Here is a 57,365-nt window from a genome sequence, read left to right on the forward strand (position 1 = left end):
GGGGGCGCGCGGAGCTCGTCCCGCGGGGCCGCCCAGCCCCCGCCCCCCCCCCCCCCCCCCCCCCCCCCCCCCCCCCCCCCCCCCCCCCCCCCGCCGCAGCCGCCTGCCCGCCCCTCGCTCGGTCGGCGCGCGCTGAACCTGTGGCTGCGCTGGTGGCGCCGGCTGACCGCCATGCGGACGGCGATCATCCTGCTGTTCCTGCTCGCGCTGGCCGCCATCCCCGGGTCGCTGCTGCCCCAGCGCTCGCTCAACCAGAACAACGTGCGGCAGTACTTCGCCGATCACCCGACCCTCGCCCCGTGGCTGGACCGGCTGTACGCCTTCGACGTCTTCAGCTCGCCGTGGTTCGCCGCGGTCTACCTGCTGCTGTTCGTCTCGCTGATCGGCTGCGTCGTCCCCCGGCTGGTCGAGCACGTCCGCGCGCTGCGGGCGGCACCGCCGGCGGCCCCCCGCCGGCTGCTGCGGCTGCCCGACTCCGCCGAGCTCGCCACGCCGCTCGCCGGGCCGGCCGCCCTCGACGTGGTCGAGGAGGAGCTGCGGGTGCGGCGCTTCCGCGTGGTCCGGCGCTCCTCCGCGGCCGGGGACGAGCTCTCCGCCGAGAAGGGGTTCTGGAAGGAGTCGGGGAACATCCTGTTCCACCTCTCCCTGGTGGCCCTGCTGCTCGGCCTGGCCGGCGGCAAGCTGTGGGGGTACGAGGGGAGCATCCTGGTCACCGAGGGCCAGGGGTTCTGCAACAGCTTCCAGCAGTACGACACCTACTCCGCCGGCCCGCTGGTGGAGGGCGCCGACCTGACGCCGCTGTGCGTCGACCTCGAGGACTTCCGCGCCGAGTACGAGGAGAACCTGACCGCGGCCTCCTACACCGCGGACATCACCTACGGTGCCCCCGGCGAGCAGGGCCGGCCGACGACGATCGGCGTCAACGACCCGCTGCGGGTCGACGGCGACCGCGTCTACGTCACCGGCCACGGCTACAGCCCGCGGTTCACCGTCACGCTGCCCGACGGCCGGGTCTTCGACGGGGTGTCGGCCCCCTTCCTCCCGACCGACCAGTCGACGCTGGCCAGCGAGGGCGCGCTGAAGCTGCCCGACCTCGGCGCCGGCGTCGACGACCAGCTGGCCATCCAGGGCTTCTTCGCCCCGACCGGCGTGACCCAGGGCGGCATCCTGACCTCGGTCGACCCGCGCCCGCTCGACCCGCAGGTGGCGATCCTGGCCTACCAGGGCTACCTGGGCCTGGACTCCGGCCTCCCGCAGTCGGTCTACTCGCTCGACCAGAGCCAGATCGACCGCGGCCGGCTGACCGAGGTCGGCCGCGCCAACCTCGCGGTGGGGGAGACCCTGACCCTGCCCGACGGGACGGCGATCACCTTCGACGGCGTCTCCCAGTTCGCGGCGATGCAGTTCTCCCACGACCCCGGCCAGGTGTGGGTGCTCGGCGCCGCGGTCAGCCTGCTGGGCGGCCTGCTGGCCCTGCTGCTCCTGCGCCGCGAGCGGTTCTTCGCCCGCGTCGGCCTCGCCCCCGACGGCGGCGGTACCGTGCTGACGGTCGGCGCCCTGACCAGGGGCGGCGGCGAGAGCGCCACCCGGTTCGCCGAGCTGACCGGCCGGCTGGAGGCCGCGCTCGACGAGCGTGCCCGCACCACCCCTGCCCCGTCGTCCGGCGGGGTCCGCACCGGAACCGGAGGCTCCCCGAGTGCCCGTTGACCAGTCGCTGGCCGAGCTGTCGGACACCCTGTTCTCGATCACCGTCGCGATCTACTCGGTGGCGGTCGTCGCCTTCTCCGCCCAGCTGGCCTTCGGCCGCCGGCCGGCGCGCGAGCTGGTCGCGGCCGGCGTCGGGGCGAGCGAGGCAGGTGCGGCCGGCGACGCGCCCGCCGTCCGGCCGCGCAGCGCCCGCTGGGGCCTGGTCGGCCTCGGGCTCACCGTGGTCGGCGTGGTCGTGCACGCCGCCGTCCTCGTCACCCGTGGGACGGCTGCCGGGCGGCTGCCCTGGGGCAACATGTACGAGTTCGCCACCGCCGTCGTGCTCATCGGGGTGGTGGCCTTCCTGGTGCTCGCGGCGCGCGTGCCCGGCGTGCGCAGCATGGGCGCCTTCGTGCTCGCCCCGGCGGTGCTCGCGCTCGTCGCGATCGGGCTGTTCCTCTACGCCGAGGCCGGGCCGCTGGTCGCCGCGCTGCGGTCGAGCTGGCTCGCGGTGCACGTCACCACGGCGATCATCGGTTTCGGGGTCTTCTTCGTCAGCGGGATCGCCAGCGTGCTGTACCTGCTGCGCGTCCGGTACGACGCCCGCGGGGAGGCCGGCGGGACCTCGGTGCTGGCCAAGCTGCCCGCCGCGGCGACGCTGGACCGGGTCGCCCACCGCACCATCGTCTTCGGGTTCCCGGTCTGGACGTTCGCGGTCATCGCCGGCGCCATCTGGGCCGAGAGCGCCTGGGGCCGGTTCTGGGGCTGGGACCCGAAGGAGACCTGGGCGTTCATCGCCTGGGTCGTCTACGCCGGCTACCTGCACGCCCGGACGACGGCCGGCTGGCGGGGCCGCCCGGCGGCGTGGGTCAACGTCGTCGGCCTGGTCGTGATGGTGTTCAACCTGCTCTACGTGAACATGGTGTCCACCGGCCTGCACAGCTACGCCGGGGTCAGCTGAGCCCCTCCGTCGGGGGGACACGCCCGGCGTTCCGGGGCCGAACGACGTGACGCGGGGCACCGCGCGTGCTTCCATGCGCGCATGACGCGATACCGGGCGGTCCGCCGTGGGTAGGCACGCGGCCGCCGACGGCGCCGCGGTCCACCCCGTCGTCGCCGCGGCGCTGGCCCGGCGGGCGGCGGGGCTGCCCCCGGGGCGGCACGGGGACCTGCGCGCCGAGGGCACGCACAGCAACGTCGGCTGGCCGGCGCGGGTGGACGAGCAGCCGGCCAGCGGCAACCCCACGGGCTGGCCGGGCGGCATGACCGAGCAGTCGCCCCAGCAGGCGCCCGCCGCGCCGGCGCGGCCCCGCGGCTGGCGCCGGTTGTTCGGCTCCCGCGCGGCCTGAGGAAGGACCCCGAGAAGGACCCCGTCCTCCCCACCCTTCGCAAGCTCAGGGCGGGACCCGAGACGGGGCCGGTCGACTGCGCGCACGCTCAGGTGGGACCCTGCAGGGGGCCGTCAGGCGGGGGAGCCGTCGTCCCGCCGGGTGCGGCGCTCCAGCTCGCGCAGGAACTCGGGGTCGTCGTCCGGGGCGACCGGGCGCACGTTGCGCTGCGGCCGGGGACGCGGCCGGCGCGCGGGGCGCACGCCACCGCCCCCGCCGGGACCGCCCGCAGCCGCGGCGGCGCGCATGACCAGCACCACCACGGCGACCGCCACCACCAGAACCACCAGGAAGACCATGGCGCCCGTTCCCCCTCGCCCGTCGAGCCCGAGTGCACTCCACAGTACGTGCGCGGCGATACTCGACCGCGGCAGGCAGCCGAGGGGTGAGGGGAGAGGGCCATCGACGCCGTCGACCGGCAGCTGATCGACCTGCTGCGCGCGAACGGGCGGGCGAGCTACGCCGAACTGGCGCGGCAGGTGGGGCTGTCCTCCCCGGCGGTGCACGAGCGCGTGGGCAAGCTCGAGGCGGCGGGCGTCGTCCTCGGCTACGAGGCGATCGTCGACCCCACCGCGCTCGGGCTCGACGTCACCGCGCTGGTGAGCGTCATCGAGAGCGACTCGGTCGACGACACCGGCATCGAGGAGGCGCTGCGCGCGATGCCGGAGGTCGAGGACTGCTGGCGGGTCGCCGGCGCGGAGGGCTACGTCCTCAAGGTGCGGGTGACCGACATCCCGGCACTGGAGGCGGCCATCAGCGCGTTGAACAGGATCAGAGGCGTCGCACGCACCCGGACGACGGTCGTGCTGAGTACCAAGTGGGAGGGCCGCCATGGCCGAGAGCGCTGAACCGACGGTGCCGCAGGCGCCGACCGGAGGGCCGGCGGCGCGGCCGCGGATCGCCCCGTGGCTGGTGATCTACACCGTGGGCCGGTTCGCCATCGCCGCCGCGCTGGTGCTGCTGCTGTGGTGGCTCGGCCTGGACTTCTGGTCGGGCGCCCTCTTCGGCCTGCTGCTGTCGATGCCCGTCTCCTACCTGCTGCTGCGACCCTCCCGCGAGCGGCTGACCGAGGCGCTGGCCGCCCGCAGCGTCGCCCGCAAGCAGGCCAAGCAGGACATCACCGCCCGGCTGACCGGCGACGGCGCCTAGCTGAGGGCCAGTCCCGCGCCGAGCAGGACGCCGGTGGCGAGCGTGAGCTGCCCGGTGCCCTGCAGCGCGCCGATGAGCACCCGCCCGCGCCCGCCGGAGAGCACGGTCCGCACCGGCGGCACGGCCAGGGGGACGGCGAGCAGGGCCAGCAACGCCCAGGGCCGGACGACGCCGATGCCGACGACCACCGCGAAGGCGACGACCACCAGCGCGGTGAACAGCACGCGGGTGCCCCGGTCGCCCAGCAGCACCGCCAGCGTGCGCTTGCCGACGGCGGCGTCGCCCTCGATGTCGCGCAGGTTGTTCACCACGAGCAGGGCCACGATGAGCAGCCCGATCGGCACGGAGGCGGCCACCGCGAGCCCCTCGATGGTGCGGGTCTGCACGAACGTCGTCCCGACGACGGCGACCAGGCCGAAGAAGACGAAGACGAACACCTCGCCCAGCGCGCGGTAGCCGTAGGGCAGCGGGCCGCCGGTGTAGGTCCAGGCGGCGGCGATGCAGACCGCGCCGACGGCGACCAGCCACCAGCTCGACAGCGCCGCCAGCACCAGCCCGGCGACCCCGGCGACGGCGAAGGACAGCACCGCCGCCAGGAGCACCTGGCGGGGCGTGGCCGCGCCCGAGCCGACCAGCCGCATGGGACCGACCCGCGCCGCGTCGGTGCCGCGGGTGCCGTCGGAGTAGTCGTTGGCGTAGTTGACCGCCACCTGCAGGGCCAGCGCGACGACCATCGCCAGCAGCGCCGGGCCGAGGCGGAAGCCGTCGAGGGCGGCGGCGGCGCCGGTGCCGACGAGCACCGGCGCGACCGCGGCGGGCAGCGTGCGCGGGCGGGCGCCGGCCAGCCACTGCGCGGGGGTGGCCATGGTCAGTGCCTCCCGTCGGTCACCGCGGCGACGGTGAGGTGAGCGGCCAGGCCGCGGCGGTCGGGCTTGCCGGTGTGCAGGGTCGGCACGGCGGCGATCCGGTGCAGCTCCCGGGGGGCGGCGGGGCCGCCCAGCCGCTCGGCCACCCACGGTCGCAGCGTGGCCAGGTCGGGCTCGGCGCCGTGAGCCGGGACGACGACGGCGACCACCCGCTGCCCCCACTCGGGGTCCGGCCGGCCGAACACCACCGCGTCGGCGACGTCCGGGTGCTCGCGCAGCACCCCCTCCACCGCCTGCGGTGCCACGTTGACCCCGCCGGTGACCACCACGTCGTCGAGCCGGCCGTGCACGGTGAGCCGGCCGTCGGCGCCGAGCGTCCCGGCGTCGCGGGTGCGGAACCAGCCGTCGGCGAACGCAGCCGCGGTGCCCTCGGGGTCGAGCCGGTATCCGAGCGCGAGCACCGGACCGGAGAGCTCGACACCACCCTCGCCCACCCGCACGCCGACGCCGGCCAGCGGGTCGCCGTCGTACACGCAGCCGCCGGCCGTCTCGGTCATGCCGTAGGTGGTGGTGACGGCGACGCCCGCCTGACGCGCCCGCCCGAGCAGGGCCGGGTCGGTGGCCGCCCCGCCGACCAGCACCGCGTCGAACGCCCGCAGCGCGTCGGGCTCGGCGTCGAGGTACCGGCGCAGCTGGGTGGGCACGAGGGCGGTGTAGCGCCGTCCGCCGGGCATGCGGGCGAGGGCGTCGGCGAGCCGCTCGCCCCGGGCCGGCACGGTGGGCCGGGTGCCGGCGAGGATCGACCGGGCGAGCACCTGCAGCCCCGCGATCGCCGACACCGGCAGCGCCAGCAGCCAGGCGCCGGGGCCGCCGAGGCTGGCCAGCGTGGCCTCCCCGGAGGCGCGCACCGCGGTGGCCGGCAGCAGCACGCCGCGGCCGCCGCCGGTCGAGCCGGAGGTGACGACGACGAGGTCGGCGCCGGGCTCGAGCGGCTCCTCGGGGCGGAGCACCGCGCGGGCGGCCGCCACGGCCGCCGCGGGTCCCGCGGGCAGCACGGCCAGGGGCGCGGTCCCGTCGAGGGCGGCGCGCAGCGGGGGCAGCAGGTCGAAGGGGTCGGCCGGCGCGGGGAGGAGGGTCAGCTGCCGGGACACGGGTCCCGAGGGTAAGGACCCCCCTGCCCCCCGCCACTCGCAGGCTCGCGGCGGGGCCCTGCAGGAGGGCCGGATTAGGCTGCTCGTGTGACGGACGCGGCGGGGATCGACGCCGTGCACGTCTGGTCGGTGCCGATGCGCACCCGGTTCCGCGGCATCGACGTCCGGGACGGCGTGCTGGTGCGCGGCCCGGCCGGGTGGGGCGAGTTCTCGCCGTTCTGGGACTACGACGTCGCGGAGAGCCGCCGCTGGTGGGCCGCGGCCGTGGAGGCGGCCTGCGAGGGCTGGCCCGCGCCGGTGCGGGACGCCGTCCCGGTCAACGTGACCGTGCCGGCGGTCGACGCCGAGCGGGCGCACGCGATCGTGTCGGGGTCCGGGTGCCGCACCGCCAAGGTGAAGGTGGCCGAGCCCGGACAGACGCCGGCCGACGACCTCGCCCGCGTCGAGGCGGTCCGCGACGCGCTGGGCCCCGCCGGCGCGATCCGGGTCGATGCCAACGCCGCGTGGGACGTCGACACCGCGGCGGCCCGCATCCGCGAGCTGGACCGGGTCGGGCTCGAGTACGTCGAGCAGCCCTGCGCCACGCTCGCCGAGCTCGCCACCCTGCGCCGTCGGATCGACGTGCGGGTCGCCGCCGACGAGGTGGTCCGCCGGTCGGCCGACCCGCTGCGGGTGGACCTGCGCGCGGCCTGCGACGTCGTCGTCCTCAAGGTGCAGCCGCTCGGCGGCGTGCGGGCGGCGCTGCGCGTGGCCGAGGCGCACGGCCTGCCGTGCGTGGTCTCCTCGGCGCTGGAGTCCTCGGTCGGCATCGCCGCCGGGGTCGCGCTGGCCGCGGCGCTGCCGGAGCTGCCCTTCGCCTGCGGGCTGGCCACGGTGGCCCTGTTCACCGGCGACGTCACCCGCGAGCCGCTGCTGCCGGTCGACGGCGCGCTGCCGGTGCGCGGCGTGGTCCCCGACCGGCTGGCCGAGATCGCCGCCGACGCCGGCACGGAGCAGCGGTGGCGGGCGCGGCTGGCCGCGGTGGCCGCGTGAACCCCTCCACCGCATTCGCCCGGGTCCTGGTCGACGAGCTGGTGCGGGGCGGCGTCACCGACGCGGTGCTCGCACCCGGCTCCCGGTCCGCGCCGGTCGCGCTGGCGCTGTTCGAGGCCGAGCGGGCCGGCCGGCTGGTCCTGCACGTGCGCATCGACGAGCGGACGGCGGCCTTCCTCGCCCTCGGCCTGGCGAAGGCCTCCGGCCGCCCGGTGCCGGTGCTCACCACCTCCGGGACGGCGACCGCGCACCTGCACGCCGCGGTCCTCGAGGCCGACGCCGCGGGCGTGCCGCTGCTGGCGCTCACCGCCGACCGCCCGCCGGAGCTGCGCGACACCGGCGCCAACCAGACCATCGCCCAGACGGGGCTCTACGGCCGGGCGGTGCGCGCCGCGGTCGACGTGGGCGTGCCCGAGGCCGGCCGGGAGGCCCCGCAGAACCGCTACTGGCGCTCGCTGGTCGCCAAGGCCCTGCTCACCGCCCGCGGTGCGCTGTCGGCCGACCCCGGCCCGGTGCACCTCAACCTGCCATTCCGCGAGCCGCTGCTGCCCGACGACCCGGCACCGGCCCAGCTCGACGGTCCGTGGGCCGGCCGCCCCGGCGGCGCGCCGTGGACCGACGGCGCCGTCCCGCGGGTCCCGCCGTCGGCCGACGACGGCCCGGCGCGCACCCTCGTGGTCGTCGGCGACGCGCCCCCGGCCCTGGGCCGGGCCGCGGCCGAGCTGGCCGCGGACCGCAACTGGCCGGTCGTGGCCGAGCCCTCCAGCGGGGCGTGGGCGGGGTCGGTGCGCGGAGGCGCGCTGCTGCTGGGCACGCCCGCCTGGCTGGCCGCGCACCGCCCCGAGCGGGTGCTGGTGGTGGGCCGGCCGACCCTGTCCCGGCCGGTGTCGGCGCTGCTCGCCGACCCCGCCGTACGCGTGGAGACCGTCGCGGCCGCGCCGCGCTGGGCCGACGCGGGCCGCTCGACGGCGGCCGTGGGCGCGCTGCCCTCCGGGAGCCCGGCGGCCGACCCCGCCTGGCGGGACGTCTGGTGCGCGGCGGCCCACCGGGTGGGGACGGCGGTCGACGGGTTGCTCGACGCCGTCCCGGGACTGCCGGCCGGACGGCTGGCCCGCGACCTGGTGGCCGGCCTGCCCGACGGCGCCCTGCTGGTCCTCGGCTCGTCGACCCCCGTGCGCGACGTCGACCGGCTCGCCGTGCCGCGCGGCGGGATCACCGTGCTGGCCAACCGCGGGGTCGCCGGCATCGACGGCACCGTCTCGACCGCCGTCGGCGCCGCGCTCGCCCACCAGCGGGCCGGCGGGGGCCCCGCGGTGGCGCTGCTGGGCGACCTCACCTTCCTGCACGACCTGCAGGGCCTGCTCCCGGGCGACGGCGAGGCGCTGCCCGACCTCACCCTCGTCGTCCCCGACAACGACGGCGGCGGCATCTTCGCCCAGCTCGAGCCCGGGCAGTCGCGCTACGAGGCCGGGTACCGGCGGGTGTTCGGCACCCCGCACGGCCGCGACCTGGTCGCCGTGGCCGAGGCGCTCGGGTGGCCGGCGACCGCGGTGGACGGCCCGGCGCAGCTGGCCGGGGTCCTGGCGACCGGCGGGCCGCGGGTGGTCGGCGTGCGGACCGACCAGCGGGCCGAGGCGCAGCTGGCGGCGGCGCTGAGGACCGCCGCGGCGGAGGCGCTCGCGGCACCGTGACCGGGGAACGGGCCGGTTCCGGGACGGGGTGAGAGGTGCGGGCTCGGGGCTACCGTGCTCGCGTGGCCGAGCGCGACGAGCCCCGCCGAGACGCCGGCCTGGTCCTCGCCGCACACGCCGCCGTGGCGCTGGCCGGCGCCCGGAACGAGGAGCACCTCCAGCGGGCGATCACCAGCCGGGACGTCATCGGGCAGGCCAAGGGCATCCTCATGGAGCGCTACGAGCTCAACGCCGACCAGGCCTTCCCGGTGCTGGCCCGGGTCTCCCAGCAGACCAACCGCAGGCTCGTCGACATCGCCGACGAGCTCACCCGTACCAGAACGGTCCCGAGTGCCGGTTGAGCCGGTGATCGTCGGGGCAGAGGCAGCGGACGGTGCCCGGGGCGGCCGGCAGCTCCGGCGCACCCAGGCCCGGCAGTCCAGCACGAGGGCTGCCGGGCCGCCCCGTGTCGGATGGCAGGAGGACCGGCGGCGGAGCAGGCTGGGATCCCCAGCACACCGGTAGAGGAGCCTGCGATGGTCACTCCCGAACCCGAAGCCGGCCGCGAGTTCTGGCGGGACATCAAGCCCCTGGAGAACGTCTTCCGCAAGGACGCCGCCCCCGAGGTCTTCCTGCCCGACACCCTGGACGACGACGAGCGGTACTTCGTCCCGCTGTCGGAGACGGTGGGGTCGCGGCCGCTGTGGATCTCCCTGACGCAGAACCGCTGGGCCGACGTCCTCATGGCCAAGCAGGCCGGCCTGGTGAACCGGCACTACCACCCGCACCAGGTCTTCGGGTACACGCTCTCGGGCAAGTGGAGCTACCTCGAGCACGACTGGGTCGCCACCCGCGGCACGTTCGTCTACGAGACGCCAGGGGAGGCGCACACCCTGGTCGCGCACGAGTCGGACGAGCCGATGCGGGTGCACTTCAACGTCACCGGCCCGCTGATCTGGCTGGACGAGAACGGCGAGCCCGAGGGCACCTTCGACGCGTACGACTACCTGGAGCTCGCCCGCGACCACTACGAGAAGGTCGGCCTGGGCGCGGCCGCCGTGGAGAAGCTGCTGCGCTAGCTCTCGAGCGCGGCCTGGAACGCGGCGAACTTCGCCTGGGTCTCGGCCAGCTCGGCGGCCGGGTCGGAGCCGGCGACGATGCCGCAGCCGGCGAACAGCCGTGCGGCCGCGGGGTCGTCGTCGCACAGTTGCGCGCAGCGCAGGGCCAGGCCGAACTCGCCGTCCCCGCGGGCGTCGAGCCAGCCCACCGGTCCGGCGTAGCGGCCGCGGTCCATGCCCTCCAGCTCGCCGATCACCCCGGCGGCCGCCGCCGTGGGCGTGCCGCACACGGCGGCGGTGGGGTGCACCGCGCCGACGAGCTCCAGCAGGCCGGCGGCGCCGCGCGCGCCGGTGCGCCGCTGGACGCCGGCGACGTCGGTGGCCAGGTGGCGCACGTTGGCCAGCGTGAGCAGCTCCGGCTCCTCGGGCGCGGTGAGGGTCGAGCAGTACGGCTCCAGGGCGCGCACCAGCGACTCCACGGCCAGCGCGTGCTCGGCGCGGTCCTTGGCCGAGCCGAGCAGGGCGGCGGCCAGCCGCTCGTCCTCGGCGCCCGCTCCACGCGGCGCCGTCCCGGCCAGCACGCGCGAGGAGAGCTCCCGGCCGGTCCGGCGCAGCAGCAGCTCGGGGGTGGCGCCCAGCAGCCCGTCGACGGCGAAGGTCCAGCAGTCGGGGAAGCGGGCGGCCAGCCGGGCCAGCAGGGCCCGCGGGTCCAGCGGCGCGTCGGCGGTGACCAGCAGGTCACGGGCGAGCACCACCTTGGCCAGCGCCCCGGCGGCGATCCGCTCCACCGCGGCGGCCACGGTCGCGCACCAGGAGGCGGGGTCCATGGCGCCGTCGGCGTAGCGCAGCCGCCCCAGCGGTGCCGGCTCGGCCGTGGCGGCCGGCGCGTCGAGGGCGACGTCGCCGGTGGTGGTCACCCACGCCACGCCGTCCCGCCGTCCCACGACGACCTCCGGGACGACGAAGACCGACGTCCCGGCGGCCGGGTCGAAGGCGATGCTGGCGAAGACGACCGGCCCCGAGCCGGGGACGCCGAGCGGGTCGTCGACGTCGAGGCCCGCGCTGTGCTCCGCCCACCACTCGGCGGCCTCGGCCAGCGCGGACGGGCCGGAGACCTCCAGCCGCGCGGCCTCGCCCCAGCCGACCAGGCCCTCCCCGCGGCGCACCCAGGACAGGGCGCCGGCGCCCGGCAGGAGGTCCAGCAGCGCGGGCGGGTCGGGGAGCGGGGTGGTGGTGACGACAGCGGTGACCGCCTCGGTGCTGGTCACGGCTGCCGCGGTCACGGACCCAGCGTAGGCAGCCCGGTAGCGTCGCCGCCGTGGGAGACCGGCGAGAGAGCGCACACACCGCGGGGATGCGGGCCGGTCTGGACAAGCAGCCGGCCGACGTCGCGGCCATGTTCGACCGGGTCGCGCGGCGCTACGACCTGACCAACACGGTGCTCTCCGGAGGCCGGGACGCGGCCTGGCGCCGCGCGACGCGCGAGGCCCTGGGTGCCCGCCCGGGGCAGACGGTGCTCGACGTCGCCGCGGGGACCGCGGTCTCCACGGTGGAGCTGGCCGGCGGGGGCGTGCGCGCCATCGCCTGCGACTTCTCCCAGGGCATGCTCCGCGCCGGCGCGGCCCGCGCGGTGCCCAAGGTGGCCGGCGACGCCATGGCACTGCCGCTGGCCGACGAGAGCGTGGACGGCGTGGTCATCTCCTTCGGCCTGCGCAACGTCGCCGACCCCGATGCGGCGCTGCGGGAGTTCGCCCGGGTGACCCGGCCGGGCGGGACCCTCGTGGTCTGCGAGTTCTCCAGCCCCACCTGGCGGCCGTTCCGCACGCTCTACACCGAGTACCTCATGCGCGCCCTGCCGCGGATCGCCCGCGCGGTCAGCAGCAACCCGGACGCCTACGTCTACCTGGCCGAGTCGATCCGGGCCTGGCCCGATCAGCCTGCGCTGGCCGCCCGGCTGCAGGCGGCGGGCTGGGACGACGTCTCCTGGCGCGACCTCACCGGCGGCGTCGTCGCCCTGCACCGGGGCCGCAAGCCGCGGAGCTGACGCCGAGGTGCGCAGGTCGGCCTCGTCGCGCGCCGGCCGAGACGGAACCGTGACGTGCGGTTCACGGAAGCCCACTTGTCACCAAGGTCACACCCCGGCATAAGGTAGGGACGACGGACTTTGTGAAGCATTTCACAAAGTCACACGGACTCGACGCGAGGGGGCCGAGGTGGACGACGGCGACCGGCGGGCCGACGTGCTCGTCGTCGGTGCCGGCCCCGCGGGGTCCTCGGCCGCGTGGCACCTCGCGCGGGCGGGCCTGGACGTCGTCGTGCTGGAGAAGGCCCGGTTCCCGCGGGAGAAGGTCTGCGGCGACGGGCTCACGCCGCGAGGGGTGAAGGCGCTGGCCGACATGGGCGTCGACACCGCCGGCTGGGTGCGGCACAAGGGGCTGCGGGTCACCGGTGGTGGCCGGGTCGTGGAGGTGGACTGGCCGCGGCTGGCCTCGTGGCCGTCGTACAGCCTGGTCCGCAACCGCCGCGACCTCGACGCCGGGCTGGCCGCGCACGCGCAAGCCGCCGGCGCCCGGGTGGTGGAGGGCGTGACGGTCACCGGCCCGCTGCTCGACGACGCCGGGCGGGTGGCGGGGGTGCACGCCGAGGAGGGGCCCGACCGCACGCCCGCCCGCTGGACGGCGGCGCTGGTCGTCTCCGCCGAGGGGCTCTCCGGCCGGCTGGGCAAGGCGCTGGGCCTGGTCCGCCGCGAGGACCGGCCGCTCGGGGTCGCCGTCCGCCGGTACGTCCGCTCCCCGCGCACCCACGACGACTACCTCGACATCTCCTTCGACCTGTCCCCCTCCGGCCCCAGTGCGGACTCCATGCCCGGCTACGGCTGGGCGTTCGGCATGGGCGACGGCACCAGCAACGTCGGGTTCGGCCTGCTCGACCGGCGCCGGGGCACCGGCGCGGAGCCGCGCGCGGTGCTGCGCGAGTGGCTGGCGACCCTGCCGGCGGAGTGGCAGTTCGGCGACGAGCACGCGGTCACCCCGCTGCGCGGCGCCGGCCTGCCCATGGCGCTGCACCGCCGCCCGGCCTACACGCGGGGGCTGCTGCTGGCCGGGGACGCCGCCGGCACGGTCAACCCGTTCAACGGCGAGGGCATCAGCTACGCGCTGGAGACCGGGCGGATGGCCGCGGAGGCGGCGATCGAGGCCCTCGCCCGCCCCGAGGGGCTCGCACGGGAGGCGGCGCTGCGGTCCTACCCGGCCCGGCTGCGCGAGGACTACGGCCGCCACCACCGGCTGGGCACGGCCTTCCTCGCGCTGCTCGACCGGCCCGGGCTGGTCCGCTTCGCCACCGCGCACGGCCTCAAGCGGCCCGCGATGGTCGACGCGGCGCTCCGGCTCATGGGCAACCTCTCCGACGGCCGGGACGGCGACCGGTTCGATCGCGTCGTCTCCGTGCTCACCCGACTGGCTCCGGCGGTCTGACCGTGCGCGCCGGACCACCCCAGGAACCCCTCGCCGGAGGGCGCTGCTGATGCTGTCGACCTACGTCCCGATCGTCGGGCTGTTCGCCCTGGGCGCGGCGTTCGCGCTGTTCTCCGTGACGGTCGCGCCCTACGTGGGCCCGCGCCGCTACAACCGGGCCAAGCTCGACGCCTACGAGTGCGGCATCGAGCCGGTGGACCAGCCCCTGACCGGCGGCCGCTTCCCGGTGAAGTACTACCTCGTCGCGATGCTCTTCATCGTCTTCGACATCGAGATCGTCTTCCTCTACCCGTGGGCGGTCGCCAACGACGCGCTCGGCGTCTTCGGGCTGGTCGAGATGGTCGTGTTCATCGCCACCGTGTTCATCGCGTACGCCTACGTGTGGCGTCGCGGCGGGCTGGACTGGGACTGACGGGAGCCGATCCATGGGACTCGAGGAGAAGCTGCCGAGCGGCGTGCTGCTGACGACGGTGGAGAAGCTGGTCAACTGGACCCGCAAGTCCTCGCTGTGGCCGGCCACCTTCGGCCTGGCCTGCTGCGCGATCGAGATGATGGCCACCGGCGCCGGCCGCTACGACCTGGCCCGCTTCGGCATGGAGGTCTTCCGGGCCTCGCCGCGCCAGGCCGACCTGATGATCGTGGCCGGCCGGGTGAGCCAGAAGATGGCGCCGGTCCTGCGGCAGATCTACGACCAGATGCCCGAGCCCCGCTGGGTGCTGGCGATGGGCGTCTGCGCCAGCTCCGGCGGGATGTTCAACAACTACGCGATCGTGCAGGGCGTCGACCACATCGTCCCGGTGGACATGTACCTGCCCGGCTGCCCGCCGCGGCCGGAGATGCTCACCGACGCGATCCTCAAGCTGCACCACAAGATCATGAACGAGCCGCTCGGGGCGAAGCGGGCTCGTGAGCTGGAGCAGGCGCGGGCCGAGGGGCGGGCGAAGGACCTGCACGTCGAGATGCCCTCGACGGTGCGGGTGGACAAGGCGGCGCGGGCGGCCTACGAGCGCGCCGCGGCCGAGCGGCGCACCGGCCAGTTCGCCATCGAGCAGCGCGGGGGCAACGCCGTGCTGCTGCCCGAGCCCTACGTCAGGAGCGGGATCGCGACGACGACGGCCGAGCGAGCATCGCAGGGAGCGCCAGCGACCGAGGAGCGGAACGAGGCCGGAGTCGAGCAGGTGTCACGGTGACCGGCCCGGGCGACCGCAGCGGCACGGACGCCGGCCAGGGCGCGGTGGCTCCCTCGGGTGGCTTCCGCAAGGGCGCGTTCGGCGTCTCCGGGAGCGGGGACACCTCCGGGTTCGGCGGCCTGGTCCGCGTCGAGCCCGGTGGGGCGGTCGCGCTCCACTCGACGGACCGCCCCTACGGGGGCTGGTTCGACGAGGTCACCGACGCGCTCATCGAGGCCGTCGGCCAGGAGACCTACGACGCCGCGGTGCAGCGGGTGCTCGTCGACCGCGGGGAGATCACCTACTTCGTCGCCCGCGAGCACCTCCTGACGCTGGTGCGGGCGCTGCGGGACGACGAGGCCCTGCGCTTCGAGCTGTGCAGCAGCGTCTCCGGGGTCGACTACCTCGACAGCGGCGGCCCGGCGGTCGCCCCGGGACGGCCACGGCTGCACGTCGTCTACCACCTGACCTCGATGACCTACCGCCGGCGCATCCGGCTGGAGGTCGCGGTGACCGCCGAGGACCCGCACGTCCCGTCGGTCGTGCCGGTCTACCCGACGGCGGACTGGCACGAGCGGGAGACCTGGGACATGTTCGGCGTCGTCTTCGACGGCCACCCGGCGCTGACCCGGATCCTCATGCCCGACGACTGGGACGGCCACCCCCAGCGCAAGGACTACCCGCTCGGCGGGGTCCCGGTCGAGTACCACGACGCGACCATCCCGCCCCCCGACACCCGGCGGAGCTACCGATGACGACGACCGATCCGTACGCCGGCTCGTACGAGACCACCGAGGGGCGCGTCTACACCGTCACCGGCGGGGACTGGGACCAGACGCTCGGCACCGAGGCCTACGGCGAGGAGCGGCTCGTCGTCAACATGGGGCCGCAGCACCCGTCCACCCACGGCGTCCTGCGCCTGGTGCTCGACCTCGAGGGCGAGACGGTCACCAAGGCGCGGGTGGTCATCGGCTACCTGCACACCGGCATCGAGAAGAACACCGAGTACCGCACCTGGACGCAGGGCACGACCTTCGTGACGCGGATGGACTACCTGTCCCCGCTGTTCAACGAGACCGGCTACTCCATGGCCGTCGAGAAGCTGCTCGGCATCGAGGTGCCGCAGCGGGCGCAGACCATCCGCGTGCTGGTGATGGAGCTCAACCGCATCGCCTCGCACCTGGTCGCGCTGGCCACCTTCGGCATGGAGATGGGCGCGCTCACCGGGATGACCAACGGCTTCCGGGAGCGGGAGCTGGTCCTCGACCTGCTCGAGGAGATCACCGGGCTGCGGATGAACCACGCCTACGTCCGCCCCGGAGGCCTCGCGCAGGACCTCCCGGAGGGCGCGGTCGAGCACATCCGGGAGTTCCTCGACGTCATGCCCGCCCGGGTGGCCGACTTCCACAAGCTGCTCACCGGCCAGCCGATCTGGCAGCGCCGGCTCAAGGACGCCGGGTACCTCGACGTCACCGGCTGCGTCGCGCTCGGCGTCACCGGCCCGGTGCTGCGGGCCACCGGTCTGCCGTGGGACCTGCGCAAGGTGGAGCCCTACCTGGGCTACGACACCTACGACTTCGAGGTGCCGACCGCCGACACCTGCGACGCGTGGGGGCGCTACCTGGTCCGCATGGCCGAGGTGAACGAGTCGTTGAAGATCATCGAGCAGGCGCTGGACCGGCTCGAGCCGGGCCCGGTGATGGTGCAGGACAAGAAGATCGCCTGGCCCGCGCAGCTCTCCCTCGGCCCCGACGGCATGGGCAACTCCCTCGAGCACGTCCAGCACATCATGGGCCAGTCGATGGAGGCCCTGATCCACCACTTCAAGCTGGTCACCGAGGGCTTCCGGGTGCCGGCCGGGCAGGTGTACGTGCCGATCGAGTCACCCCGCGGCGAGCTCGGCTACCACGTGGTCAGCGACGGCGGCACCCGGCCGTGGCGGGTCCACGTGCGCGACCCCAGCTTCGTCAACCTGCAGGCGACGGCCGCGATGAGCGAGGGCGGCATGATCGCCGACGTCATCGCGGCGATCGCCTCCCTGGACCCGGTGATGGGGGGAGTGGATCGATGAGCGCTCTTCCTGGGAGTGCGGAGGGGACGGCGGTCACGGGGCTGGACTCCAGCCCGGTCGAGCCCGCCCCGGCCGACCTGCCGCCGCTGACCGAGCAGACGCGGCTCGAGGCGCGGGAGATCATCGCCCGCTACCCGCAGCCGCGCTCGGCCCTGCTGCCGATGCTGCACCTGGTGCAGAGCTACCAGGGCTACGTCTCGCCCGAGGGCGTGGCGCTGTGCGCCGAGGAGCTCGGGCTGACCAAGGCCGAGGTGGGCGCGGTCGCGACGTTCTACACGATGTACAAGCGCCGTCCCACCGGCCGGCACCTGGTCAGCGTGTGCACGAACACGCTGTGCGCCGTCCTCGGCGGGCAGCGGATCTTCGACGCGCTCGCCGCCGACCTCGACGTCCACCACGACGAGACCGCCCCCGACGGCTCGGTCACCCTCGAGCACGCCGAGTGCCTGGCCGCCTGCGACTACGCCCCCGTGGTCACCGTCGACTACGAGTTCTACGACCAGCAGGACGTCGAGAGCGCCCGCGCGCTGGTCGCGGCCCTGCGGCGCGGTGAGAAGCCGCACCCCACCCGGGGCGCGCCGCTCACCGACTTCCGCGGGATCTCCCGGCAGCTGGCCGGCTTCGACCAGTTCGGCAGCGAGCGGGCCCGGCGGGCCGCGATCGACGCCGAGGGGGCCATCGGCCCGACGCTGGCCGGCCTGCGGCTGGCCGCCGAGCGGGGGGAGGCGGCGCCGCCGATGCCCGGGCCGGAGCAGCCGCCGGCCGACACCGGCGAGCCCCGCGAGACCGTGCGGCCCTCCGGCCGCACCGGCGAGACGCCGGAGAGGGAGGCCGCCGACGCGCGCGTCGCCGCCGCCGACACCCCGGCCGAGCGGGCCGGTGCCGCGCAGGCCCACCCCGACGAGGGCGCCGAGTACGGGCAGCCGCGAGGCCGGCAGCGGGCCGGCACGGAGAACCCGCCCGCCGCCGAACCCGCCACCGGCACCACCCCCACAGACAGCAAGGAGGCCTGACCCGTGCCTCTCGCACCCGTCCTCACCTCGCGCTGGGCCGAGCCGCAGTCCTGGCGGCTGTCGACCTACGAGCGGCTCGACGGCTACACCGCGCTGCGCACCGCCCTGGACATGGGCCCCGACGAGCTGGTCGCCCTGGTCAAGGACTCCGGCCTGCGCGGCCGCGGCGGCGCGGGCTTCCCGACCGGCATGAAGTGGAGCTTCATCCCGCAGCCCAAGCCCGGCGAGACGCCGACCGGGCCGGCGGCGATGCCCAAGTACCTCGTGGTCAACGCCGACGAGGGGGAGCCGGGCACCTGCAAGGACCTCCCGCTGATGATGGCCGACCCGCACTCGCTCATCGAGGGCGTGGTCATCGCGGCCTACGCCATCCGCTCGCACATGGCGGTCATCTACGTCCGCGGCGAGGCCGTGCACGCCCACCGCCGGCTGGTCAACGCCGTGCAGGAGGCCTACGAGGCCGGCTACCTCGGCACCGACATCCTGGGCTCGGGCTACGACCTGGAGCTCATCGTCCACGCGGGCGCCGGCGCCTACATCTGCGGCGAGGAGACCGCGCTGCTCGACTCGCTCGAGGGCTACCGGGGCCAGCCGCGCCTCAAGCCGCCGTTCCCCGCCGTCGCCGGCCTCTACGGCGCCCCGACGGTGATCAACAACGTGGAGACGCTGGCCAGCGTGCCGTTCGTCGTCCGCGGCGGCTCGGACTGGTTCAAGGAGTTCGGCCCGGAGAAGTCGCCCGGCCCCAAGATCTACTCGCTGTCGGGCCGCGTCGTCCGCCCCGGCCAGTACGAGGCCCCCATGGGGACGACGATGCGCGAGCTGCTGGAGATGGCCGGCGGCATCCGCCCGGGCCACGAGCTGAAGTTCTGGACGCCGGGCGGCTCGTCGACGCCGTACTTCACCCCCGAGCACCTCGACGTCCCGCTCGACTTCGACTCCGTGGCCGCCGCGGGCTCGATGCTGGGCACCACCGCGCTGATGGTCTTCGACGAGACCGACTCGATCGTCGAGGCCACCCTGCGGTTCACCGAGTTCTACGCGCACGAGAGCTGCGGCAAGTGCACCCCCTGCCGGGAGGGCACGTACTGGCTGGTCCAGATCCTGCAGCGGCTGGTCGACGGGAGGGGGACGGCGGCCGACCTCGACCTGCTGACCGACACCTGCGACAACATCCTGGGCCGCTCCTTCTGCGCCCTCGGTGACGGCGCGACCAGCTGCATCTCCAGCTCCCTGAAGTACTTCCGCGACGACTACGTCGCGCTCCTGCCGCCGGAGGAACAGGCCCGCCTGGGCCGCAGCCTCCGGCTCGAGCCCGTCGGAGTGGCCTCGTGACCGAGTTCGTGAGGTCACGCACGGGCGCAGCACGACACGGCGCCGGTCCGACGAGCGCCAGCGAGGAGGACCAGTGACGACGCCCCAGCCCGCACCGGCCGCGGTGCCGGCCGTCCCCGGCCCGCACACGCCGCCGGACGCCGTCCACTGCACCATCGACGGCTTCGACGTGGCCGTGCCCAAGGGGACGCTGATCATCCGGGCCGCGGAGATGATCGGCGTCCAGATCCCCCGGTTCTGCGACCACCCGCTGCTCGAGCCGGTCGGCGCCTGCCGGCAGTGCCTGGTCGAGGTCGAGGGGCAGCGCAAGCCGGTGGCCTCCTGCACCATGCCGGTCACCGAGGGCATGGTGGTGAAGACCCAGCTCACCAGCCCGGTCGCCGACAAGGCGCAGCAGGGCACGATGGAGCTGCTGCTGATCAACCACCCGCTGGACTGCCCGGTCTGCGACAAGGGCGGCGAGTGCCCGCTGCAGAACCAGGCGATGAGCAACGGCCGCGCGGAGAGCCGGTTCGTCGACGTCAAGCGGACCTATCCCAAGCCGCTGCCGATCAGCACCGAGGTCCTGCTCGACCGCGAGCGCTGCGTGCTCTGCGCCCGGTGCACCCGGTTCTCCCAGCAGGTGGCCGGCGACCCGTTCATCGAGCTGTTCGAGCGCGGCGCGCTGGAGCAGGTGGCGATCTACGAGGACGAGCCGTTCTCCTCCTACTTCTCCGGCAACACCACCCAGATCTGCCCGGTCGGCGCCCTGACCAGCGCCCAGTACCGGTTCCGCTCCCGCCCGTTCGACCTGCGCAGCGAGCCCAGCGTCTGCGAGCACTGCGCGTCGGGCTGCGCGCAGCGCACCGACTACCGCCGGGGCAAGGTGCTGCGCCGGCTGGCGGGGGAGGACCCGCAGGTCAACGAGGAGTGGAACTGCGACAAGGGGCGCTGGGCCTTCCGGTACGCCACCGCCAACGACCGGCTGACCACACCGCTCGTCCGGCGCGACGGCGTGCTGACGCCGGCCTCCTGGCCAGAGGCGTGGGCCGCGGCCGCGGAGGGGCTGCGCGCCGCACGGGACGCGGGCGGCGTCGGCGTCCTGCCCGGCGGCCGGCTCACCGTCGAGGACGCCTACGCCTACGCCAAGTTCGCCCGGGTCGCGCTGGGCACCAACGACGTCGACGCCCGCGCCCGCGCGCACTCGGCGGAGGAGCTGGCCTTCCTCGCCGCCCACGTCGCCGGCACCGGCCCGGCCAACGGGGCGGTCACCTACGCCGACCTCGCCGCGGCCCCGGCCGTGGTCCTGGCCGGGCTCGAGCCGGAGGAGGAGTCGCCGATCCTCTTCCTCCGGCTGCGCCGTGCCGTGCGCACCCGCGGGCTGGCCGTCTTCGACCTCGCCCCGTTCGTGACCCGCGCCGCGGAGAAGCTGCAGGCCACGGTGCTCACCACCCTGCCCGGCACCGAGGCCCGGTCCCTGGCGGCGCTCGCCGAGGGCACCTGGGGCGGCCCGGCGGTCGAGGCGGTCCGGCGGCCCGGCGCGATCGTGCTCGCCGGTGAGCGGCTGGCCGAGGTCCCCGGCGCCTTCTCCGCCCTGGCCGCCCTCGCCCGGGCCACCGGCGCCCGTGTCGCCTGGGTGCCCCGCCGCGCGGGCGAGCGCGGCGCGGTCGAGGCCGGGGCGCTGCCGACGCTGCTGCCCGGCGGCCGCCCGGTCACCGACGCCGGCGCCCGCGCGCAGGTCGCCGCCGCCTGGGGCGTGCCCGAGCTGCCGGCCACGCCGGGCCGCGACACGACCGGCATCCTCACCGCGATCACCCACGGGCGGCTCAAGGGGCTGCTCGTCGGCGGGGTGGACCCCGCCGACCTGCCCGACCCGCAGCTGGCCCTGGCCGCCCTGGCCGACGCCGACTTCGTGGTCAGCCTCGAGCTGTTCCCGAGCGCGGTCACCGAGTACGCCGACGTCGTCCTCCCGGTGGCTGCCGCGCCGGAGAAGGCCGGTGGCTACCTGGACTGGGAGGGCCGGCTGCGGTCCTTCGACGCCACGCTGCACGGCACCGGCCAGCTGCCCGACGGCCGCGTGCTGCAGGGGCTGGCCGACGAGCTCGACGTCGACCTGCGGCTGCCCGCGCCCGAGGTGGCCCGCGCCGAGCTCGCCGCGCTCGGGGCCCTCGCCGTCCGGCCCGAGGTCACCGGCCTGGACGTCGCCCCGCCGGCGGACCCGCCGCTGACCGAGGACGAGGCGGTACTGGCCTCCTGGCGGCAGCTGCTCGACGTCGGCACCCTGCAGCGGGACGAGCCCGAGCTGGCCGACACCGCCCGCCCGGCGGTCGTCCGGGTCGGCAAGGACGTCGCCCGCCGGCTGGGCCTGGCCGACGGCGACCCGCTCACCGTCTGCGGCGCGATGGGGGAGGTCACCCTGCCCGTGCTCGTCACCGAGATGCCCGACCAGGTGGTCTGGCTGCCGATGCGCTCACCCGGCAGCGAGGTCAGGACCTCACTGGGCACACCCCCCGGCGGCGTCGTCCGCCTCGCGACCGTTCCTGGACCCACCCCTGCCACCCCGACGGGAGGGGCCTCGTGACCGTGCTCGCGGCGGAGAACCAGCCCACCCTGGCCGACTTCGGGCACGACGTCTGGTGGATCGTGCTCATCAAGATCGTCGGCGTCTTCGTCGTCCTGGTGCTGATGACGCTGTTCGCGATCGTCTTCGAGCGCAAGGTCGTCGCCCGGATGCAGCAGCGGATCGGCCCCAACCGGGTCGGCCCCCGCGGCTACCTGCAGAGCCTCGCCGACGGGCTGAAGCTGGCGTTCAAGGAAGACATCATGCCTGCGCTCGCGGACAAGCCGGTCTACTTCCTGGCCCCGGTCATCGCCGCGATCCCGGCCTTCCTGGCCTTCTCGGTGATCCCGCTCGGCCCGACGGTGAGCATCTTCGGCCAGCGCACCCCGCTGCAGCTGACCGACGCCCCCATCGGCGTCCTGGTGGTGCTCGCCTGCTCGGCGATGGGCGTCTACGGCATCGTGCTCGCCGGCTGGGCCTCCGGCTCGACCTACCCGCTGCTGGGCAGCCTGCGCAGCGCCGCGCAGATGGTGAGCTACGAGATCGCGATGGGGCTGTCGATCGTCGCGGTGTTCCTCTACGCCGGCTCGATGTCGACCTCGGAGATCGTCGCCGCCCAGGCCGACGGCACCCAGCTGTCGTTCTTCGGGCTGGAGTTCACCGGACCCAGCTGGTACGCGATCCTGCTGCCGGTCTCCTTCGTCATCTACTGCGTCGCCGTGGTGGGCGAGACCAACCGCGCCCCGTTCGACCTGCCCGAGGCCGAGAGCGAGCTGGTCGGCGGCTTCCACACCGAGTACTCGTCGCTGAAGTTCGCGCTGTTCTTCCTCGCCGAGTACATCAACATGGTCACCGTCTCGGCGCTGGCCGCGACGCTGTTCCTCGGCGGCTGGCGGGCACCGTGGCCGCTGTCGATCTGGGACGGCGCCAACAGCGGCTGGTGGCCGCTGCTGTGGTTCTTCCTCAAGGTCGTCGTCGCGCTGTTCGTCTTCATCTGGCTGCGCGGCACGCTGCCCCGGCTCCGCTACGACCAGTTCATGCGCTTCGGCTGGAAGGTGCTGGTGCCGACGGCGCTGGTCTGGATCCTCGCCGTCGCGACGATGCGCACCGTGGCCCGCGAGGCGGACCTGTCCACCGGCGAGGTGGCGCTGTTCGTCGGCGTCCCCATCGCGCTGCTCGTCCTCGCCGGGCTGCTCGTGGCCAGCCGGGTGAGCAACCGCGACACCCGCATCGCGGCCACCAAGGCCGCCGCGGGGTCGGTCCACCCGACCGACGCCGAGCCGGAGGTGCTGCCGCCGACCGGGCCGCGGCGCCGCCCGGCCGGCGGTCCGAGCCGCGCCGAGGGCGGCTTCCCCGTCCCGCCCATGGACCTGGCGGTGCCGCCGTCCCCACGGCTGCGCAGCCGGGACACCGTCGCCGCCGGCGGGGTCGTCAGCACCGGGCGGCGGGGCGCCCGCACCGGAGAGGAGGACGGCGATGCCTGAGCAGGACCCGTCCACGGACGGCAGCGAGAAGGGCCTGGCCCAGGCCGCCCGCGGCGAGCTCGCGCGCCGCGACGGGGACGCGGGCCCGGTCAAGCGGTCCAGCCGGCTACCGGGCCCGGCCCAGGGCTTCGGGGTCACCTTCGCGCAGATCTTCCGCAAGGTGACCACCGAGGAGTACCCCTACGTGCCCAAGGTGACCAAGCCGCGCTACCACGGGCGGCACGTGCTCAACCGGCACCCCGACGGGCTGGAGAAGTGCGTCGGGTGCGAGCTGTGCGCCTGGGCCTGCCCGGCCGACGCCATCTACGTCGAGGGCGGCGACAACACCGAGGACGCCCGCTACTCACCGGGCGAGCGGTACGGGCGCGTCTACCAGATCAACTACCTGCGCTGCATCTTCTGCGGGCTGTGCATCGAGGCCTGCCCCACCCGCTCGCTGACGATGAGCAACGACTTCGAACTCGCCGACGACAACCGGCAGGACCTGATCTACACCAAGGAGCAGCTCATGGCCCCGCTCCTGCCCGGCATGGAGGCCCCGCCGCACCCCATGCGGCTCGGGGACGACGAGCGTGACTACTACGTCCGGACGCCGGACCCGGCATCGCCGGCCGAGCCCGTCACCGAGGAGCGGGTGTGAGCGCGCTGGCCGCGGCCGCTGACGGGGGCGTGCAGATCGGCACCGGCGAGGCCGTCGTCTTCTGGATCCTCGGCCCGATCGCCGTGGCCGGCGCGCTGGGCATGGTGCTCTCGCGCAACGCCGTCCACTCGGCGCTGTGGCTGGTCAACACCATGCTGGCGCTGGGCGTCTTCTACGTCGTCCAGGAGGCGCCGTTCCTCGGTGCGGTGCAGATCATCGTCTACACCGGCGCGATCATGATCCTCTTCCTGTTCGTCCTCATGCTGGTCGGCCGGGACTCCTCCGACTCGGTCGTGGAGACCCTGCGCGGGCAGCGGGTGGCCGCGATCGTGCTCGGCATCGGGTTCGCCGGGCTGGTCGGCGCCGGCATCGCCCGGGCCACCCAGGACCTCCCGCTCGCCGGGCTCGCGGCGGTGCAGGGCGGCGACAACAGCAACATCGAGGTGGTCGCCCAGGTGCTGTTCACCCGGTACCTGCTGGCGTTCGAGGTCACCAGCGCGCTGCTCATCACCGCCGCGGTCGGCGCCATGGTGCTGGCGCACATCGAGCGGGAGCCCGGCAGCCGCCGCACGCAGAAGGAGCTCTCCCGGGCGCGGTTCCTCACCGACCGGCCGCAGACCCTGCCCGGTCCTGGCGTCTACGCCCGGGCCAACTCCGTGGCCGCCCCGGCGCTGCTGCCCGACGGCCGGCCGGCCGAGGACAGCTTCGCCACCGGCATCGACCCCCAGGAGGTCGAGCAGATGCCCCGTCCCACCGGCCGGGCGGAGCTCGGCAGCCCCGACGCGGCGCTCGGCACGCTCGACCCGGCACCGGAGGAGCGGCCGTGAGTCCCGCGAACTACCTGGTGCTGGCCGCGATCCTGTTCACCATCGGCGCGGTCGGGGTGCTGGTGCGGCGCAACGCGATCGTCGTGTTCATGTGCATCGAGCTGATGCTCAACTCGGTGAACCTCACGCTGGTCACCTTCGCGCGGGCCGGCGGCACCGTCGACGGCCAGATCATGGCGTTCTTCGTCATGGTCGTCGCCGCGGCCGAGGTCGTCGTCGGCCTCGCGATCATCATGTCGATCTACCGGACCCGCCGGTCGGCGTCGGTCGACGACGCCAACCTGCTCAAGTACTGAGAACGGGGACCGGTCGATGGAAACAGTGCCCGCCGACGGGCTGCTCTCCGCGTCCTGGCTGCTGATCGCGCTGCCGCTGGCCGGCGCCGCCGTGCTGCTGCTCGGCGGCCGCCGCACCGACCGCTGGGGCCACCTGCTGGGCGTGGCCACGGTCGTCGTGGCGTTCGTCATCGGCCTGGTCTGCACCCTCCAGCTCGACGGGCGCGCGGTGAGCGTCGACCTGTTCACCTTCGTCTCGGCCGGCTCGCTGGACGTCAGCGCCGGCCTGCTCTACGACCCGCTGTCCGCGGCGTTCGTGCTGCTGATCACCGGCGTGGGCGCGCTCATCCACGTCTACTCGGTCGGGTACATGGCGCACGACCCCGGCCGCCGCCGCTTCTTCGCCTACCTCAACCTGTTCGTCGCGGCGATGCTGCTGCTGGTCCTCGGCAACAACTTCGTGATGCTCTACGTGGGCTGGGAGGGCGTCGGCCTGGCGTCGTACCTGCTCATCGCCTTCTGGTACACCCGCCCGTCGGCGGCGACCGCGGCGAAGAAGGCGTTCATCATGAACCGGGTCGGCGACGTCGGCCTGGCGCTGGCGATCTTCCTGATGTTCGCCCAGCTCGGCACGGTCAGCTACGAGGGCGTCTTCGGCGCCGTCGGCACGCTGGCCGGCGGCACCGTCACCGCCCTCGGCCTGCTGCTGCTGCTCGGCGCGTGTGGCAAGTCCGGCCAGTTCCCGTTGCAGGCGTGGCTGCCCGACGCGATGGAGGGCCCGACCCCGGTCTCGGCGCTCATCCACGCCGCGACCATGGTCACCGCCGGCGTCTACCTCATCGCCCGCTGCGCCCCGATCTACGACGAGACGGCGACCGCCCGCGCCGTCGTGCTCGCCGTCGGCGCGATCACGCTGACGATCGGCGCGATCGCCGGCTGCGCGCAGGACGACATCAAGAAGGTGCTCGCCTACTCGACGGTCAGCCAGATCGGCTACATGTTCCTGGCCGTCGGGCTGGGCCCGGTCGGCTACGTCGCGGGCCTGGCGCACCTGTTCACCCACGGCTTCTTCAAGGCCGGGCTGTTCCTCGGCGCCGGGTCGGTCATGCACGCCATGAACGACTCGGTGGACATGCGCCGCTTCGGCGGGCTGGCCTCCCGGATGCGGACCACCTTCGTCACCTTCGGGCTGGGCTACCTCGCCCTGATCGGCTTCCCGTTCCTGTCCGGCTTCTACACCAAGGACGCGATCATCGAGGCCGCCTTCGACCGCGGCGACGGCTGGGGCTACCTGCTGGGCACGGTGGCGATCCTGGCGGCCGGGCTCACCGCCTTCTACATGACCCGGCTGATGCTGATGACCTTCTTCGGCCGGCCGCGGTGGGAGGAGGGCGTCCACCCGCACGAGGCGCCGCCGGTCATGACCGTGCCGATGGTCGTGCTGGCCGTCGGCTCGGTCGTCGCCGGGTTCCTCCTGGTGGTGGCCTTCCCGCTGGAGGAGTGGTTCGCGCCGGTGTTCGGTGAGCCCGAGGCCGCGGAGCACGTGGTGGCGCCGCTGCTGGTGAGCGTGTTCGTGACCCTCGCGATGCTGCTCGGTGTCGGCGCCGCGTGGCTGTTCGTCGGCCGCCGCGAGGTCCCGGTGACCGCGCCGGCGCGCGTCGCCCTGCCCGTCCGGGCCGCCCGCCACGCGCTGTACGCCGACACGGTCAACGAGTCGCTGTTCATGCGGCCCGGCCAGTGGCTGACCCGCGCGCTGGTCTTCGTCGACAACCGCGGGGTGGACGGCGCGGTCAACGGGCTGGCCGCGACGCTGGGCGGCTCGTCGTCCCGGCTCGGCCGCACGCAGACCGGCTTCGTGCGCTCCTACGCCCTGTCGATGCTCGGCGGAGCGGTCGTCGTCGCCGGCGCGCTGCTGGCGGTGACGGCCGGATGAGCCGCTCCACCCTCCTGCCACCGGGCGGGAGCGAACGGCAGGGGTTCCCCACGGACCGAGAGGCGACGTCGTGACCGACTTCCCGTGGCTGCTGGCGATGATCGTCGTGCCCGCGGCCGGGGCGGCCGTCGTCGCCGCCCTGCCCAAGGGCCGCGACGACCTCGCCAAGCAGGTCGCGCTCGGCGTCAGCGGCCTGGTGCTCCTGCTGGCCGTCCTGGCCACGGTGGCCTTCGACACCGCGGGCCCGCGGTTCCAGCTGACGACGTCGGTCCCCTGGATCCCGGACTTCGGCGTCGACTTCGCCCTCGGCGTCGACGGCATCGCGCTGGTCATGCTGTTGCTCATCGGCGTCCTGGTGCCGGTGGTCGTGGTCGCCTCGTGGCGGGACACCCCGACCACCCGGCGCTCCATGCGGACCTTCTTCGCCTGGCTGCTGCTGCTCGAGGCGCTGCTGGTCGGCGTCTTCGCCGCCACCGACGTCTTCCTCTTCTACGTCTTCTTCGAGGCGATGCTGGTCCCGATGTACTTCCTGATCGGCAGCTTCGGCGGGCCGCGACGGCAGTACGCGGCGGTCAAGTTCTTCCTCTACAGCCTGGTCGGCGGCCTGGTCATGCTGGCCGCGGTGATCGGGCTGTACGTGGTGAGCAACAGCCAGCTGGGGGAGGGGACGTTCGCCTTCGACGCGCTGCGGCAGCTCGAGATCGACCCGGGCGTGCAGAAGCTGCTGTTCCTCGGCTTCTTCGTCGCCTTCGCGATCAAGGCGCCGCTGGTGCCCTTCCACACCTGGCTGCCCGACTCCGGTGCCGAGGCCCCGATCGGTGGCGCGGTGCTGCTGGTCGGCGTCCTGGACAAGGTCGGCACCTTCGGGTTCATCCGCTACTGCCTGCCGCTGTTCCCCGACGCCTCGCGGGACCTCGCCCCGCTGGTCCTCGTGCTCGCCGTCGTCGGCATCCTCTACGCCGCGTTGCTGGCGATGGGCCAGTCGGACATGAAGCGGCTGGTGTCCTACACCTCGATCGCCCACTTCGGCTTCATCGCGCTGGGCATCTTCGCCTTCACCACCGAGGCGGCCACCGGCGCGGTGCTCTACATGGTCAACCACGGCATCGCGACCGGGCTGCTGTTCCTGGTGGTCGGCATGCTGATCGCCCGCGGCGGCTCCCGGCTGATCGGCGACTACGGCGGCGTCGCCGCGCAGGCGCCCCTGCTGGCCGGCGTGTTCCTCGTGGCGGGCCTGGCCACGTTGTCGCTGCCGGGCACGAACAGCTTCGTCAGCGAGCTCCTCGTGCTGATCGGGTCGTTCCCGGAGCTCCCCGCCTACACGGTGCTGGCGACCGTCGGCATCATCCTGGCCGCCCTGTACGTGCTGCTCATGTACCAGCGCACCATGCACGGTCCGCCCCGCGGCGTGCTCCTCGAGCCCTCGGGCACGACGGCGATCCCGGCCGAGGGCGGGGGCACCGCCACCCTGACCGCCCCGGCGCCGGCGCGGCTGCGGGTGCGCGACCTGTCCCGCCGGGAGCTGGCCGTGGCCGCGCCGATGGTCGCGCTGATCATCGCGCTCGGCGTCTACCCGCAGCCGCTGCTGGACCTCATCGAGCCCGCGGTCGCCGCGACGATGAGCGACGTCGGCGCGGACCCCGCCGGCGTGCAGCCGGCCACCACCGACGGGGGGAACTGATGATGGTCAGCGCGGTGGACGCGATCCAGGCGCCGAGCCTGTCGATGGGCGCCCTCACGCCGCTGCTGCTCGTGTTCGGGGCCGCCTGCGTCGGGGTCCTGGTCGAGGCGTTCGCCCCGCGGGAGGTCCGCCACCCGGTGCAGGTCGCCGTCGCCCTCCTCGGAACCGTCGGCGGCCTGGTGACCAGCCTGCTGCTCGCCGGGTCGCGGGAGGTCACCGCCGGCGGCGCGCTCGCCGTCGACGGCCCGGCGGTCTTCCTGATGGCCACCATCGCCGGCTTCGGGGCGCTGTCGATCCTGCTGTTCGCCGAGCGCTCGCTGGACCCGGCCCGCTCGGCGTTCGTCGCGGCGGCCGCGGTGCCCGCGGGCAGCCCGCGCGACCGCGAGCTGATGACCGCCCCGCGGGTGCAGACCGAGGTCTACCCGCTGGCCACCTTCGCCGTCGGCGGCATGATGCTGTTCGTCGCCTCCAACGACCTGCTCATCATGTTCGTCGCGCTCGAGGTGCTCAGCCTGCCGCTCTACCTGATCAGCGGGCTGGCCCGGCGTCGCCGGCTGCTCTCCCAGGAGGCGGCGCTGAAGTACTTCCTCCTGGGAGCGTTCGCCTCGGCGTTCTTCCTCTACGGGCTGGCGCTGGTCTACGGCGCCACCGGCAGCGTGCGGTTCTCCGACATCCGGGCGGCGGCCGCGGCGAGCGGCAGCGACGTGCTGCTGGTCCTGGGCCTGGCGCTGCTGATCGTGGGGCTGCTGTTCAAGGCCAGCGTGGCGCCGTTCCACTCCTGGACGCCGGACGTCTACCAGGGCGCCCCGACGCCGGTCACCGCGTTCATGGGCGCGTGCACCAAGGTCGCCGCGTTCGGTGCCATCCTCCGGCTGCTCTACGTGGCCTTCGGCACCAGCGAGTGGACCTGGCGGCCGATCGTGTACGGCATCGCCATCGTCTCGATGGTCGTCGGCGCCGTCCTCGGCCTCACCCAGACCGACCTCAAGCGGATGCTGGCGTACTCCTCCATCGCGCACGCGGGCTTCCTGCTCACCGGTGTCATCGGCTACGGCGGTGGCGCGGCCGGCACCGACTCCGGGCTGGGCGCGACGATGTTCTACCTGCTGGCCTACGGCCTGACCACGCTCGGGGTCTTCGCCCTGCTGACGCTGGTCCGGGACGGTGACGGCGAGGCGACGTACCTGGCCAAGTGGGCGGGGCTCGGCCGGCGCTCGCCGCTGATCGCCGCCGTCATGACCCTGTTCCTCCTGGCGCTGGCGGGGATCCCGCTCACCAGCGGGTTCACCGCGAAGTTCGCCGTGTTCCGGGCCGCGATCGACGACGGCGCGTGGCCGCTGGTCGTGGTGGCGCTGCTGACCAGCGCGGTGGCGGCGTTCTTCTACCTGCGGGTCATCGTGCTCATGTACTTCTCCGAGCCGGCTGCCGACGGCCCGACCGTCGGGGTGCCCGGGCTGCCCACCACCATCGTGCTCGCCGTGACCGTCACGGCCACGCTGGTGCTGGGGATCGTGCCCGGGGCGGTGCTCGACATGGCCGAGCAGGCGGCTATCTTCGTCGGTTGATGACCGGAGCCAGCGCCGCCGTCGACGGGGACACCCCGGTCGAGACCTGGCAGCGGATCTCGACCCCCGCCTCGACGATCGGGCCGTGGTTGCCCGAGGGGGACCTCGGCCCGCGCCTCGCCGAGGGGCTGGCACGCGTCGAGGAGGCCCTGCTCACCGCCGTCGACAGCGAGCACCCGTTCATCTCCGAGGCCGCCGGGCACCTGGTGGCAGCAGGGGGCAAGCGCTTCCGGCCGCTGCTGGCCCTGCTGGCCGCCGAGCTCGGGGACCCTCACGCTCCCGGCGTGACCGAGGCGGCGGTCGTCTGCGAGCTCACCCACCTGGCGACGCTCTACCACGACGACGTGATGGACGAGGCCGCCGTCCGCCGGGGAGCGCCCAGCGCCAACAGCCGGTGGTCCAACAGCATCGCCATCCTCACCGGCGACTTCCTCTTCGCCCGCGCCTCCGACCTGCTGGCCGACCTCGGCCCCGAGGCGGTGCGGATCCAGGCGCGCACCTTCGAGCGGCTGGTGACCGGCCAGATCCTGGAGACCGTCGGCCCCCGCCCCGGCGCCGACCCGGTGGCCCACCACCTGCAGGTGCTGGCCGACAAGACCGGCTCGCTGGTGGCCACCTCGGCCCGTTTCGGCGCGTCCTTCGCCGGCGTGGGGGAGGACCTGGTGGCGGCCCTCACCGCCTTCGCCGAGGAGGTCGGGGTCGCCTTCCAGCTCTCCGACGACCTGCTCGACATCGTCAGCCAGGACGGCACCTCCGGGAAGGCGCCGGGCACCGACCTGCGCGAGGGCGTCGCCACCCTGCCGGCGCTGTTCGCCCTGGCCGGCGACGACCCGGCCGAGGCACGGCTGCGTGACCTGGTCTCCCGGCCGATCACGGATGACGCCGAGCACGCCGAGGCGCTCGCGCTGCTCCGCTCGTCGGCGGGGCTGCTGCGGGCCACCGGGGTGCTGCAGGAGTACGCCGACCGGGCCCGCGCCCGGCTGGCCGGCGTCCCCGAGGGGCCGGTCCGCGACGCCCTCCGGGCGCTGTGCGACTACGTCGTGACGCGCACCAGCTGAGCTGTCCGGGCATGCTGGGCGGGTGCGCGCCCGTCTGACCTGCATGGGGGCCGTCCTGCTGCTGGCCGCCTGCACCGGGGGCGCGCCGGGCGACGAGCCGGCCCCGGGCTCCCCGCCGACGACGTCTCCCGGCAGCAGCGCGCCGGCGTCCCCGACGGCGACCACGCCCCCGGTCGTCCCGGCCCTCGACGTCACGGTGGTCGCCGACGGGCTGGACCACCCGTGGGACCTCGCGCAGGCCCCCGACGGGACGCTGCTGTTCGACGAGCGGGGCGGCGGGCTCACCGCCGTCCTGCCCGACGGCACCGTGCAGGAGGTCGACGCCGACTTCGCCGACCTGTTCGCGCGCGGGGAGACCGGCCTGATGGGGCTGGTCCTCGATCCGGACTTCGCGCAGAACCGGCGCTTCTACACCTGCCAGGGGCGGCAGGACGGCGACGACCGCTCCATCGCGGTGGTCGCCTGGACGGTGGACGACGGCTGGCGCAGCGCCACCCGGGTCGCCGACCCGCTGCTCGGCGGGATCCCGGTCAACGAGCGCATCGGCCGGCACGGCGGCTGCCGGCTGCGCTTCGACACCACCGGCGCGCTGCTGGTCGGCACCGGCGACACCGCCGACCCGGACAACGCCCAGGACCTGGGGACCCTGGCCGGCAAGGTGCTGCGGATCGACCCCGCCACAGGGGAGGCGGCACCGGGCAACCCGTTCGCCGGCCGGCCGGGGGCCGAGCCGCGGGTGTGGACCTACGGGCACCGCAACGTCCAGGGGCTGGCGGTGCGCCCGGGGACCGGCCAGGTCTACGCCGCCGAGCACGGCCCCGACCGGGACGACGAGGTCACGTTGCTGCGGGCGGGCGGCAACGGCGGCTTCGCGCCCCACGGCCCCGGCTACGGCGAGTTCATCCCGATGACCGACCTGTCGCTGCCCGACGTCCTCCCCGCCACCTGGGCCTCCGGGGACCCGACCATCGCCTCCTCCGGCGCCACCTTCCTCGACGGCGACCGGTGGCAGGCCTACGAGGGCCTGCTGCTGCTCGGCGTCCTCAAGGGGCGGGGCGTCCTGGCGCTGCGGGTCGCGGACGACGGCGGGCTGCTCGAGCAGTTCCGGCTGCCCCAGTTCGAGGGCACGTACGGCCGGATCCGGACCGTGCAGCTCGGGAACGACGGCGACCTGTACGTCACGACCGACAACGGGAACGGGAGCGATCAGGTACTCCAGGTCGCGCCACGCGCCTGACGGACCCGCCGTCGTCGAGAGTTGCAGGTCACGGGGTTGTGACAAAAGTCATCTATTCGTAAAGGTGGCCGACGTCAGAGTCCTACGGCCGCTAGCTCGGCCGCGCACGAAGGGGAATCTCCATGCGCCGCTCCCGACTGCTCCTCGCACTCCCCGCCGCCACGGCACTGGTGTTCACCGGCGTCGCGCCCGCCTGGGCCGGTGGTGACCACGACCACGGTGACGACGCCTGGGCCGAGGTCGTCAGCATCGACGACGAGGCGGAGCTGGGGGACGACGGCGACACGCTGGACGTCACGTTCACGTACAAGTGCGAGGACGACGACGACTCGGACGAGATCTCGGCCGACGTGAAGTCCGAGAACGACAGCGAGTACAAGAAGGACGACGTCGACCTCGACTGCGACGGCGACGAGCACGACAAGACCGTCACCCTCGACAAGGAGAGCGACGACCCGGCCGAGGCCGGTGACTGGGTCGAGGTGACCGTCACCATCAGCGACGGCGACGACGAGCTGGACTCGGCGTCCGAGTGGGTCGAGGTCGTGGACGAGGACAACGGCGACAACGGGCACAACGGCGACAACGGCCACCACGACCACCACGACGGCCACTGAACCGCCGGCCGTGAGGGGCTGACCTCACGCACCAACGCGAGGGGCGCCCGGGAACCAGGTTCCCGGGCGCCCCTCGTGCGCGTCGTCCGTCAGGCGTTGACGGTCCAGGTGTCGCCGCCGGCCAGGATGGCGTCGAGGTCGGCCGGCGACTGCGTCCGGGCCTCCTCGATCTGCTCGGCCATCATCCGGTCGTAGGTCGGCTTCTGCACCGCCCGGAAGACGCCCATCGGCGTGTAGCGCAGGTCCTGGCTGGACAGCCGCGACAGCGCGAAGGCGTAGGACGGGTCCTGGCGCGTGGCGTCGTGCACCACGATGTCCTCGGCGGCCACCTGGTTGGTCTCGGCGATGCGCAGCCCGCCGAACTCGTCGCGGACCACGCAGGACGCGCCCTCCGGACCGAACACCAGCGGCTTGCCGTGCTCCAGGGGGATCGACCACTGCGTGCCGGTGGTCGGGTCCTTGAGCAGGTCGAAGGCGCCGTCGTTGAAGATGTTGCAGTTCTGGTAGATCTCCACCAGCGCCGTGCCCTGGTGCTCGGCGGCCTGCCGCAGCACGTCGGTGAGGCCCTTGCGGTCGGAGTCCATCGCCCGGCCCACGAACGTCGCGTCGGCCCCGATGGCCAGGGACACCGGGTTGAACGGGTGGTCCAGGGAGCCCATCGGCGTGGACTTGGTGACCTTGCCGACCTCGCTGGTGGGCGAGTACTGGCCCTTGGTGAGCCCGTAGATCCGGTTGTTGAACAGCAGGATCTTCAGGTTCACGTTGCGGCGCAGCGTGTGGATCAGGTGGTTACCACCGATCGACAGCGCGTCGCCGTCCCCGGTCACGACCCAGACCGACAGGTCCGGGCGCGAGGCGGCCAGGCCGGTGGCGATCGCCGGGGCGCGGCCGTGGATCGAGTGCATCCCGTAGGTGTTCATGTAGTACGGGAAGCGCGACGAGCAGCCGATGCCCGAGACGATGACCATGTCCTCGCGCGCGATGCCGAGGGAGGGCAGGAAGCTCTGGACCGCGTTGAGGATGACGTAGTCACCGCACCCGGGGCACCAGCGGACCTCCTGGTCGGTCTTGAAGTCCTTGGCCTTCAGCGCGGTCTGCTTCTCGCCCTGGCTCTCGAGGGAACGGGCGATGGCGTCCGCGATGGGACCTTCGGCCGGCATGCCGAGGTCGATGGTGGTCACTGGGTGCCTCCGGTGGTGGAGTCGATGACGTCCTGGATGACCGCGGCGAGCTCGGCGGCCCGGAAGGGCAGCCCGCGCACCTGCGTGTGGCTCTGGACGTCGACGAGGTACTTGGCGCGCAGGAGCAGGGCCAGCTGCCCCATGTTCATCTCGGGGCAGACCACCTGGTCGTAGCGGCGCAGGACGTCCCCGAGGTCGGCCGGCATCGGGTTGAGGTGGCGCAGGTGGATCTGTGCGACCGAGCGGCCCGAGCTGCGGATCCGGCGGCAGGCGGCCCCGATCGGGCCGTACGTCGAACCCCAGCCGATCACGGCGACACGGGCGTCGCCGTCGGGGTCGTCGACCTCGGTGGGCGGCAGGGTGGCCGCGATGCCGTCGACCTTGGCCTGGCGCAGCCGGGTCATCAGGTCGTGGTTGGCCGGGTCGTAGGAGATGTTGCCGGTCTTGTCGGCCTTCTCCAGGCCGCCGATCCGGTGCTGCATCCCGGCCGTGCCCGGGATCGCCCACGGGCGGGCGAGGGTCTCCGGGTCGCGCAGGTAGGGGAGGAACTCGCCGTCCTCGCCGTTGGGCTCGGTGGCGAACTCCACCCGCAGGTCGGGCAGCGCCTCGACGTCCGGGATCTGCCACGGCTCGGCGCCGTTGGCCAGGTAGCCGTCGGACAGCAGGATCACCGGGGTGCGGTAGGTCAGCGCCATCCGCGCCGCCTCCAGCGCCGCGTCGAAGCAGTCGGCGGGGGAGCGCGGTGCGATCACCGGCAGCGGCGCCTCGCCGTTGCGGCCGAACATGGCCTGGAGCAGGTCCGACTGCTCGGTCTTGGTGGGCAGCCCGGTGGAGGGCCCGCCGCGCTGCACGTCGACGACCACCAGCGGCAGCTCGGTCATCACCGCGAGGCCGATCGCCTCGGACTTCAGCGAGATCCCCGGCCCGGACGTCGTCGTGACGCCCAGCGCGCCGCCGAAGGAGGCGCCGATCGCCGAGGCGACGCCGGCGATCTCGTCCTCGGCCTGGAACGTCCGGACGCCGAAGGCCTTGTGCCGGGACAGCTCGTGGAGGATGTCCGACGCCGGCGTGATCGGGTAGGCGCCGAGGAAGACCGGCAGGCCCGACCGCTGGCCGGCGGCGACGATGCCGAGCGCCAGGGCCTGGTTGCCCGAGATGTTGCGGTAGCGCCCCGGCGCCATCGGCGCGGGCTTGATCTCGTAGGAGACCGCGAAGGCCTCCGTCGTCTCGCCGTAGTTGTAGCCGGCCCGGAAGGCGGCGATGTTGGCCGCGGCGATCTCGGGCTTGCGGCGGAACTGGCGCTCGAGGAAGCGGATCGTCCCCTCGGTGGGCCGGTGGTACATCCAGCTCAGCAGGCCGAGGGTGAACATGTTCTTGCTGCGCTCGGCCTCCTTCTTGCCGAGGCCGGAGTCGGCGAGCGCGTCCAGGGTCATGCTCGTCAGCGGCACGCTCACCAGCTGCCAGCCGTCGAGGGAACCGTCCTCGAGCGGGCTGGTGGCGTAGCCGACCTTGGCCAGGTTGCGCGGGGTGAACTCGTCGGAGTCGACGATCAGCAGCCCGCCGCCGGGCAGGTCGGAGAGGTTGGCCTTCAGCGCGGCCGGGTTCATGGCGACCAGCACGTCCGGGGCGTCGCCCGGGGTCATGATGTCGTGGTCGGCGAAGTGCAGCTGGAAGGAGCTGACGCCCGGCAGGGTCCCCGTCGGCGCGCGGATCTCGGCGGGGAAGTTCGGCAGCGTCGACAGGTCGTTGCCGAACGACGCCGTCTCGCTGGTGAACCGGTTCCCGGTCAGCTGCATGCCGTCGCCGGAGTCGCCGGCCAGCCGGATGACGACCCGGTCCAGCTCGACGACGCTCTTGACGAAGGGCGCCGTGCTGCCCGCCGATCCGGCGGTCTCGGGCGGGTTGGTCGTGGTCATCAGTGGGTGCACCTCCACCGGCCGAGGTTACGTGTCCGTCACAACCCGCGGTCCGGCTGTTGGGCTGACGGTCGGAGAGCGCCGGGCCGGACCCGGCTGCCGAGAGGCGCAACCCCCGCTCCGGCGTCGCCATTCCGTGACGGTGCTCGCAGGACGCGGCGCCCCGGCGCGGGGAACGGCGCCCCCCGGCGCTCCGTTGTGCGGGACGTGCAGCGCTGGAGCAACGGGCTGAAGACCGCGGTCCTCCTCGGTCTCATGGGCGGGCTGATCCTGGCCGCCGGCGCGCTGATCGGCGGGCGCAGCGGGCTGCTGGTCGCCCTCGTCGTCGCCCTGGCCGTCAACGGCTACGCGTACTTCAACAGCGACAAGCTGGCGCTGCGGGCGATGCGGGCCTTCCCCGTCACCGAGACCCAGGCGCCGGCGCTGTACTCCATCGTCCGGGAGCTGGCCACCGAGGCCCGCCAGCCGATGCCCCGGCTCTACGTGAGCCCCACCGACCAACCCAACGCGTTCGCGACCGGGCGCAACCCGCGCAACGCGGCCGTCTGCGTCACCCAGGGCATCCTCGAGCTGCTCGACCGCCGGGAGCTGCGCGGGGTGCTCGCCCACGAGCTGTCGCACGTCTACAACCGCGACATCCTGATCAGCTCGGTCGCCGGCGCGATGGCGACGGTGGTCACCTACCTCGCGCACATGGCGATGTTCGCCTCGCTGTTCGGCGGGCGGTCCGACGAGCGCGGAGGCGGCAACGCCCTCGGCAGCCTGCTACTGGTGGTCCTCGGCCCGCTCGCGGCCGGGCTGGTGCAGATGGCGGTCAGCCGCAGCCGCGAGTACCAGGCGGACGCCTCCGGGGCCGTCCTGTCGCACGACCCGCTGGCCCTGGCCTCCGCCCTGCGCAAGATCGAGCGGGGTGCGGCCGCCCGGCCCCTGCCGCAGGAGGACCGGCTGGTGACGCAGAGCCACCTGATGATCGCCAACCCGTTCCGCGGGCCGGGGCTGGCATCGCTGTTCGCCAGCCACCCGCCGATGCCGCAGCGCATCGCCCGGCTGGAGCAGCTCGCCCGCGAGCTGGGGTGACGGCCCCCTCGCCCCCCGCCCTCGCGGCGGGCCCCAGCGAGGGGGCCGTCACCCCAGCTCAGCGGTAGTTGTCGAACTGCAGGGCGACGTCGAGGTCCTTGCCGCGCAACAGTTGCTGGACGGCCTGGAGGTCGTCGCGCTTCTTGCCGCTGACCCGCAGCGAGTCGCCCTGGATCTGTGCCTGCACGCCCTTCGGCCCCTCGTCGCGGATGATCTTGGCGATCTTCTTGGCGGTGTCGGACTCGATGCCCTGCTTGATGCGGGCGGAGATCTTGTAGCCCTTGCCGGAGGACTGCGGGTCGTCGGCGTCGAGGGACTTCAGCGAGATCTTGCGCTTGACCAGCTTGTCCTTGAACACGTCGAGGGCGGCCGTGACCCGTTCCTCGGTGTCGGCCTGCAGGGTGACGCCCTCCTCGCCGGCCCACGCGATGCTGGCGTTGGTGCCACGGAAGTCGAAGCGCTGGGTGAGCTCCTTGGCGGCCTGGTTGAGCGCGTTGTCGACCTCCTGGCGGTCGACCTTGCTCACCACGTCGAAGGACGAGTCGGCCATCTGTGGGTGCTCCTCTCGGTCCGCCGTCCACGCGGGGTGCCTGGTGGGGGCGGCGGTGTCGTCTTGTACGCTCTTCCGGTACCACCACGGCGGGTTGCCCGAGTGGCCAATGGGAGCGGACTGTAAATCCGTCGGCTTAGCCTACGAAGGTTCGAATCCTTCACCCGCCACAGGTACGTCGCAGGCCCCCGACCTCCACCGAGGTCGGGGGCCTGCGTGCTTCCCCGGCCGGCCCGCGTCAGGCGGTGGCCGGAGCCCGGGCGCTGGCGACGGCGGTCCGGTCGAGCGGCTCCCCGCCGAGGAAGAGCCAGCCGAAGGCGATCTCGACCCGGCGGGTGCAGTGCACGGTGACCTCCACCCCGTCGGTCTCGGTCGACCACGCGTCGAGCGGCGTCCGACCGTCGGCGAGCTGGTCGGCGACGGCGGCCTGCGTGCTGGCGAGGGTGAGCGGCAGCGTCGTCCCCAGCCCGGTGGCGTAGACCGCGGCCTCGTCCGTGGCGTTGGCGGCGGCGAGCGCCGCTCCGTCGCAGACGGCCTGCACCTCCTGCTGCTCGAGGAAGGCGTCGGACGCCGCGATCGCGCCGAAGGCCATCAGCGCCGCGACCAGCCAGCAGACCAGCACCAGCGGCAGCGTGGAACCGCGTTCGGCCTCCTGCTCGTCGCGTCGCACGGCGGGGAGCGTAGGGCGCGTCGCGCGCAGTCCACGGCCTGTGGACGGCGCTGTGGACGGCTGTGGACGAGGCGTCGGGAGGGCCGGTGCGGGGCTCCGCCGCCTGTGGATCGCGGGCGACACGCCCTCCACTGTCGCGGTCGGCGTCCCGGTGGGCACAGGAGTCTCACCCGTTCCAGTGGTCACACCAACAGGTGACACAGTGGCAGATCGCGCTACGCAGAGTGACGGCATGACGGTTCGTCACTCCGTCGTGATCTTCCGTGCTTGTCCGGATCGGGTGACGGGCAGCAATCTCTCGGGCGCGGTCCGTACCGAACGACGCTCTGCCCCCGCGCCTGGGTGACTGCCGCACATCTGTGCAGTCCTTCATGCCTGAGGAGGCGTCATGAACACGCAGCGTGGAGCCAAGTGGGGTCGCGGAGCCAAGTGGGGTCGCGGAGCCAAGTGGGGTCGCGGGGCCAAGTGGGGCTGCTGAGTTCCCGCTAGACATCCCACGGGGCAGTTGGTCCGGCGGCGGACCGGCTGCCCCGTTCGGGTTGGTGGCGCTCCCTTCCCGGCGAATTCCGCTGTTAGCCTCGGCGCGCTCTCCTCCCCTTTCCCAGAATCCGGGTGACGTTGGCCAGTCCCGAGCCGCGCGCGCCGTTGCCACGGGCCGCCGCGCCACTCCATCCGTGGGCCATCGCGGCAGGCGGTGTCCTGCTCGCGGTGGTCGTCGCCGTCCTCGTGTTCCCCCGGGCGACCACGGCGTTCGAGCCGCTGCCCTTCCTGCTCGTCGCCATCGCGTTCTTCGTTACCGAGACCGTCTCCCTGCAGATCGAGTTCCGCCGGCAGACCTACCTGTGGTCGGTGAGCGAGCTGGCCATGACCCTCGCCCTGGTCGAGGTGGGCGGTCTGTGGGCGGCCGTCGCCCGGGTCCTGGGTCTGGGCGCCAGCCTGGCCGTGCAGCGCTACGCGCCGGCCAAGGCCGTGTACAACCTCGCGGTCGCCGTCGTGGAGATGGCCGTGGCCGCCGCCGTCCTCGAGATCCTGCCCGTCGGCGAGCTGACCGCGCCGATCACCTGGTTCGCCCTCATCCTCGCCGTCCTGGCGGCCGACGTCGTCGGCACCTCGCTCGTGGTCACCGCCATCCGGCTCAGCGGTGGTGACCCCGGCCGGCAGTTCTGGCAGGAGCAGTTGCTGCCGATCGCCGTGGTCGGGCCGTTCGCGGTCTCGGTGGCCGTCGTCGCGCTGCTGCTGACCTCGCTGACGGTGTGGTCCGGGGTGCTCATGCTCCCCGCGGCCGCGGCCGTCATCCTGCTGTTCCGGCGGTTCGCGGCCGTGGCGCGGGAGAGCAAGCGGCTGGAGCGGGTGTACGAGTTCGCGCGTCGCGTCGAGGGCGTCGCGCCGGACGAGGAGGGCACCTTCCAGATCGTCGACGCCGTCCGGGAGCTGCTCAACGCCGAGCGCGTCGCCCTGTGGCTGCCCCCGTACCTGGACGAGGGGCCCCAGCTCGTCGTCGCCGCCGAGGACGGCCGGTCCTGGTACGACGGCCCCGGCGACCCCGACGACCTCATCCGCCGCCGGGCCACCGACGGGTCGAACGACGGCCCGCTGCTGGTGAGCCTCGCCCGCGCGACCGAGACCGAGGCCGCTGGCCTGGCCCGGCGCGGCGCCCGGGACCTGCTCGCCGCGCCGGTCGCCACCGCCGCCGGCGAGCCCGGCTACCTCGAGGTCTGCGACCGTCGCAGTGACGTGATGACCTTCGGCGGCGGCGACCGCTCCGCGCTGGACTCCATGCTCACCCACGTCAACGCGGCGATCCGGCAGCAGCAGCTGCTCACCCAGATCCGCTACGACGCCGACCACGACCGGCTCACCGGCCTGCCCAACCGGCAGCGCCTCGCCGTGGAGATCGACGCACTGCTGGCGGCCGACCCGGTCGGCGGCCGGGTGGGCCTGATCCTCGCCGCGCTGGACAACTACACCGAGGTCACCGACACCCTCGGGCACGCGGCCAGCGACGAGCTGCTGCTGGTGACCGCCGGCCTGCTCCGGGAGCACGCGCCGCCGCAGGCCCTCGTCGCACGGATGGAGGGCGAGCAGTTCGCCGTCCTGCTGCCCGGCCTGTCGCTGGCGGCCACCGAGCGCGCCGCCCGCCGGCTGCGGGAGGCCACCTCGACCCGCGCCCGGGTCGCGGGCCTGGACCTGGAGGTCACCCTCTCCATCGGCGTGGCCGCGGCGCCGGTCCACGGCAACGACGCCGGCACCCTCATGCAGCGGGCCGACGTCGCCCTGCTCGCCGGGTCCGGCTCCAGCGGGATCGCGAGCTACCACCCGGTGCTCGACCAGCAGAGCCTGCGCCGCCTGCAGCTGGGCACCGAGCTCGAGCAGGCCATGGCCGACGGGCAGATCAGCGTGGTCTTCCAGCCGATCATCGACGCGCGGTCCTCCGACATCGTCTCGGTGGAGACGCTGGTGCGCTGGGCCCACCCCCGCTACGGCGCCATCGCGCCGGACGACTTCATCCACCTGGCCGAGCAGATCGGCCGCATCGGCCTGCTCACCGACCACGTGCTCGACCTGGCGCTGGCCCGCTGCCGCAAGTGGCTCGACCAGGACATCGCCCTCTCGGTCGCGGTCAACCTCTCGGCGCGCTGCCTCTCCGAGCCCGACCTGGTCGACCGCGTGCGCCGGGCGCTGCGGCGGCACGGCGTCCCGGGGGAGCTGCTCACCCTCGAGCTCACCGAGGGCAGCGTCGTCGACGACTCGGTGCGCAGCAGCACCGTGCTGGCCGACCTGCACGCCCTCGGGCTGCGGCTGTCCATGGACGACTTCGGGACCGGGTACTCGTCGTTGTCCCAGCTGCGCCAGCTGCCGATCGACGAGGTGAAGATCGACAAGTCCTTCGTGCTGGGGATGTCGACCAGCCAGGGGGAGTCGTTCATCGCCCGCTCGATCATCGAGCTCGCCCACAACCTGGGGCTGCGCGTGGTGGCCGAGGGCGTCGAGGACGAGCTGACCCGCAACCTCCTGGCCGAGATGGGCTGCGACAAGCTCCAGGGCTTCCTGGTCAGCCGACCGCTGCCCGACGACCGCCTGGAGAGCTGGATCCTCGCCCGCACCGGCGTCCGGTCCGCCGTCCCGGGCACGCCGCACCGGCGGCTGTTCGTCCGCACGTGACCGGCCGGGGGACCCCCCTGCAGCAGGCCCCGGGAGCCGTCAGGTAGAGTTCACGACGGCTCCGGCCACCGCCCCTTTAGCTCAGTCGGCAGAGCGTCTCCATGGTAAGGAGAAGGTCTACGGTTCGATTCCGTAAAGGGGCTCCGACCCACCGGTCCAGTCGCGAGACCGGGCCGCACGGGTCATCCCGGCGGTGTAGCTCAGCCAGGCAGAGCAAGCGGCTCATAATCGCTGTGTCACCGGTTCAAATCCGGTCACCGCTACTCTCGACGGACCCCGCACCCCGGGGTCCGTCGTCGTGTGGACGCCGTCCGCACGCCGGGCCCGGCAGGCCCGTCCGACAAGGCTAGGAGAGCTCCGTGGCAGCCACCGACATCCGTCCCAAGATCACCCTGGCCTGCCAGGAGTGCAAGAACCGCAACTACATCACCCGCAAGAACCGGCGCAACGACCCCGACCGGCTCGAGCTGAAGAAGTACTGCCCGAAGGACCGCAAGCACACGATCCACCGCGAGACCCGCTGACGCAGCGGTCCCACGCGGGAGGAGGGCGGGAGCATGGCGCTTGATCCGACACTGGTCGGGCGCAGCTACCCGCCCTCCGTCGTCTACGAGGTCGGTCGCGAGAAGATCGCCGAGTTCGCCGCCGCGATCGGCGAGACCGACCCGGTGCACCGCGACCCCGCCGCCGCCCGCGCCGCGGGGCACCTCGACGTGATCGCCCCGCCCACGTTCGCCATCGTGCTGACCCTCTCGGCCGCCGGCGTCGTCGTCGAGGACCCGGACGTCGACCTGGACTACAGCCGCGTCGTGCACGGCGAGCAGAAGTTCACCCACCACCGCCCGATCCGCGCCGGGGACCGCCTGGTCGCCGTCCCCACGATCGAGGCGGTCCGCAGCGTCGCGGGCAACGACCTGCTCACCACGCGGGTCGACGTCGCCACCGAGGACGGCGAGCCGGTGTGCTCGGCGTCGTCGATGCTGGTCGCGAGGGGGGCGGCGTGAGCGGACAGGGGCGGGCGCCCGGCAGCGAGCGGGGAGCGTCGTGAGAGCCGCGGACGTCGCCGTCGGGACCGAGCTGCCCGAGCAGACCTACCGGGTCACCCGCGCCGACCTGGTGCGCTACGCCGGGGCCTCGGGGGACTTCAACCCGATCCACTGGAACGAGCGCGTGGCCACCGAGGTCGGCCTGCCGGGGGTCATCGCCCACGGGATGCTGACCATGGCGCTGGCCGGCCGCGCGGTCACCGCCTGGGCCGGGGACCCGGGCGCCCTGGTGGAGTACCACGTCCGGTTCGGCCGGCCGGTCGTCGTCCCGGACGACGCCGACGGCGCCACGGTCACCGTGCGCGGGAAGGTCGCCGCCCTCGGGGAGCACGGTCGCGTCCGCGTCGACCTCACGGTCACCAGCGTCGGCGAGAAGGTCCTCTCGCTGGCCCGCGCCACCGTCCAGCTGGCGTGAACGGGCGGCGCCGAGCCGTCGTCGCGGCCGCCTCGGTGCTTCTCCTGGCCGGCTGCGGGACCTCCTTCGTCGACACCGTCGCCGCGGAGGGCGCTCCGCCGCCCCCGGCGGGGGAGCCCGGCAGCTGCGACCGGCGCGCGGAGCCCGATCCCGACCGGCCCGTGGTGACCCTCGACGTCCGGCTGGAGGACGACCTGCGGACGGTCACCGGGACCGAGACGGTGGTCTTCACCCCCGACCGCGCCACCGACGAGCTGGTCTTCCGGCTGGTCCCCAACGCGCCCGACGCCGCCCGCGCGGGCAACCGGCTGGCCGTCGACGCCGTCCGCGGGGACGACGTCGCCGGGGGCGGCTACGAGGACGCCGGCGCCGAGGACCCCGGCGGGCTCTACGTCGTCCGGCTGGACGACGAGCTCGCGGCCGGGGACGCCACGGAGGTGGAGCTGGACTTCACCCTGACGCTGGGCCGGGGCGGCTTCGAGCGGGTCGGGACGGCCGAGGGGGTGTCCTGGTGGGCCAGCGGCGCCCCGCTGCTCGCCTGGGAGCCCGGCGTCGGCTGGGCCCGCGACCCGTTCGTCGAGGTGACGGGCGAGACCGCGGTCAGCCCGGTCGCCGACACCACGATCCGCGTCTCCGCGCCGGAGGACCTCACCGTCCTCATGACCGGCGACCAGGAGGAGCCCTCCGCGCCCCGCGACGGCCGCCGCACCTGGACGTCGACCGAGCCGGTGGCGCGGGACGTGAGCATCGCGGTGGGGGAGTTCACCACCGCCACGGCCACCACGCCCGGCGGTGTCGAGGTGACCACCGGGGTGCTGCCCGACCCGCAGGTCCCCGCCGACGAGCTCGCCGGCTGGACCGTCGAGGCCATCGGCGAGCTGGAGGAGCGCTTCGGCGACTTCCCGTACGAGACGCTCACCGTGCCCCTGCTGGCCGACTACGGCGGCGGCATCGAGTACCCCAGCTCGATCCTGCTGGCCGGCGCCGACCGGGTGGTGCTGCTGCACGAGGTCGCGCACATGTGGTTCTACGGGATGGTCGGGGACTCCCAGTTCCGCGACCCCTGGCTGGACGAGGCGTTCGCCACCTACGCGGAGTCGGTGGCCTTCCCGGCACCGGACGTGGAGGTGGAGCAGGCGCTGCAGGTGCCCGGGGACGTCGGCTCGGCGATGGACGGGTTTCCCGCCTCCGGGCCGTACTTCCGCCGGGTCTACGGCAAGGGCGGTGCCGCGCTGCTGGCCGCCCGCGAGGCCGCCGGTGCCGAGGCCTTCGACGCCGCGCTGCGTTGCTACGTGAACGTCAACGCCTGGACGATCGCCACCCCGGACGACGTCGCCCTCGCACTGCAGGACCTCCCCGCGGCCCTCGACGTCCTGGTGGACGCCGGAGCCCTGCAGGAGGACGACCTGCCGCGCTAGGCCGCGAGCCTGGGGGGTCCTTCTCGGGGGTCGTGCTCAGTCGGCGGAGCCGAGCAGGCGCTGCATCCGGCTGACGCCCTCCACCAGGTCGTCGTCGCCCAGCGCGTAGGACATCCGCAGGTACCCGGGGGTGCCGAACGCCTCACCGGGGACGACGGCGACCTCGGCCTCCTCGAGGATCAGCTCGGCCAGCTCGACGCTGGTGCTCGCCGTCCGCCCGGCGATCGGCCGGCCCAGCAGGCCCTTCACCGACGGGTAGACGTAGAACGCCCCCCGCGGTTCCGGGCAGGCCACGCCGGGGATCTCGCGCAGCATGGCGACGATCGTGCGGCGCCGCCGGTCGAAGGCCTCCTTCATGGTCGCCACCGCCGACAGGTCGCCGTTCAGGGCGGCGATGGCGGCGGCCTGCGAGACGTTGGCCACGTTGGAGGTGGCGTGCGACTGCAGGTTGGTGGCCGCCTTGACGACGTCGGCCGGGCCTGCGATCCAGCCGACCCGCCAGCCGGTCATCGCGTAGGTCTTGGCGACCCCGTTGACCACGACGCACCGGTCGGTCAGCCCGGGCACGACGACCGGCATGGACGGTGCGGTGGCCCCGTCGTAGGTCAGGTGCTCGTAGATCTCGTCGGTGAGCACCCACAGCCCGTTGTCCAGCGCCCACCGGCCGATCTCCTCGACCACCTCGGGCGGGTACACCGCGCCGGTGGGGTTCGACGGCGAGCAGAACAGCAGCACCTTGGTGCGCGGCGTGCGGGCGGCCTCCAGCTGGGCGACCGACACCAGGTAGCCGCTCTCCTCGTCGGCCACGACCGGCACCGGCACGCCGCCGGCGAGGGCGATGGCCTCCGGGTAGGTCGTCCAGTACGGCGCGGGGAGCAGCACCTCGTCGCCGGGGTCGAGCATCGTGGCGAACGCCTCGTACACGGCCTGCTTGCCGCCGTTGGTCACCAGCACGTTGGCCGGGGTGATGCGGAGGCCGGAGTCGCGGGCGGACTTGGCCACGATCGCCTCCTTGAGCGCCGGCAGGCCGCCCGCGGGGGTGTAGCGGTGCATGGCCGGCTGGCGGCAGGCGGTGAGGGCGGCCTCGACGATGTAGTCCGGCGTCGGGAAGTCCGGTTCGCCGGCGCCGAAGCCGATCACCGGCTTGCCCGCCGCCTTGAGCGCCTTGGCCTTCGCGTCCACCGCCAGCGTCGCGGACTCGGCGATGGCGGCGATCCGGCGGGAGATCCGCCGCTGCGCGGGCGGCAGGTCGGTGGCGGGGGCAGCGGGCTCCGAGGAGGAGACGGCGGTCATGCCCTCATCGTGTCAAAGGATGGCGGCCGGGGTCGCCCCCGATCCCGGACCACCGACCCCGGTGGCCTCGGGCACCGTCGGTGACGACGGGGGAGGTGGTCCCGCCGGCCTCCTCTCGCACGGCCTCCCTCCGGCGCCCGGCGGACCGGCCCCCGGGCGGACTCGTCGGGCCCTCGGCACCCTTTCGGAGGGACGTTGGCTGAGGCCCCCGTCGGTCCCGTACACTGGCTGTCCTGGGGCAGTTGACCCCGCCACCGGCGTGCCCCGGATGCCCCCACGGGCTCGGTGCTGGCCGGGGTGGGGTGGGCGGTCCCAGGCCCGGCCCAGGGCATAGGGGTGTAGCTCAATTGGCAGAGCAGCGGTCTCCAAAACCGCAGGCTGCAGGTTCAAGTCCTGTCACCCCTGCCCGTGCCGCCGGCTCCCGCCGGCGACGTGCACGATCCGTACGACAGCACCGACCACCGACCGTCGGCCCGAGAGCAGCGGCCACCACCCACGAGGCGAGCGAGGCGCAGTGAGCGACGAGAAGCCGGGCCGCGAGGACGATCCTCGCGCGGCCTCCGACGCCGAGCTGACCGACGAGCAGCTCGACCGCGAGGCCCCGGGCGTCGACGACGCCGCCGAGCTCGAGGCCGCCGAAGCCGAAGTCGCCGCCGAGGCCGAGGCCGACGAGGACAAGGTCGTGGCAGGGCGCCCCTCGGGCGCCCGCCGCGGCAGCCGCATCACCGCGGGGGACGACGAGGACGACGACGAGCCGGTCGCCTCGCGCACCCGCAGGCCGGCCCGGGAGCGCACCGCTGCCCGTCCCGCCGGGCGGGCCGCGGACGGTGCCGGCACGCGGTCGCGCGCGGCCGCGCAGCGGGCCCGCGCCGAGGAGGTCCGCCAGCGGCGCAGCATCCGCCGGTTCTTGCGCGAGGTCGTCGCCGAGCTGCGCAAGGTCATCTGGCCGGGGCGGCGCGAGCTGATCACCTACACGACCGTCGTCATCGTCTTCGTGGCCTTCATCGTGGCGCTGGTGGCCGGCCTGGACCTCCTCTTCGCCAAGGGCGTGCTCGCCGTCTTCGGCTGAGCACCGCCGCCACACCCACACGACGCCGACGAGGAAGAGACACCGTGACCGACCCCCGCGAGCCCTTCGACACCGACAGCGCCGTCGAGGGGATCGACCTCGACGACGCACGTTTCGACGTCCGCGGTGCCGCTGACGTGGAGACCGGCGCGGGGGAGCCCGGTGCCGCCGAGGGTTCCTCCGACACCGCCGACCAGGACGCCCTCACCGGCGTGGCCGACGCGGCGCCCGAGGTCGAGAGCGGCGACGCCGACAGCCTCGTGAGCGACCCGCTGGCCGCGCCCGCGCCGTCCTCCGACCTCCCGGAGGACCAGGAGGACGAGGACCCGGCCGAGACGCTGCGCAAGGCCCTGCGGATCGCGCCCGGCGACTGGTACGTCGTCCACTCCTACGCGGGCTACGAGAACAAGGTGAAGACCAACCTCGAGTCCCGCATCCAGTCGCTGGACATGGAGGACTTCATCTACCAGATCGAGGTGCCCACCGAGGAGGTCACCGAGATCAAGAACGGCAAGCGCACGCAGGTCAACCGCAAGGTCTTCCCCGGCTACCTGCTGGTCCGCATGGAGCTCAACGACGAGTCCTGGGGCGCGGTGCGCAACACCCCGGGCGTCACCGGCTTCGTGGGCGCCACCTCGCGGCCCTCGCCGCTGACCCTCGACGAGGTCGTCAAGATCCTCGCCCCGGCCGTCCAGAAGCCGGCGGCCAAGGCCGCCGAGACGACGACCACCACGGCCGCGCCGGCCGCCGTGGTCGACTTCGAGGTCGGCGAGTCGGTCACCGTCATGGACGGCCCGTTCGCAACCCTCCCGGCCACGATCAACGAGATCAACGCCGAGCAGCAGAAGCTGCAGGTGCTCGTCTCCATCTTCGGCCGGGAGACGCCGGTCGAGCTCTCGTTCAACCAGGTCCAGAAGATCTGAGGAAGGACCCCGTCGCCTCCCGCCGCTCGCACTCTCGCGGTGGGGCCCTGCGACGAGGCCGTTCCACCCCGTCACGAAGAAGGAAGTCATGCCCCCCAGGAAGCGGTTGACCGCGGTCATCAAGCTCCAGATCAACGCCGGTGCGGCCACCCCCGCCCCGCCCGTGGGTCCGGCGCTCGGCCAGCACGGCGTCAACATCATGGAGTTCTGCAAGGCCTACAACGCCGCCACGGAGTCGCAGCGCGGCAACGTGATCCCGGTCGAGATCTCCGTCTACGAGGACCGCTCGTTCACCTTCGTCACCAAGACCCCGCCGGCGGCGCGCATGCTGCTCAAGGCGGCCGGCGTGGAGAAGGGCTCCGGCGAGCCGCACAAGACCAAGGTCGCCACCGTGACCCGCGACCAGGTTCGCGAGATCGCCCAGACCAAGATGGCCGACCTCAACGCCAACTCCCTCGACGAGGCCGAGAAGATCATCGCCGGCACCGCCCGGTCGATGGGCATCACCGTCCAGGGCTGAAAGAGGACCCCGCTGCCCCCCGAGCCTCGCTAGCTCGGCCCGGGACCCTGCAGCGGGGCCGTTCCACCACGGCACCAGTGGGAGGGCCTCTCGCCAGGCCCGCGCACCACACGACTCCCGGCTTCGCGCCGGGGGAGAGGACACACCATGGCGAAGCACGGCAAGAAGTTCCGCGAGGCGGCCGCGAAGGTCGACCGCGACAACCTGTACTCCCCGCTGCAGGCCGCGTCCCTGGCCAAGGAGACGTCGCCGACCACCTACGACGCGACCGTCGAGGTGGCCATGCGGCTGGGCGTCGACCCGCGCAAGGCCGACCAGATGGTCCGCGGCACGGTCAACCTGCCGCACGGCACCGGCAAGACCGCCCGGGTCATCGTGTTCGCGACCGGTGACAAGGCCGCCGAGGCCGAGGCCGCCGGCGCCGACGTCGTCGGCTCGGACGACCTGATCGAGCGCATCCAGGGCGGCTTCCTGGACTTCGACGCCGCGATCGCGACCCCGGACCAGATGGCCAAGGTCGGCCGCATCGCCCGCATCCTCGGCCCGCGCGGCCTGATGCCGAACCCGAAGACCGGCACCGTCACCCCCGACGTGACCAAGGCCGTCAACGACATCAAGGGCGGGAAGATCAACTTCCGCGTCGACAAGCAGGCCAACCTGCACCTGGTCATCGGCAAGACCTCGTTCGACGAGACCAAGCTGGTGGAGAACTACGCCGCGGCGCTGGACGAGGTCCTGCGGGCCAAGCCGGCCGCGGCCAAGGGCCGGTACGTCAAGAAGGTCACCATCTCCACGACCATGGGCCCGGGCATCCCGGTCGACCCGAACCGCACCCGCAACCTGACGGTGGACGAGCCCACCGCCTGAGGAAGGACCCCGTCCCCCTCACCGCTCGCACGCTCGCGGTGAGCCTCTGGACGGGGCCAGCACCCGCACGTCACGGGGCCCCGTCGCGCACCGCGCGGCGGGGCCTCCGTCGTCCCGGGTGACGACGGCGACAGCGGCGGCCCCGCGCGCGGGTGTACCCTTGGCTTCGTTCCCCCCAAGACCGCAGGTCGTCGCACGTCCGCGTGCGATCGAAGGTCCCGGATCCCGGGCGGCCCGCGCAGGAGGACGGTTCGATCGGTGAGCGTCGTGCGCCCACCCCTCGCCCCGTGCGCCCTGCGCCGGGGCGTTCCTCGTCTCCGGGCCCGGACATCGCCCGCCGTCGTGCACCGGCCGGTGGTCGCCCGACAGACGAGAGGAGGCCCATGCCCACGCAGGCGAAGGCCGCGGTGATCGACGAGATCACCGAGCGGTTCCAGTCGTCCAGCGCGGCGGTGCTCACCGAGTACCGCGGGCTGACCGTGGCCCAGCTGACCCAGCTGCGCCGTTCCCTCGGTGAGGGCAGCAGCTACGCCGTCGTCAAGAACACCCTGACGAAGCGTGCCGCGGAGCAGGTCGGCTTCGGCGACCTCGCCCCGCTGCTCAACGGGCCCACCGCGATCGCCTTCATCGAGGGCGACCCGGTGAACGCCGCCAAGGCCATCCGTGACTTCGCGCGGGCCAACCCGCTGCTCGTCGTCAAGGGTGCCGTCGTCGAGGGCCGCACCGTCGGCGCCGCCGAGGTCACCGCCCTGGCCGACGTCGAGCCGCGCGAGGTCCTGCTGGCCAAGCTGGCCGGCGCGATGAAGGGCAACCTCACCAAGGCCGCGGGTCTGTTCCAGGCCCCGCTGTCCCAGGTCGCCCGCCTGGCCGCCGCGCTGCAGGAGAAGAAGCCCGCCGAGGGCGCCGACTCCGCTGCTGCTGACACCACCCCCGCCACCGACGCTGACGCCGCCGACGCCGCGGCCAGCACCGACTGACCCCCGAAGGAGAGATCATGGCCAAGCTGTCCACCCAGGACCTGCTCGACGCGTTCAAGGAGATGACGCTGCTCGAGCTGTCCGACTTCGTGAAGCAGTTCGAGGAGACCTTCGAGGTCACCGCTGCTGCGCCGGTCGCCGTCGCGGCCGCCCCGGCCGCCGGTGGCGGCGACGGCGGTGCCCCGGCCGCCGAGGAGCAGGACGAGTTCGACGTCATCCTCGAGAGCGCCGGTGACAAGAAGATCCAGGTCATCAAGGAGGTGCGCGGCCTGACCTCCCTGGGCCTCAAGGAGGCCAAGGACCTGGTCGACGGCGCGCCGAAGCCGGTCCTGGAGAAGGTCGCCAAGGACGCTGCCGAGAAGGCCAAGGCCGCTCTCGAGGGCGCCGGCGCCACCGTCACCGTCAAGTAAAGGACCTCGCTGCCCCCTCCGCCTCGCACGCTCGGCGCGGGACCCTGCAGCGAAGCCCCTGCCCGGTGATCGCCGGGTGAGCACCACCTCGCACGACCCGCAGGGGCCGTCCTCCACCCGGAGGGCGGCCCCTGCGGCGTCCCGTCGGCTCCGCCCCCGAGGCCTCGTCGGTGCGCCGTCGGACCGGCGGACGGCGAGGGCGCGCCATGCCCTGACGTCCGGCGGACCGTGCGGTCGGCCAGGAAAGCCCGGCGTGGCAGTCCCGCAGGGGCCGTCGGCCTGGCATCATGGCCGTGTCGTCGCGCACGACCCGACCCGGCCCCGCTGGGCCGGCTGCCTTCCCGGGTGTGTCTCCGGTCGCTACCGGACCCCCGACGTGGACAGCCCGCCGTAGCAGGGGTAGGGTTCTCTGTTGCGCTGCCCCCTGACTGCCTGCCCGCTACTGACGGGTCACCAGTGGTGCCCGGGATTCGTCCCGGCCACACCCGGGAGACCGACACGGTGCAGGACCGACGCGGACAGCCCCGCCATTACCGACGACGACCCAGGACGAACCAGCACCCACCGCCCGCACGTCGTGAGGTCCTTGGAAGGACGCATCTTGGCAGGCTCTCGCCCCACCAGCATCTCCGCCAGCACCACTGAGTCAGGCACCACCGGTACCACCCCGCAGCCCCCGCAGACCGGCCCCCGCACCGGCGAGGCCGACCAGCAGAAGATCCCCGGCGCCCCGCTGCGCGTCTCGTTCGCCAAGATCTCCGAGCCCCTCGAGGTGCCGGACCTCCTGGCGCTGCAGACGGCCTCCTTCGACTGGCTGGTCGGCAGCCCCGAGTGGCGGGCCACCCTCTCCCCCGAGGAGCAGGCGACCGCCGTCGGCGGCCTCGCCGAGATCCTCGAGGAGATCTCGCCGATCGAGGACTTCAGCGGCTCGATGTCGCTGTCCTTCTCCAACCCGCGCTTCGAGGACGTCAAGGCGTCCCTCGAGGAGTGCAAGGACAAGGACATGACCTACGCGGCGCCGCTGTTCGTCACCGCCGAGTTCATGAACAACACCACCGGCGAGATCAAGAGCCAGACGGTGTTCATGGGCGACTTCCCGATCATGACGAACAAGGGCACGTTCGTCATCAACGGGACCGAGCGTGTCGTCGTCTCGCAGCTCGTCCGCAGCCCGGGCGTCTACTTCGACAAGACGCTGGACAAGACCTCCGACAAGGACGTCTTCAGCGCCAAGGTCATCCCCAGCCGCGGTGCGTGGCTGGAGTTCGACGTCGACAAGCGCGACACCGTCGGCGTCCGCATCGACCGCAAGCGCCGGCAGCCGGTCACCGTGCTGCTCAAGGCGCTGGGCTGGACCGAGGACCGCATCCGCGAGCACTTCCAGTGGTCGCCGACCGTCCTCGCCACCCTGGAGAAGGACCACATCGCCGGGCAGGACGAGGCGCTGCTCGACATCTACCGCAAGCTGCGGCCGGGCGAGCCGCCGACGCGGGAGAGCGCCCAGGCGCTGCTGGAGAACCTCTTCTTCAACCCGAAGCGCTACGACCTGGCCAAGGTCGGCCGCTACAAGGTCAACAAGAAGCTCGGCGTCGAGGTGCCGCAGAGCACGCTGACGCTGACCGAGGACGACATCGTCGCCACCATCGAGTACGTGGTGCGCCTGCACGCGGGCGAGCCCGAGCACGGTGTCGACGACATCGACCACTTCGGCAACCGCCGGCTGCGCACCGTCGGTGAGCTGATCCAGAACCAGATCCGGGTCGGCCTCTCCCGCATGGAGCGCGTCGTCCGCGAGCGGATGACCACCCAGGACGTCGAGGCGATCACGCCGCAGACCCTGATCAACATCCGGCCGGTCGTCGCCTCCATCAAGGAGTTCTTCGGCACCAGCCAGCTGTCCCAGTTCATGGACCAGACCAACCCCCTCGCGGGCCTGACCCACAAGCGTCGCCTGTCGGCGCTGGGCCCCGGTGGTCTGTCCCGTGAGCGGGCCGGCATGGAGGTCCGCGACGTCCACCCGAGCCACTACGGCCGGATGTGCCCGATCGAGACGCCGGAAGGCCCGAACATCGGTCTGATCGGCTCGCTGTCGGCCTACGGGCGGGTGAACGCCTTCGGCTTCATCGAGACCCCGTACCGCCGGGTCGAGAACGGTGTGGTCACCGACCGGATCGACTACCTGACCGCCGACGAGGAGGACCGCTTCGTCGTCGCCCAGGCCAACTCGCCGCTGGACGCCCAGGGCCGGTTCGCCGAGGAGCGCGTCCTGGTCCGCACCAAGGGCGGTGAGGTCGACTACCTCTCGCCCGAGCAGGTCGACTACATGGACGTCTCGCCGCGGCAGATGACCTCGGTCGCGACGGCGATGATCCCGTTCCTCGAGCACGACGACGCCAACCGCGCACTCATGGGCGCGAACATGCAGCGTCAGGCCGTCCCGCTGCTGCGCAGCGAGGCGCCGCTGGTCGGCACCGGCATGGAGCTGCGTGCCGCCGTCGACGCCGGCGACGTCGTGGTGGCCGAGAAGGCCGGTGTGGTCGAGGACTCCACCGCCGACTACGTCACCGTCATGGCCGACGACGGCACCCGGCAGACCTACCGCCTGCTGAAGTTCCGCCGCTCGAACCAGGGCACCTCGATCAACCAGACCCCCGTCGTCGACGAGGGCCAGCGCGTCGAGGTCGGCCAGGTCATCGCCGACGGGCCGTGCACCGACCAGGGCGAGATGGCGCTGGGCAAGAACCTGCTCGTCGCCTTCATGCCGTGGGAGGGCCACAACTACGAGGACGCGATCATCCTGTCGCAGCGCCTCGTGCAGGACGACGTCCTGTCCTCGATCCACATCGAGGAGTTCGAGGTCGACGCCCGCGACACCAAGCTCGGTGCCGAGGAGATCACCCGGGACATCCCGAACGTCTCCGAGGAGGTCCTCGCCGACCTCGACGAGCGCGGCATCATCCGCATCGGTGCCGAGGTCGTCCCCGGCGACATCCTCGTCGGCAAGGTCACGCCCAAGGGCGAGACCGAGCTGACCCCCGAGGAGCGGCTGCTCCGCGCGATCTTCGGTGAGAAGGCCCGCGAGGTCCGCGACACGTCGCTGAAGGTCAAGCACGGTGAGTCCGGCAAGGTCATCGGCGTCCGCGTGTTCTCGCGCGAGGACGGCGACGAGCTGCCCGCCGGCGTCAACGAGCTGATCCGGGTCTACGTCGCCCAGATGCGCAAGATCTCCGACGGTGACAAGCTCGCCGGCCGCCACGGCAACAAGGGCGTCATCGCGAAGATCCTGCCGCAGGAGGACATGCCGTTCCTCGAGGACGGCACCCCGGTGGACATCGTCCTCAACCCGCTGGGCGTGCCCGGCCGGATGAACGTCGGCCAGGTCCTGGAGACCCACCTCGGGTGGGTCGCCAAGTCCGGCTGGCAGGTCGAGGGCGACCCCGAGTGGGCCCAGAACCTGCCGGAGGCGGCGAAGGCGGCCGCGCCGGGCACCCGGACGGCGACCCCGGTGTTCGACGGTGCGCGCGAGGAGGAGATCGTCGGGCTGCTGAGCTCGACCGTCCCCAACCGCGACGGCAACCGGATGGTGGCCCCGACCGGCAAGGCGCGGCTGTTCGACGGCCGCTCCGGTGAGCCGTTCCCCGAGCCGATCTCGGTGGGCTACGTCTACATCCTCAAGCTGCTGCACCTGGTCGACGACAAGATCCACGCCCGCTCGACCGGCCCCTACTCGATGATCACGCAGCAGCCGCTGGGTGGTAAGGCGCAGTTCGGTGGCCAGCGGTTCGGCGAGATGGAGTGCTGGGCGATGCAGGCCTACGGCGCGGCCTACGCGCTGCAGGAGCTGCTCACCATCAAGTCCGACGACATCCTGGGCCGCGTCAAGGTCTACGAGGCGATCGTCAAGGGCGAGAACATCCCCGAGCCGGGCATCCCGGAGTCGTTCAAGGTGTTGCTCAAGGAGCTGCAGTCGCTCTGCCTCAACGTCGAGGTGCTCTCCGGCGACGGGCAGGCGATCGAACTGCGTGACACCGACGACGAGGTGTTCCGGGCCGCGGAGGAGCTGGGCATCGACCTGTCCCGCCGCGAGCCCTCCAGCGTCGAGGACGTGTGATCGGCCGCTGGCCGGCCCCGGGCACCCGGGGCCGGCCGGCGCCCACCCCAAGACCATCAGCAAGAAGTGCAGTAACCGAGCCCCGGGAAAGGGGTCCACTCAGTGCTCGACGTCAACTTCTTCGACGAGCTCCGCATCGGTCTGGCCACCGGCGACGACATCCGCCAGTGGAGCCACGGTGAGGTGAAGAAGCCCGAGACCATCAACTACCGGACGCTGCGTCCGGAGAAGGACGGTCTCTTCTGCGAGAAGATCTTCGGTCCCACGCGGGACTGGGAGTGCTACTGCGGCAAGTACAAGCGGGTCCGGTTCAAGGGCATCATCTGTGAGCGCTGCGGCGTCGAGGTGACCCGGGCCAAGGTCCGCCGCGAGCGGATGGGCCACATCGAGCTGGCCGCGCCGGTCACCCACATCTGGTTCTTCAAGGGCGTCCCCTCGCGCCTGGGGTACCTGCTCGACCTGGCGCCCAAGGACCTCGAGAAGATCATCTACTTCGCGGCCTACCTGATCACCTCGGTCGACGAGGAGGCGCGCCACCGCGACCTCCCGACCATCGAGGCCGAGATCAGCGCGGAGAAGCACAACCTCGAGACCCGCCGGGACGCCGACGTGGAGGCCCGCCAGCAGAAGCTGGAGGCCGACCTCGCCGAGCTCGAGGCCGAGGGCGCCAAGTCCGACGTCCGCCGCAAGGTGCGTGAGGGCGGCGAGCGCGAGATGCGCCAGCTGCGCGACCGCGCCCAGCGGGAGATCGACCGCCTCGAGGAGGTGCTCGACACCTTCCGCAAGCTCGAGGTCAAGCAGCTCATCGCCGACGAGGGCCTCTACCGCGAGCTGCGCGACCGGTTCGGCGAGTACTTCGAGGGCGGCATGGGTGCCGCGGCGCTGCAGAAGCTGCTCGCCGACTTCGACCTCGACGCCGAGGCCGCCTCGCTGCGCGAGACCATCCGCAGCGGCAAGGGGCAGCGCAAGCTGCGGGCCCTCAAGCGGCTCAAGGTGGTCGCGGCCTTCCAGCAGACCCGCAACTCGCCCATGGGCATGGTGCTGGACTGCGTCCCGGTCATCCCGCCGGACCTGCGCCCGATGGTGCAGCTCGACGGTGGCCGCTTCGCGACCAGTGACATGAACGACCTGTACCGCCGCGTGATCAACCGGAACAACCGGCTCAAGCGTCTGCTCGACCTCGGCGCGCCCGAGATCATCGTGAACAACGAGAAGCGGATGCTGCAGGAGTCGGTCGACGCGCTGTTCGACAACGGCCGTCGCGGCCGGCCGGTCACCGGCCCGGGCAACCGCCCGCTCAAGTCGCTGTCGGACCTGCTCAAGGGCAAGCAGGGCCGGTTCCGCCAGAACCTGCTCGGCAAGCGCGTCGACTACTCGGGCCGGTCGGTCATCGTCGTCGGCCCGCAGCTGAAGCTGCACCAGTGCGGTCTGCCCAAGCAGATGGCCCTGGAGCTGTTCAAGCCCTTCGTCATGAAGCGGCTGGTCGACCTCAACCACGCGCAGAACATCAAGTCCGCCAAGCGGATGGTGGAGCGCGCGCGGCCGGTCGTGTGGGACGTGCTCGAGGAGGTCATCACCGAGCACCCGGTGCTGCTCAACCGCGCGCCGACCCTGCACCGTCTGGGCATCCAGGCCTTCGAGCCGCAGCTGGTCGAGGGCAAGGCCATCCAGATCCACCCGCTGGTCTGCACCGCGTTCAACGCGGACTTCGACGGTGACCAGATGGCGGTGCACCTGCCGCTGTCGGCGGAGGCCCAGGCCGAGGCCCGGATCCTCATGCTGTCGTCGAACAACATCCTGTCCCCGGCCGACGGTCGCCCGATCACCGCGCCGACCCAGGACATGGTGCTGGGCCTGTACCACCTGACCACCCTGGTGCCCAGCCGGCACGAGGCCGACGGCGGCAAGCCGGCGGCGTTCGGGTCGACGGCCGAGGCGATCATGGCCTTCGACCAGGGTGCGCTGGGCCTGCAGGAGCGGGCGCTGATCCGCCTCGACGAGGTGTTCGGCGTCGACAACGGCAAGGTCAACGAGCCGTGGGAGCAGCCGGAGGACTGGACCCCGGGTGCGCCGGCGCTGGTCTCGACCAGCCTGGGCCGGGTGCTGTTCAACGAGGCCCTGCCCGAGGACTACCGCTTCGTCAACTACCAGGTGCCGAAGAAGGAGCTCGGGGCGATCGTCAACGACCTCGCCGAGCGCTACCCCAAGGTGCAGGTCGCGGCGACGCTGGACGCCCTCAAGTCGGCCGGTTTCCGCTGGGCCACCCGGTCCGGCGTCACGATCGCGATCGACGACGTCGTCACCCCGCCGGCCAAGCAGGAGATCCTCGACCGGCACGAGGCCGAGGCCCGGCAGATCGAGCGCCAGTACGAGCGCGGTGTCATCACCGACGCCGAGCGTCGTGGCGAGCTGATCGAGATCTGGACCCGCGCGCGGGCCGAGGTCTCCCAGGCGATGGTGGACAACTTCCCGACCACCAACCCGGTCTGGGTCATGGTCAACTCGGGCGCCCGAGGCAACATGATGCAGATCAGCCAGATCGCCGGTATGCGTGGTCTGGTCGCCAACCCGAAGGGCGAGATCATCCCGCGGCCGATCAAGGCCAACTTCCGGGAGGGTCTGTCCGTGCTGGAGTACTTCATCTCCACGCACGGTGCCCGCAAGGGTCTGGCCGACACCGCGCTGCGGACGGCGGACTCCGGGTACCTCACCCGCCGGCTGGTCGACGTCTCCCAGGACGTCATCATCCGCGAGGAGGACTGCGGCACCGAGCGCGGCGTGATCATGCCGATCGCGACCGTGATCGACGGTCAGCTCACCCGGGACGCCCACGTCGAGACCAGCGT

51 protein-coding genes, 4 tRNA genes and 1 pseudogene (1 of these 56 running past the window's edge) are annotated in these 57,365 nt (G+C 73.3%); 47 read left to right on the forward strand and 9 right to left on the reverse strand.

Annotated elements, in window-relative coordinates; genetic code table 11:
* Nucleotides 1–171: 171 nt before the first annotated feature.
* From resB to ACI789_RS05855, 3 genes are all read left to right on the forward strand, one after another.
* A complete protein-coding gene (gene resB / locus ACI789_RS05845; protein WP_457007135.1) occupies nucleotides 172–1,707 on the forward strand; it encodes a cytochrome c biogenesis protein ResB in 1,536 nt (511 codons plus the stop codon).
* On the forward strand, nucleotides 1,697–2,647 hold the full coding sequence (gene ccsB, locus ACI789_RS05850) for a c-type cytochrome biogenesis protein CcsB (protein WP_457007136.1): 951 nt from the start codon (nucleotides 1,697–1,699) through the stop codon (nucleotides 2,645–2,647). Before resB ends, ccsB begins: the two co-directional genes overlap by 11 nt.
* Before the next feature lie 106 nt (nucleotides 2,648–2,753).
* Nucleotides 2,754–3,035: a hypothetical protein gene (locus ACI789_RS05855; protein WP_457007137.1), complete on the forward strand. Its 282-nt coding sequence runs from the start codon at nucleotides 2,754–2,756 to the stop codon at nucleotides 3,033–3,035.
* Between the two features lie 113 nt (nucleotides 3,036–3,148).
* Here the strand turns inward: ACI789_RS05855 and ACI789_RS05860 are convergent, their stop codons facing one another.
* A complete protein-coding gene (locus ACI789_RS05860; protein ID WP_457007138.1) occupies nucleotides 3,149–3,373 on the reverse strand; it encodes a hypothetical protein in 225 nt (74 codons plus the stop codon).
* Between the two features lie 135 nt (nucleotides 3,374–3,508).
* Here ACI789_RS05860 and ACI789_RS05865 point away from each other — a divergent pair.
* The 3 genes and pseudogenes from ACI789_RS05865 to ACI789_RS05875 form a co-directional block, all read left to right on the forward strand.
* A pseudogene (locus tag ACI789_RS05865) lies at nucleotides 3,509–3,556 on the forward strand (hypothetical protein); the annotation flags it as partial.
* Between the two features lie 18 nt (nucleotides 3,557–3,574).
* Nucleotides 3,575–3,922 carry an Lrp/AsnC family transcriptional regulator gene (locus ACI789_RS05870; protein ID WP_456916248.1) on the forward strand — a complete coding sequence of 116 codons (348 nt, stop codon included), beginning with the start codon at nucleotides 3,575–3,577 and terminating at the stop codon, nucleotides 3,920–3,922.
* Complete coding sequence (locus ACI789_RS05875) at nucleotides 3,906–4,223, forward strand: DUF4229 domain-containing protein (RefSeq protein WP_456916247.1); 318 nt, start codon at nucleotides 3,906–3,908, stop codon at nucleotides 4,221–4,223. Before ACI789_RS05870 ends, ACI789_RS05875 begins: the two co-directional genes overlap by 17 nt.
* Here ACI789_RS05875 and ACI789_RS05880 read toward each other — a convergent pair.
* Together ACI789_RS05880 and menE are read right to left on the reverse strand one after the other, a co-directional pair.
* Nucleotides 4,220–5,089: a 1,4-dihydroxy-2-naphthoate polyprenyltransferase gene (locus tag ACI789_RS05880; protein WP_457007139.1), complete on the reverse strand. Its 870-nt coding sequence runs from the start codon at nucleotides 5,087–5,089 to the stop codon at nucleotides 4,220–4,222. The genes ACI789_RS05875 and ACI789_RS05880 overlap by 4 nt on opposite strands.
* A gap of 2 nt (nucleotides 5,090–5,091) precedes the next feature.
* Complete coding sequence (gene menE, locus ACI789_RS05885) at nucleotides 5,092–6,240, reverse strand: o-succinylbenzoate--CoA ligase (protein ID WP_457007140.1); 1,149 nt, start codon at nucleotides 6,238–6,240, stop codon at nucleotides 5,092–5,094.
* 87 nt (nucleotides 6,241–6,327) lie between these two features.
* On the opposite strand from menE, the gene ACI789_RS05890 reads away from it, so the two are divergent.
* The 4 genes from ACI789_RS05890 (at nucleotide 6,328) to ACI789_RS05905 (ending at nucleotide 10,021) form a co-directional block, all read left to right on the forward strand.
* Nucleotides 6,328–7,272, forward strand: a complete 945-nt coding sequence (locus ACI789_RS05890) for an o-succinylbenzoate synthase (RefSeq protein WP_457007141.1) — start codon at nucleotides 6,328–6,330, stop codon at nucleotides 7,270–7,272.
* On the forward strand, nucleotides 7,269–8,963 hold the full coding sequence (gene menD, locus ACI789_RS05895; protein ID WP_457007142.1) for a 2-succinyl-5-enolpyruvyl-6-hydroxy-3-cyclohexene-1-carboxylic-acid synthase: 1,695 nt from the start codon (nucleotides 7,269–7,271) through the stop codon (nucleotides 8,961–8,963). Before ACI789_RS05890 ends, menD begins: the two co-directional genes overlap by 4 nt.
* 62 nt (nucleotides 8,964–9,025) lie before the next feature.
* A complete protein-coding gene (locus tag ACI789_RS05900) occupies nucleotides 9,026–9,304 on the forward strand; it encodes an ANTAR domain-containing protein (RefSeq protein ID WP_457007143.1) in 279 nt (92 codons plus the stop codon).
* A gap of 174 nt (nucleotides 9,305–9,478) precedes the next feature.
* Nucleotides 9,479–10,021, forward strand: a complete 543-nt coding sequence (locus ACI789_RS05905; RefSeq protein WP_456916241.1) for a 2,4'-dihydroxyacetophenone dioxygenase family protein — start codon at nucleotides 9,479–9,481, stop codon at nucleotides 10,019–10,021.
* On the opposite strand, the gene ACI789_RS05910 is transcribed toward ACI789_RS05905, so the two are convergent.
* Nucleotides 10,018–11,283 carry an isochorismate synthase gene (locus ACI789_RS05910; protein WP_457007144.1) on the reverse strand — a complete coding sequence of 422 codons (1,266 nt, stop codon included), beginning with the start codon at nucleotides 11,281–11,283 and terminating at the stop codon, nucleotides 10,018–10,020. The two genes, ACI789_RS05905 and ACI789_RS05910, sit on opposite strands and share 4 nt — an antisense overlap.
* 35 nt (nucleotides 11,284–11,318) lie before the next feature.
* On the opposite strand from ACI789_RS05910, the gene ACI789_RS05915 reads away from it, so the two are divergent.
* From ACI789_RS05915 to ACI789_RS06005, 19 genes are all read left to right on the forward strand, one after another.
* Nucleotides 11,319–12,044, forward strand: coding sequence for a demethylmenaquinone methyltransferase (locus ACI789_RS05915; protein WP_457007145.1), 726 nt, complete (start codon nucleotides 11,319–11,321; stop codon nucleotides 12,042–12,044).
* 169 nt (nucleotides 12,045–12,213) lie between these two features.
* Entirely contained in the window at nucleotides 12,214–13,473 is a 1,260-nt protein-coding gene (locus ACI789_RS05920; RefSeq protein ID WP_457007146.1) for a geranylgeranyl reductase family protein, read from the forward strand.
* 49 nt (nucleotides 13,474–13,522) lie between these two features.
* Nucleotides 13,523–13,885, forward strand: coding sequence for an NADH-quinone oxidoreductase subunit A (locus tag ACI789_RS05925; RefSeq protein WP_456916237.1), 363 nt, complete (start codon nucleotides 13,523–13,525; stop codon nucleotides 13,883–13,885).
* Between the two features lie 13 nt (nucleotides 13,886–13,898).
* Entirely contained in the window at nucleotides 13,899–14,663 is a 765-nt protein-coding gene (locus ACI789_RS05930) for a NuoB/complex I 20 kDa subunit family protein (protein ID WP_457007147.1), read from the forward strand.
* Nucleotides 14,660–15,397 carry an NADH-quinone oxidoreductase subunit C gene (locus ACI789_RS05935; RefSeq protein WP_457007148.1) on the forward strand — a complete coding sequence of 246 codons (738 nt, stop codon included), beginning with the start codon at nucleotides 14,660–14,662 and terminating at the stop codon, nucleotides 15,395–15,397. The genes ACI789_RS05930 and ACI789_RS05935 overlap by 4 nt, the downstream gene beginning before the upstream one ends.
* Nucleotides 15,394–16,713 (forward strand): NADH-quinone oxidoreductase subunit D, encoded by a 1,320-nt coding sequence (locus tag ACI789_RS05940; protein WP_457007149.1) that lies wholly within the window; start codon nucleotides 15,394–15,396, stop codon nucleotides 16,711–16,713. Before ACI789_RS05935 ends, ACI789_RS05940 begins: the two co-directional genes overlap by 4 nt.
* A complete protein-coding gene (nuoE, locus tag ACI789_RS05945) occupies nucleotides 16,710–17,726 on the forward strand; it encodes an NADH-quinone oxidoreductase subunit NuoE (RefSeq protein WP_457007150.1) in 1,017 nt (338 codons plus the stop codon). The genes ACI789_RS05940 and nuoE overlap by 4 nt, the downstream gene beginning before the upstream one ends.
* 3 nt (nucleotides 17,727–17,729) lie before the next feature.
* Nucleotides 17,730–19,058, forward strand: coding sequence for an NADH-quinone oxidoreductase subunit NuoF (gene nuoF / locus ACI789_RS05950; RefSeq protein WP_457007151.1), 1,329 nt, complete (start codon nucleotides 17,730–17,732; stop codon nucleotides 19,056–19,058).
* Nucleotides 19,059–19,131: 73 nt separating this feature from the next.
* Complete coding sequence (locus ACI789_RS05955; RefSeq protein ID WP_457007152.1) at nucleotides 19,132–21,618, forward strand: NADH-quinone oxidoreductase subunit G; 2,487 nt, start codon at nucleotides 19,132–19,134, stop codon at nucleotides 21,616–21,618.
* Nucleotides 21,615–23,081, forward strand: a complete 1,467-nt coding sequence (nuoH, locus tag ACI789_RS05960; RefSeq protein ID WP_457007153.1) for an NADH-quinone oxidoreductase subunit NuoH — start codon at nucleotides 21,615–21,617, stop codon at nucleotides 23,079–23,081. Before ACI789_RS05955 ends, nuoH begins: the two co-directional genes overlap by 4 nt.
* On the forward strand, nucleotides 23,074–23,721 hold the full coding sequence (gene nuoI / locus ACI789_RS05965) for an NADH-quinone oxidoreductase subunit NuoI (RefSeq protein WP_457007154.1): 648 nt from the start codon (nucleotides 23,074–23,076) through the stop codon (nucleotides 23,719–23,721). Before nuoH ends, nuoI begins: the two co-directional genes overlap by 8 nt.
* Nucleotides 23,718–24,548 (forward strand): NADH-quinone oxidoreductase subunit J, encoded by an 831-nt coding sequence (locus tag ACI789_RS05970; protein ID WP_457007155.1) that lies wholly within the window; start codon nucleotides 23,718–23,720, stop codon nucleotides 24,546–24,548. Before nuoI ends, ACI789_RS05970 begins: the two co-directional genes overlap by 4 nt.
* The gene (gene nuoK, locus ACI789_RS05975; protein WP_456921172.1) at nucleotides 24,545–24,844 is read left to right on the forward strand and encodes an NADH-quinone oxidoreductase subunit NuoK; all 300 of its coding nucleotides are present in this window, start codon (nucleotides 24,545–24,547) and stop codon (nucleotides 24,842–24,844) included. Before ACI789_RS05970 ends, nuoK begins: the two co-directional genes overlap by 4 nt.
* 16 nt (nucleotides 24,845–24,860) lie before the next feature.
* Complete coding sequence (gene nuoL, locus ACI789_RS05980; RefSeq protein ID WP_457007156.1) at nucleotides 24,861–26,756, forward strand: NADH-quinone oxidoreductase subunit L; 1,896 nt, start codon at nucleotides 24,861–24,863, stop codon at nucleotides 26,754–26,756.
* Nucleotides 26,757–26,826: 70 nt separating this feature from the next.
* Nucleotides 26,827–28,437 carry an NADH-quinone oxidoreductase subunit M gene (locus ACI789_RS05985; RefSeq protein ID WP_457007157.1) on the forward strand — a complete coding sequence of 537 codons (1,611 nt, stop codon included), beginning with the start codon at nucleotides 26,827–26,829 and terminating at the stop codon, nucleotides 28,435–28,437.
* 14 nt (nucleotides 28,438–28,451) lie between these two features.
* Complete coding sequence (gene nuoN, locus ACI789_RS05990) at nucleotides 28,452–30,002, forward strand: NADH-quinone oxidoreductase subunit NuoN (protein WP_457007158.1); 1,551 nt, start codon at nucleotides 28,452–28,454, stop codon at nucleotides 30,000–30,002.
* On the forward strand, nucleotides 30,002–31,060 hold the full coding sequence (locus tag ACI789_RS05995; protein WP_457007159.1) for a polyprenyl synthetase family protein: 1,059 nt from the start codon (nucleotides 30,002–30,004) through the stop codon (nucleotides 31,058–31,060). Before nuoN ends, ACI789_RS05995 begins: the two co-directional genes overlap by 1 nt.
* Before the next feature lie 22 nt (nucleotides 31,061–31,082).
* Nucleotides 31,083–32,297 carry a PQQ-dependent sugar dehydrogenase gene (locus ACI789_RS06000; RefSeq protein ID WP_457007160.1) on the forward strand — a complete coding sequence of 405 codons (1,215 nt, stop codon included), beginning with the start codon at nucleotides 31,083–31,085 and terminating at the stop codon, nucleotides 32,295–32,297.
* A 122-nt stretch (nucleotides 32,298–32,419) separates the two neighbouring features.
* Complete coding sequence (locus tag ACI789_RS06005; RefSeq protein WP_457007161.1) at nucleotides 32,420–32,914, forward strand: hypothetical protein; 495 nt, start codon at nucleotides 32,420–32,422, stop codon at nucleotides 32,912–32,914.
* Between the two features lie 89 nt (nucleotides 32,915–33,003).
* Here the strand turns inward: ACI789_RS06005 and ACI789_RS06010 are convergent, their stop codons facing one another.
* The gene (locus ACI789_RS06010; protein ID WP_457007162.1) at nucleotides 33,004–34,095 is read right to left on the reverse strand and encodes a 2-oxoacid:ferredoxin oxidoreductase subunit beta; all 1,092 of its coding nucleotides are present in this window, start codon (nucleotides 34,093–34,095) and stop codon (nucleotides 33,004–33,006) included.
* Nucleotides 34,092–36,011 carry a 2-oxoacid:acceptor oxidoreductase subunit alpha gene (locus ACI789_RS06015; protein ID WP_457007163.1) on the reverse strand — a complete coding sequence of 640 codons (1,920 nt, stop codon included), beginning with the start codon at nucleotides 36,009–36,011 and terminating at the stop codon, nucleotides 34,092–34,094. The genes ACI789_RS06010 and ACI789_RS06015 overlap by 4 nt, the downstream gene beginning before the upstream one ends.
* 207 nt (nucleotides 36,012–36,218) lie before the next feature.
* On the opposite strand from ACI789_RS06015, the gene htpX reads away from it, so the two are divergent.
* Nucleotides 36,219–37,088 carry a zinc metalloprotease HtpX gene (gene htpX / locus ACI789_RS06020; protein ID WP_456917548.1) on the forward strand — a complete coding sequence of 290 codons (870 nt, stop codon included), beginning with the start codon at nucleotides 36,219–36,221 and terminating at the stop codon, nucleotides 37,086–37,088.
* Between the two features lie 58 nt (nucleotides 37,089–37,146).
* On the opposite strand, the gene ACI789_RS06025 is transcribed toward htpX, so the two are convergent.
* Nucleotides 37,147–37,638 carry a YajQ family cyclic di-GMP-binding protein gene (locus ACI789_RS06025; protein ID WP_456917547.1) on the reverse strand — a complete coding sequence of 164 codons (492 nt, stop codon included), beginning with the start codon at nucleotides 37,636–37,638 and terminating at the stop codon, nucleotides 37,147–37,149.
* Between the two features lie 88 nt (nucleotides 37,639–37,726).
* Here ACI789_RS06025 and ACI789_RS06030 point away from each other — a divergent pair.
* Nucleotides 37,727–37,808: transfer RNA gene (locus ACI789_RS06030), tRNA-Tyr, on the forward strand.
* A 68-nt stretch (nucleotides 37,809–37,876) separates the two neighbouring features.
* Here the strand turns inward: ACI789_RS06030 and ACI789_RS06035 are convergent.
* Nucleotides 37,877–38,308, reverse strand: coding sequence for a pilus assembly protein TadG-related protein (locus tag ACI789_RS06035; protein ID WP_456917546.1), 432 nt, complete (start codon nucleotides 38,306–38,308; stop codon nucleotides 37,877–37,879).
* A gap of 612 nt (nucleotides 38,309–38,920) precedes the next feature.
* Here ACI789_RS06035 and ACI789_RS06040 point away from each other — a divergent pair.
* The 7 genes from ACI789_RS06040 to ACI789_RS06070 all read left to right on the forward strand — a co-directional run bounded on the left by ACI789_RS06040 (nucleotide 38,921) and on the right by ACI789_RS06070 (nucleotide 44,349).
* Nucleotides 38,921–41,470 carry a putative bifunctional diguanylate cyclase/phosphodiesterase gene (locus tag ACI789_RS06040; protein WP_457007164.1) on the forward strand — a complete coding sequence of 850 codons (2,550 nt, stop codon included), beginning with the start codon at nucleotides 38,921–38,923 and terminating at the stop codon, nucleotides 41,468–41,470.
* Nucleotides 41,471–41,540: 70 nt separating this feature from the next.
* Nucleotides 41,541–41,613 (forward strand) — tRNA-Thr (locus ACI789_RS06045).
* A gap of 46 nt (nucleotides 41,614–41,659) precedes the next feature.
* Nucleotides 41,660–41,733 (forward strand) — tRNA-Met (locus ACI789_RS06050).
* Between the two features lie 96 nt (nucleotides 41,734–41,829).
* Nucleotides 41,830–41,994 carry a 50S ribosomal protein L33 gene (gene rpmG, locus ACI789_RS06055; protein WP_097205646.1) on the forward strand — a complete coding sequence of 55 codons (165 nt, stop codon included), beginning with the start codon at nucleotides 41,830–41,832 and terminating at the stop codon, nucleotides 41,992–41,994.
* Between the two features lie 33 nt (nucleotides 41,995–42,027).
* Entirely contained in the window at nucleotides 42,028–42,474 is a 447-nt protein-coding gene (locus ACI789_RS06060) for an FAS1-like dehydratase domain-containing protein (protein WP_457007165.1), read from the forward strand.
* Between the two features lie 40 nt (nucleotides 42,475–42,514).
* Complete coding sequence (locus ACI789_RS06065) at nucleotides 42,515–42,931, forward strand: MaoC family dehydratase (protein WP_457007166.1); 417 nt, start codon at nucleotides 42,515–42,517, stop codon at nucleotides 42,929–42,931.
* A complete protein-coding gene (locus ACI789_RS06070; protein ID WP_457007167.1) occupies nucleotides 42,928–44,349 on the forward strand; it encodes a peptidase M1 in 1,422 nt (473 codons plus the stop codon). Before ACI789_RS06065 ends, ACI789_RS06070 begins: the two co-directional genes overlap by 4 nt.
* A gap of 36 nt (nucleotides 44,350–44,385) precedes the next feature.
* Here the strand turns inward: ACI789_RS06070 and ACI789_RS06075 are convergent, their stop codons facing one another.
* Entirely contained in the window at nucleotides 44,386–45,642 is a 1,257-nt protein-coding gene (locus ACI789_RS06075) for a pyridoxal phosphate-dependent aminotransferase (RefSeq protein ID WP_457007168.1), read from the reverse strand.
* A gap of 332 nt (nucleotides 45,643–45,974) precedes the next feature.
* Here ACI789_RS06075 and ACI789_RS06080 point away from each other — a divergent pair.
* The 9 genes from ACI789_RS06080 to ACI789_RS06120 all read left to right on the forward strand — a co-directional run.
* Nucleotides 45,975–46,047 (forward strand) — tRNA-Trp (locus tag ACI789_RS06080).
* A 109-nt stretch (nucleotides 46,048–46,156) separates the two neighbouring features.
* The gene (secE, locus tag ACI789_RS06085) at nucleotides 46,157–46,711 is read left to right on the forward strand and encodes a preprotein translocase subunit SecE (RefSeq protein ID WP_457007169.1); all 555 of its coding nucleotides are present in this window, start codon (nucleotides 46,157–46,159) and stop codon (nucleotides 46,709–46,711) included.
* Between the two features lie 44 nt (nucleotides 46,712–46,755).
* The gene (gene nusG / locus ACI789_RS06090; RefSeq protein WP_457007170.1) at nucleotides 46,756–47,634 is read left to right on the forward strand and encodes a transcription termination/antitermination protein NusG; all 879 of its coding nucleotides are present in this window, start codon (nucleotides 46,756–46,758) and stop codon (nucleotides 47,632–47,634) included.
* Between the two features lie 88 nt (nucleotides 47,635–47,722).
* Entirely contained in the window at nucleotides 47,723–48,154 is a 432-nt protein-coding gene (rplK, locus tag ACI789_RS06095) for a 50S ribosomal protein L11 (protein WP_091446692.1), read from the forward strand.
* 147 nt (nucleotides 48,155–48,301) lie between these two features.
* Nucleotides 48,302–49,021, forward strand: a complete 720-nt coding sequence (gene rplA, locus ACI789_RS06100) for a 50S ribosomal protein L1 (protein ID WP_457007171.1) — start codon at nucleotides 48,302–48,304, stop codon at nucleotides 49,019–49,021.
* A 383-nt stretch (nucleotides 49,022–49,404) separates the two neighbouring features.
* On the forward strand, nucleotides 49,405–49,998 hold the full coding sequence (rplJ, locus tag ACI789_RS06105) for a 50S ribosomal protein L10 (RefSeq protein ID WP_456917537.1): 594 nt from the start codon (nucleotides 49,405–49,407) through the stop codon (nucleotides 49,996–49,998).
* 17 nt (nucleotides 49,999–50,015) lie between these two features.
* Nucleotides 50,016–50,408, forward strand: a complete 393-nt coding sequence (gene rplL, locus ACI789_RS06110; RefSeq protein WP_456917536.1) for a 50S ribosomal protein L7/L12 — start codon at nucleotides 50,016–50,018, stop codon at nucleotides 50,406–50,408.
* Nucleotides 50,409–51,009: 601 nt separating this feature from the next.
* On the forward strand, nucleotides 51,010–54,519 hold the full coding sequence (gene rpoB / locus ACI789_RS06115; protein WP_457007172.1) for a DNA-directed RNA polymerase subunit beta: 3,510 nt from the start codon (nucleotides 51,010–51,012) through the stop codon (nucleotides 54,517–54,519).
* A gap of 102 nt (nucleotides 54,520–54,621) precedes the next feature.
* Nucleotides 54,622–57,365 carry the 5' portion of a DNA-directed RNA polymerase subunit beta' gene (locus ACI789_RS06120; protein ID WP_457007173.1) on the forward strand. Its footprint extends 1,162 nt past the window's final position, so the window shows 2,744 of its 3,906 coding nt (coding positions 1–2,744); it begins with the start codon at nucleotides 54,622–54,624; the stop codon falls past the right edge of the window.

The organism is Geodermatophilus sp. SYSU D00965 (genome assembly GCF_054050075.1).

Excerpts from the sequence above, each read along its gene's own strand:
- ACI789_RS05880 (WP_457007139.1), bottom strand. The coding sequence starts at position 5,089 with ATGGCCACCCCCGCGCAGTGGCTGGCCGGCGCCCGCCCGCGCACGCTG.
- ACI789_RS05940 (WP_457007149.1), top strand. The coding sequence starts at position 15,394 with ATGACGACGACCGATCCGTACGCCGGCTCGTACGAGACCACCGAGGGG.
- ACI789_RS06015 (WP_457007163.1), bottom strand. The coding sequence starts at position 36,011 with ATGACCACGACCAACCCGCCCGAGACCGCCGGATCGGCGGGCAGCACG.
- resB (WP_457007135.1), top strand. The coding sequence starts at position 172 with ATGCGGACGGCGATCATCCTGCTGTTCCTGCTCGCGCTGGCCGCCATC.
- rplK (WP_091446692.1), top strand. The coding sequence starts at position 47,723 with ATGCCCCCCAGGAAGCGGTTGACCGCGGTCATCAAGCTCCAGATCAAC.
- nuoE (WP_457007150.1), top strand. The coding sequence starts at position 16,710 with ATGAGCGCTCTTCCTGGGAGTGCGGAGGGGACGGCGGTCACGGGGCTG.
- ACI789_RS06005 (WP_457007161.1), top strand. The coding sequence starts at position 32,420 with ATGCGCCGCTCCCGACTGCTCCTCGCACTCCCCGCCGCCACGGCACTG.
- ACI789_RS05930 (WP_457007147.1), top strand. The coding sequence starts at position 13,899 with ATGGGACTCGAGGAGAAGCTGCCGAGCGGCGTGCTGCTGACGACGGTG.
- rplJ (WP_456917537.1), top strand. The coding sequence starts at position 49,405 with ATGCCCACGCAGGCGAAGGCCGCGGTGATCGACGAGATCACCGAGCGG.
- nuoI (WP_457007154.1), top strand. The coding sequence starts at position 23,074 with ATGCCTGAGCAGGACCCGTCCACGGACGGCAGCGAGAAGGGCCTGGCC.
- ACI789_RS05995 (WP_457007159.1), top strand. The coding sequence starts at position 30,002 with ATGACCGGAGCCAGCGCCGCCGTCGACGGGGACACCCCGGTCGAGACC.
- nuoL (WP_457007156.1), top strand. The coding sequence starts at position 24,861 with ATGGAAACAGTGCCCGCCGACGGGCTGCTCTCCGCGTCCTGGCTGCTG.
- ACI789_RS06060 (WP_457007165.1), top strand. The coding sequence starts at position 42,028 with ATGGCGCTTGATCCGACACTGGTCGGGCGCAGCTACCCGCCCTCCGTC.
- rplL (WP_456917536.1), top strand. The coding sequence starts at position 50,016 with ATGGCCAAGCTGTCCACCCAGGACCTGCTCGACGCGTTCAAGGAGATG.
- ACI789_RS06075 (WP_457007168.1), bottom strand. The coding sequence starts at position 45,642 with ATGACCGCCGTCTCCTCCTCGGAGCCCGCTGCCCCCGCCACCGACCTG.
- ACI789_RS05905 (WP_456916241.1), top strand. The coding sequence starts at position 9,479 with ATGGTCACTCCCGAACCCGAAGCCGGCCGCGAGTTCTGGCGGGACATC.
- ACI789_RS05875 (WP_456916247.1), top strand. The coding sequence starts at position 3,906 with ATGGCCGAGAGCGCTGAACCGACGGTGCCGCAGGCGCCGACCGGAGGG.
- ACI789_RS06025 (WP_456917547.1), bottom strand. The coding sequence starts at position 37,638 with ATGGCCGACTCGTCCTTCGACGTGGTGAGCAAGGTCGACCGCCAGGAG.
- ACI789_RS05860 (WP_457007138.1), bottom strand. The coding sequence starts at position 3,373 with ATGGTCTTCCTGGTGGTTCTGGTGGTGGCGGTCGCCGTGGTGGTGCTG.
- ACI789_RS05925 (WP_456916237.1), top strand. The coding sequence starts at position 13,523 with ATGCTGTCGACCTACGTCCCGATCGTCGGGCTGTTCGCCCTGGGCGCG.
- rplA (WP_457007171.1), top strand. The coding sequence starts at position 48,302 with ATGGCGAAGCACGGCAAGAAGTTCCGCGAGGCGGCCGCGAAGGTCGAC.